The 55,482-nt window shown below is 72.0% G+C and carries 53 protein-coding genes and 4 tRNA genes (1 of these 57 cut by a window edge); 24 read left to right on the top strand and 33 right to left on the bottom strand.

What is annotated here, in order from left to right; all coding sequences use genetic code 11:
* From ACWF9Z_RS08210 to ACWF9Z_RS08190, 5 genes are all read left to right on the top strand, one after another.
* A protein-coding gene (locus tag ACWF9Z_RS08210) for a universal stress protein (protein WP_453598762.1) crosses the window boundary here: on the top strand, positions 1–919 show its 3' portion. The gene continues 23 nt to the left of window position 1, outside the view; 919 of the gene's 942 nt are visible here — the last part of the coding sequence; its start codon lies beyond the left edge, outside the window; the stop codon is at positions 917–919.
* 91 nt (positions 920–1,010) lie between these two features.
* Positions 1,011–1,184, top strand: a complete 174-nt coding sequence (locus ACWF9Z_RS08205; protein WP_384660455.1) for a hypothetical protein — start codon at positions 1,011–1,013, stop codon at positions 1,182–1,184.
* 275 nt (positions 1,185–1,459) lie between these two features.
* Positions 1,460–2,026, top strand: a complete 567-nt coding sequence (locus ACWF9Z_RS08200; RefSeq protein ID WP_453598759.1) for a tRNA adenosine deaminase-associated protein — start codon at positions 1,460–1,462, stop codon at positions 2,024–2,026.
* Between the two features lie 50 nt (positions 2,027–2,076).
* Entirely contained in the window at positions 2,077–2,505 is a 429-nt protein-coding gene (gene tadA, locus ACWF9Z_RS08195) for a tRNA adenosine(34) deaminase TadA (protein WP_453598826.1), read from the top strand.
* Between the two features lie 89 nt (positions 2,506–2,594).
* A tRNA-Ser gene (locus ACWF9Z_RS08190) sits at positions 2,595–2,681 on the top strand.
* Positions 2,682–2,759: 78 nt separating this feature from the next.
* On the opposite strand, the gene ACWF9Z_RS08185 is transcribed toward ACWF9Z_RS08190, so the two are convergent.
* From ACWF9Z_RS08185 to nudC, 5 genes are all read right to left on the bottom strand, one after another.
* Complete coding sequence (locus ACWF9Z_RS08185) at positions 2,760–3,422, bottom strand: GPP34 family phosphoprotein (RefSeq protein WP_453598756.1); 663 nt, start codon at positions 3,420–3,422, stop codon at positions 2,760–2,762.
* A 2-nt stretch (positions 3,423–3,424) separates the two neighbouring features.
* Positions 3,425–3,874, bottom strand: coding sequence for a rhodanese-like domain-containing protein (locus tag ACWF9Z_RS08180; protein ID WP_453598754.1), 450 nt, complete (start codon positions 3,872–3,874; stop codon positions 3,425–3,427).
* Between the two features lie 4 nt (positions 3,875–3,878).
* Entirely contained in the window at positions 3,879–5,186 is a 1,308-nt protein-coding gene (locus ACWF9Z_RS08175) for a glutamate synthase-related protein (protein WP_453598751.1), read from the bottom strand.
* On the bottom strand, positions 5,183–6,214 hold the full coding sequence (locus ACWF9Z_RS08170) for an asparagine synthetase A (RefSeq protein WP_453598749.1): 1,032 nt from the start codon (positions 6,212–6,214) through the stop codon (positions 5,183–5,185). Before ACWF9Z_RS08170 ends, ACWF9Z_RS08175 begins: the two co-directional genes overlap by 4 nt.
* 78 nt (positions 6,215–6,292) lie before the next feature.
* A complete protein-coding gene (nudC, locus tag ACWF9Z_RS08165; protein ID WP_453598746.1) occupies positions 6,293–7,270 on the bottom strand; it encodes an NAD(+) diphosphatase in 978 nt (325 codons plus the stop codon).
* Positions 7,271–7,678: 408 nt separating this feature from the next.
* Here nudC and ACWF9Z_RS08160 point away from each other — a divergent pair, with 408 nt between their 5' ends.
* From ACWF9Z_RS08160 to ACWF9Z_RS08125, 8 genes are all read left to right on the top strand, one after another.
* Positions 7,679–8,497 carry a HalD/BesD family halogenase gene (locus tag ACWF9Z_RS08160; protein ID WP_453598743.1) on the top strand — a complete coding sequence of 273 codons (819 nt, stop codon included), beginning with the start codon at positions 7,679–7,681 and terminating at the stop codon, positions 8,495–8,497.
* Positions 8,497–9,726, top strand: a complete 1,230-nt coding sequence (locus tag ACWF9Z_RS08155; RefSeq protein ID WP_453598741.1) for a fatty acid desaturase family protein — start codon at positions 8,497–8,499, stop codon at positions 9,724–9,726. Before ACWF9Z_RS08160 ends, ACWF9Z_RS08155 begins: the two co-directional genes overlap by 1 nt.
* Positions 9,727–9,728: 2 nt before the next feature.
* On the top strand, positions 9,729–11,102 hold the full coding sequence (gene purD / locus ACWF9Z_RS08150) for a phosphoribosylamine--glycine ligase (protein ID WP_453598738.1): 1,374 nt from the start codon (positions 9,729–9,731) through the stop codon (positions 11,100–11,102).
* 34 nt (positions 11,103–11,136) lie between these two features.
* The gene (gene ectB / locus ACWF9Z_RS08145; protein WP_453598735.1) at positions 11,137–12,432 is read left to right on the top strand and encodes a diaminobutyrate--2-oxoglutarate transaminase; all 1,296 of its coding nucleotides are present in this window, start codon (positions 11,137–11,139) and stop codon (positions 12,430–12,432) included.
* Positions 12,411–13,685 carry an ATP-grasp domain-containing protein gene (locus tag ACWF9Z_RS08140; RefSeq protein WP_453598732.1) on the top strand — a complete coding sequence of 425 codons (1,275 nt, stop codon included), beginning with the start codon at positions 12,411–12,413 and terminating at the stop codon, positions 13,683–13,685. The genes ectB and ACWF9Z_RS08140 overlap by 22 nt, the downstream gene beginning before the upstream one ends.
* 33 nt (positions 13,686–13,718) lie before the next feature.
* Positions 13,719–15,020 (top strand): ATP-grasp domain-containing protein, encoded by a 1,302-nt coding sequence (locus ACWF9Z_RS08135; protein WP_453598729.1) that lies wholly within the window; start codon positions 13,719–13,721, stop codon positions 15,018–15,020.
* A 35-nt stretch (positions 15,021–15,055) separates the two neighbouring features.
* Positions 15,056–16,312 carry an ATP-grasp domain-containing protein gene (locus tag ACWF9Z_RS08130; RefSeq protein ID WP_453598726.1) on the top strand — a complete coding sequence of 419 codons (1,257 nt, stop codon included), beginning with the start codon at positions 15,056–15,058 and terminating at the stop codon, positions 16,310–16,312.
* Between the two features lie 156 nt (positions 16,313–16,468).
* Positions 16,469–17,806 carry an MFS transporter gene (locus ACWF9Z_RS08125; protein ID WP_453598723.1) on the top strand — a complete coding sequence of 446 codons (1,338 nt, stop codon included), beginning with the start codon at positions 16,469–16,471 and terminating at the stop codon, positions 17,804–17,806.
* 151 nt (positions 17,807–17,957) lie between these two features.
* Here ACWF9Z_RS08125 and ACWF9Z_RS08120 read toward each other — a convergent pair whose 3' ends face one another.
* Positions 17,958–18,905, bottom strand: coding sequence for a helix-turn-helix transcriptional regulator (locus ACWF9Z_RS08120; RefSeq protein WP_453598720.1), 948 nt, complete (start codon positions 18,903–18,905; stop codon positions 17,958–17,960).
* 270 nt (positions 18,906–19,175) lie between these two features.
* On the opposite strand from ACWF9Z_RS08120, the gene ACWF9Z_RS08115 reads away from it, so the two are divergent.
* From ACWF9Z_RS08115 to ACWF9Z_RS08095, 5 genes are all read left to right on the top strand, one after another.
* A complete protein-coding gene (locus tag ACWF9Z_RS08115) occupies positions 19,176–19,499 on the top strand; it encodes a hypothetical protein (RefSeq protein WP_453598717.1) in 324 nt (107 codons plus the stop codon).
* A gap of 368 nt (positions 19,500–19,867) precedes the next feature.
* Complete coding sequence (locus ACWF9Z_RS08110) at positions 19,868–20,029, top strand: hypothetical protein (RefSeq protein ID WP_356651792.1); 162 nt, start codon at positions 19,868–19,870, stop codon at positions 20,027–20,029.
* Between the two features lie 241 nt (positions 20,030–20,270).
* Positions 20,271–21,308: a SigB/SigF/SigG family RNA polymerase sigma factor gene (locus ACWF9Z_RS08105; protein ID WP_453598714.1), complete on the top strand. Its 1,038-nt coding sequence runs from the start codon at positions 20,271–20,273 to the stop codon at positions 21,306–21,308.
* Between the two features lie 245 nt (positions 21,309–21,553).
* Complete coding sequence (locus tag ACWF9Z_RS08100) at positions 21,554–22,408, top strand: RNA polymerase sigma factor SigF (protein ID WP_453598713.1); 855 nt, start codon at positions 21,554–21,556, stop codon at positions 22,406–22,408.
* A 97-nt stretch (positions 22,409–22,505) separates the two neighbouring features.
* On the top strand, positions 22,506–23,267 hold the full coding sequence (locus ACWF9Z_RS08095) for a hypothetical protein (protein ID WP_453598710.1): 762 nt from the start codon (positions 22,506–22,508) through the stop codon (positions 23,265–23,267).
* Positions 23,268–23,276: 9 nt separating this feature from the next.
* Here ACWF9Z_RS08095 and ACWF9Z_RS08090 read toward each other — a convergent pair whose 3' ends face one another.
* Positions 23,277–23,516, bottom strand: coding sequence for a hypothetical protein (locus ACWF9Z_RS08090; RefSeq protein WP_453598707.1), 240 nt, complete (start codon positions 23,514–23,516; stop codon positions 23,277–23,279).
* Positions 23,517–23,705: 189 nt separating this feature from the next.
* On the opposite strand from ACWF9Z_RS08090, the gene ACWF9Z_RS08085 reads away from it, so the two are divergent.
* Positions 23,706–24,146 carry a MarR family winged helix-turn-helix transcriptional regulator gene (locus tag ACWF9Z_RS08085; RefSeq protein WP_453598823.1) on the top strand — a complete coding sequence of 147 codons (441 nt, stop codon included), beginning with the start codon at positions 23,706–23,708 and terminating at the stop codon, positions 24,144–24,146.
* Positions 24,147–24,166: 20 nt separating this feature from the next.
* Positions 24,167–25,774 carry an MDR family MFS transporter gene (locus ACWF9Z_RS08080; RefSeq protein ID WP_453598704.1) on the top strand — a complete coding sequence of 536 codons (1,608 nt, stop codon included), beginning with the start codon at positions 24,167–24,169 and terminating at the stop codon, positions 25,772–25,774.
* Between the two features lie 28 nt (positions 25,775–25,802).
* Here ACWF9Z_RS08080 and ACWF9Z_RS08075 read toward each other — a convergent pair whose 3' ends face one another.
* The 11 genes from ACWF9Z_RS08075 to ACWF9Z_RS08025 form a co-directional block, all read right to left on the bottom strand.
* Positions 25,803–26,423 carry a TetR/AcrR family transcriptional regulator gene (locus ACWF9Z_RS08075; protein ID WP_453598701.1) on the bottom strand — a complete coding sequence of 207 codons (621 nt, stop codon included), beginning with the start codon at positions 26,421–26,423 and terminating at the stop codon, positions 25,803–25,805.
* 105 nt (positions 26,424–26,528) lie between these two features.
* A complete protein-coding gene (locus ACWF9Z_RS08070) occupies positions 26,529–28,715 on the bottom strand; it encodes an ArnT family glycosyltransferase (protein ID WP_453598699.1) in 2,187 nt (728 codons plus the stop codon).
* On the bottom strand, positions 28,715–29,980 hold the full coding sequence (locus ACWF9Z_RS08065; RefSeq protein WP_453598696.1) for a glycosyltransferase: 1,266 nt from the start codon (positions 29,978–29,980) through the stop codon (positions 28,715–28,717). Before ACWF9Z_RS08065 ends, ACWF9Z_RS08070 begins: the two co-directional genes overlap by 1 nt.
* 25 nt (positions 29,981–30,005) lie before the next feature.
* Positions 30,006–31,577 carry a sensor histidine kinase gene (locus ACWF9Z_RS08060; protein WP_453598693.1) on the bottom strand — a complete coding sequence of 524 codons (1,572 nt, stop codon included), beginning with the start codon at positions 31,575–31,577 and terminating at the stop codon, positions 30,006–30,008.
* 59 nt (positions 31,578–31,636) lie between these two features.
* A complete protein-coding gene (locus ACWF9Z_RS08055) occupies positions 31,637–32,404 on the bottom strand; it encodes a response regulator transcription factor (RefSeq protein WP_356651812.1) in 768 nt (255 codons plus the stop codon).
* A gap of 76 nt (positions 32,405–32,480) precedes the next feature.
* Positions 32,481–33,362: an amidohydrolase family protein gene (locus ACWF9Z_RS08050; protein ID WP_453598689.1), complete on the bottom strand. Its 882-nt coding sequence runs from the start codon at positions 33,360–33,362 to the stop codon at positions 32,481–32,483.
* Positions 33,343–33,690, bottom strand: coding sequence for an antibiotic biosynthesis monooxygenase family protein (locus tag ACWF9Z_RS08045; RefSeq protein WP_453598686.1), 348 nt, complete (start codon positions 33,688–33,690; stop codon positions 33,343–33,345). Before ACWF9Z_RS08045 ends, ACWF9Z_RS08050 begins: the two co-directional genes overlap by 20 nt.
* A 104-nt stretch (positions 33,691–33,794) precedes the next feature.
* A complete protein-coding gene (locus ACWF9Z_RS08040) occupies positions 33,795–34,688 on the bottom strand; it encodes a DUF2797 domain-containing protein (RefSeq protein ID WP_453598683.1) in 894 nt (297 codons plus the stop codon).
* A 6-nt stretch (positions 34,689–34,694) separates the two neighbouring features.
* Complete coding sequence (locus tag ACWF9Z_RS08035; RefSeq protein WP_356651820.1) at positions 34,695–35,060, bottom strand: PH domain-containing protein; 366 nt, start codon at positions 35,058–35,060, stop codon at positions 34,695–34,697.
* Positions 35,061–35,313: 253 nt separating this feature from the next.
* A tRNA-Arg gene (locus ACWF9Z_RS08030) sits at positions 35,314–35,386 on the bottom strand.
* A gap of 206 nt (positions 35,387–35,592) precedes the next feature.
* Positions 35,593–35,683: transfer RNA gene (locus tag ACWF9Z_RS08025), tRNA-Ser, on the bottom strand.
* 187 nt (positions 35,684–35,870) lie between these two features.
* Between ACWF9Z_RS08025 and ACWF9Z_RS08020 the strand changes: the two genes are divergently transcribed.
* The 3 genes from ACWF9Z_RS08020 to ACWF9Z_RS08010 all read left to right on the top strand — a co-directional run bounded on the left by ACWF9Z_RS08020 (position 35,871) and on the right by ACWF9Z_RS08010 (position 40,476).
* On the top strand, positions 35,871–36,296 hold the full coding sequence (locus ACWF9Z_RS08020) for an SSI family serine proteinase inhibitor (protein ID WP_453598680.1): 426 nt from the start codon (positions 35,871–35,873) through the stop codon (positions 36,294–36,296).
* Between the two features lie 119 nt (positions 36,297–36,415).
* Positions 36,416–39,883, top strand: a complete 3,468-nt coding sequence (locus ACWF9Z_RS08015) for a PAS domain-containing protein (protein WP_453598677.1) — start codon at positions 36,416–36,418, stop codon at positions 39,881–39,883.
* 14 nt (positions 39,884–39,897) lie between these two features.
* Positions 39,898–40,476 carry an antibiotic biosynthesis monooxygenase gene (locus ACWF9Z_RS08010; RefSeq protein ID WP_453598674.1) on the top strand — a complete coding sequence of 193 codons (579 nt, stop codon included), beginning with the start codon at positions 39,898–39,900 and terminating at the stop codon, positions 40,474–40,476.
* Between the two features lie 12 nt (positions 40,477–40,488).
* Here the strand turns inward: ACWF9Z_RS08010 and ACWF9Z_RS08005 are convergent, their stop codons facing one another.
* From ACWF9Z_RS08005 to ACWF9Z_RS07960, 10 genes are all read right to left on the bottom strand, one after another.
* Entirely contained in the window at positions 40,489–42,138 is a 1,650-nt protein-coding gene (locus ACWF9Z_RS08005; protein ID WP_453598671.1) for a long-chain fatty acid--CoA ligase, read from the bottom strand.
* Between the two features lie 195 nt (positions 42,139–42,333).
* The gene (locus ACWF9Z_RS08000) at positions 42,334–42,867 is read right to left on the bottom strand and encodes a SigE family RNA polymerase sigma factor (RefSeq protein ID WP_453598669.1); all 534 of its coding nucleotides are present in this window, start codon (positions 42,865–42,867) and stop codon (positions 42,334–42,336) included.
* Between the two features lie 146 nt (positions 42,868–43,013).
* Positions 43,014–44,180 carry a lipid-transfer protein gene (locus ACWF9Z_RS07995; RefSeq protein WP_453598667.1) on the bottom strand — a complete coding sequence of 389 codons (1,167 nt, stop codon included), beginning with the start codon at positions 44,178–44,180 and terminating at the stop codon, positions 43,014–43,016.
* Positions 44,177–44,575 (bottom strand): MaoC family dehydratase, encoded by a 399-nt coding sequence (locus ACWF9Z_RS07990; RefSeq protein ID WP_453598664.1) that lies wholly within the window; start codon positions 44,573–44,575, stop codon positions 44,177–44,179. The genes ACWF9Z_RS07995 and ACWF9Z_RS07990 overlap by 4 nt, the downstream gene beginning before the upstream one ends.
* On the bottom strand, positions 44,572–45,672 hold the full coding sequence (locus tag ACWF9Z_RS07985; protein ID WP_453598662.1) for an acyl-CoA dehydrogenase family protein: 1,101 nt from the start codon (positions 45,670–45,672) through the stop codon (positions 44,572–44,574). The genes ACWF9Z_RS07990 and ACWF9Z_RS07985 overlap by 4 nt, the downstream gene beginning before the upstream one ends.
* Positions 45,672–46,676 (bottom strand): bifunctional MaoC family dehydratase N-terminal/OB-fold nucleic acid binding domain-containing protein, encoded by a 1,005-nt coding sequence (locus ACWF9Z_RS07980; RefSeq protein WP_453598820.1) that lies wholly within the window; start codon positions 46,674–46,676, stop codon positions 45,672–45,674. Before ACWF9Z_RS07980 ends, ACWF9Z_RS07985 begins: the two co-directional genes overlap by 1 nt.
* A 125-nt stretch (positions 46,677–46,801) precedes the next feature.
* Positions 46,802–47,959: an acyl-CoA dehydrogenase family protein gene (locus tag ACWF9Z_RS07975; RefSeq protein WP_453598660.1), complete on the bottom strand. Its 1,158-nt coding sequence runs from the start codon at positions 47,957–47,959 to the stop codon at positions 46,802–46,804.
* 54 nt (positions 47,960–48,013) lie between these two features.
* Positions 48,014–48,148: a hypothetical protein gene (locus ACWF9Z_RS07970; protein ID WP_453598657.1), complete on the bottom strand. Its 135-nt coding sequence runs from the start codon at positions 48,146–48,148 to the stop codon at positions 48,014–48,016.
* Between the two features lie 599 nt (positions 48,149–48,747).
* Complete coding sequence (locus ACWF9Z_RS07965) at positions 48,748–49,191, bottom strand: DUF6344 domain-containing protein (RefSeq protein ID WP_453598655.1); 444 nt, start codon at positions 49,189–49,191, stop codon at positions 48,748–48,750.
* A gap of 478 nt (positions 49,192–49,669) precedes the next feature.
* Positions 49,670–49,924, bottom strand: a complete 255-nt coding sequence (locus ACWF9Z_RS07960) for a hypothetical protein (RefSeq protein ID WP_453598653.1) — start codon at positions 49,922–49,924, stop codon at positions 49,670–49,672.
* A gap of 669 nt (positions 49,925–50,593) precedes the next feature.
* Here ACWF9Z_RS07960 and ACWF9Z_RS07955 point away from each other — a divergent pair.
* The gene (locus ACWF9Z_RS07955) at positions 50,594–51,217 is read left to right on the top strand and encodes a hypothetical protein (protein WP_453598650.1); all 624 of its coding nucleotides are present in this window, start codon (positions 50,594–50,596) and stop codon (positions 51,215–51,217) included.
* 294 nt (positions 51,218–51,511) lie between these two features.
* On the opposite strand, the gene ACWF9Z_RS07950 is transcribed toward ACWF9Z_RS07955, so the two are convergent.
* From ACWF9Z_RS07950 to ACWF9Z_RS07930, 5 genes are all read right to left on the bottom strand, one after another.
* Positions 51,512–51,599: transfer RNA gene (locus tag ACWF9Z_RS07950), tRNA-Ser, on the bottom strand.
* A gap of 55 nt (positions 51,600–51,654) precedes the next feature.
* On the bottom strand, positions 51,655–52,590 hold the full coding sequence (locus ACWF9Z_RS07945) for a peptidase (protein WP_453598647.1): 936 nt from the start codon (positions 52,588–52,590) through the stop codon (positions 51,655–51,657).
* A gap of 157 nt (positions 52,591–52,747) precedes the next feature.
* Positions 52,748–53,806, bottom strand: coding sequence for a YeiH family protein (locus tag ACWF9Z_RS07940; RefSeq protein WP_453598645.1), 1,059 nt, complete (start codon positions 53,804–53,806; stop codon positions 52,748–52,750).
* Positions 53,806–54,360: a cysteine dioxygenase gene (locus tag ACWF9Z_RS07935; RefSeq protein ID WP_453598642.1), complete on the bottom strand. Its 555-nt coding sequence runs from the start codon at positions 54,358–54,360 to the stop codon at positions 53,806–53,808. Before ACWF9Z_RS07935 ends, ACWF9Z_RS07940 begins: the two co-directional genes overlap by 1 nt.
* Positions 54,361–54,449: 89 nt before the next feature.
* Positions 54,450–55,355, bottom strand: coding sequence for a LysR family transcriptional regulator (locus ACWF9Z_RS07930; protein WP_453598639.1), 906 nt, complete (start codon positions 55,353–55,355; stop codon positions 54,450–54,452).
* Between the last annotated feature and the right edge of the window lie 127 nt (positions 55,356–55,482).

Below are 55,482 nucleotides of genomic sequence, written 5' to 3'. Positions count from 1 at the left end.
GGCCGTCGACGGATCCGAACACAGCCTCAAGGCGCTGGAGTGGGCACGGGCCGCGGCGGTGCGCCACCACACCGGGCTGCTCGTCGCCCACGTGCTGCCCGACAGCGCCCAGCTGTACGCGGCACGCCGTTCGTCGCTGCACGACCCCTCCGAGCCGGAGGAGTTCGCCGACCCCGTCGGCGACCGGATCCGCGAGCTCCTGGCCACGGGGCCCCCGATGCCCTCCCAGGTGGCCTACGAAGCGATGGAGGGCTCGGTCCCCGAAGCGCTGCGGGCCGTCGGGGAGGGCGCCCGGATGCTGGTGATGGGCTCGCGCGGCCGGGGCGGCTTCGCCTCCCTGCTGCTCGGCTCGAACAGCCGCGCCGTGGCCACCAGCGCGGCGTGCCCGGTGGTGGTCGTCGCGCACGAGGCGCGCGCCGCAGGGGCCGCCGCCCAGCCCTCGGCCGGCCGGATCGTGCTCGGGCTGCACACCGCGGAGACGCCCGACGACGTACTGGACTTCGCGTTCACCGAGGCCGCCGCGCGGGGGACGGGCGTCCAGGTGGTCTCCGCGTACAGCATCCCGCCGGCGCCGACGATGGTGATCGACAGCCCCTTCGCGGTGATCCCGCCCGAGTCGCTGGCGGGGGAGGACGACGACGCGGTGCCGGCCGAGCGGGAGATGCTGCGCTACCAGACCGAGCGGCTGGCCCCCTTCCGCGACCGGTACCCCGGGGTGCCCGTCGAGCAGGCGGCGGTGCCGGGGGACGCGGCGGGCCGGCTGGTGGACGCCTCGGTCTCGGCGTCGCTGGTCGTGGTGGGCCGCCACCACCCGAGGCGGCACATCCGGTCCCTGATGATCGGCTCGGTGGCGAACGCGGTCCTCCAGCACGCGCACGGGCCCGTGGCGGTGATTCCGACCCTGTCGGAATCCGACTGATACGCGGCGGAAGGTGGCATCAAACCGCTGGTCCGAGGGAAGGTGGGGGGCGGGGGGCGGACCGGAGCGGACCATCCAGGGGCGGTGACCCATGCCCGACGACGACCACGAGACACCGGAAAGCACGGCGCAGCGCAGAGCCCGGCGCGCGCAGTTCCTCCGCGATCTGCACGAGGCCCGGGAACTGCGCGACCGCGTCCAGCCCAGACGCGCCCGCGCGGCCCGCATGCGCCAGCAGATGCGCATGCGCACCTTCCGCTGGTGAGGGCCCCGGCGCGGTCCCCGCGTGGTCCCGGATCCGGCCTCCGACCTGGCCCCGGGCGCCCCGCCGCGCGCCGCCGGACCGGGCTCCCGAGGCCCCCGTACAACACGCGCGGCCAGCGCCACGGCGCGGAAGACCTCTCGCAAAGCCTCCGTTTCTGCCACGATGCCGATTGGGCGGGGTTCGAAACGGTGAGCAGGACGACCGTTCCACTCCCCACCCACCTCCGGCCGGGGGGACCTCCAACCGGCACGCCTATGACCAGTGGGAGAGTCACGGTGTATTTCGCCGCACTGCTCGCGCGCACCGAAGACGGGTGGGAAGCGAGCGACATGGAACTCGACAACGTCGAGTCCCTGAGTGATCTGATCGATCTCGCCCGTTCCGCCGCTGTCGACGACGACACGGTGGTTGCCCTCATCGAACAGGAGGACGCCTGGTTCGGGGTCGTCCGCGTGGACGGCGAGGAAGACCCGCGCTACTACGTGTCCAACGCCTCCACCGCCTCCCGCAGCTCCTACGGCTCGATGCTGACCGACGAGCTGCTCGGCAAGGACGAGGAGGACGACGAACTCGACGAACTCGACCTCGACGGCACCGAGGACGGCGAGGACGAAGCCATCGCCTCGTACGCGGACGAAGACACCGAGGAGGAAGAAGACGAAGACGCGGACGACGGACCCCGCGCCGGAGCCGAACCGGTGCCCACCGGCCCGCTCGGCGACCCCCGGCTGCTCGACGACCTCGGGGTGAGCCACAAACAACTGATGACCCTGGACGGGGACGCCCTCTCGGAGATCGCCGACTCGCTCGGCGCCACCGAGGTGCTGGAGGCCGTCCGCTAGTGATCATCGCGCACTCACCCGATCCCGTACGGGACCCGTGGCGGGACTCCATGCGCCTGGCGCTCCAGGAGGCTGCCCGGGCGGTGCCGGCCGGCGACGTGCCGGTCGGCGCCGTCGTGCTCGGCCCCGGCGGGGATCTCCTCTCCACCGGGTACAACGAGCGCGAGGCGACCGGCGACCCGACGGCGCACGCCGAGGTACTGGCGCTGCGCCGGGCGGCCGCCGCGCTCGGGGAATGGCGGCTCCCGGGGTGCACCCTCGTGGTGACCCTGGAGCCGTGCGTGATGTGCGCGGGCGCGCTCGTGCAGTCGCGGGTGGCCCGGGTCGTCTACGGGGCCGCCGACGAGAAGGCGGGCGCGGCCGGGTCCCTGTGGGACCTCGTGCGGGACCGCCGGCTCAACCACCGGCCCGAGGTGGTCGGGGGCGTGCTCGCGGGGGAGTGCGCCCGGCAGCTGAAGGACTTCTTCCGCGATCTCTGACCCCGGGCGCGGCACGATCGGGGCCGGGGGACCCCCTTCCGAGGGTATGGATTTCAGAGCACGGCCCTCCTTGGGCTAAGCTCTCTCTCGGTAGCGTGTCCGAGCGGCCGAAGGAGCACGCCTCGAAAGCGTGTGATGGTGCAAGCTATCCGTGGGTTCAAATCCCACCGCTACCGCTCTTGAACCGCCCCTGACCCGTTCCGACGGGTCAGGGGCGGTTTTGCTGTACCGGCCGGTGGAGGCGTCGAGGTGACTCATCCGCCGAACACGAGGGGGACGCAGGCCGCCGCGACGGCCCGCGACAGCTCCCCGGCGACCATGGCCACGGGCGGCGAGCACCGGGCCCGCGGCGCCGGCGCGCAGCCCATCGCCGGCCCCAGCCGGGCCGCGCCCAGCAAGGTGGCCAGCACCTGCGCCGCCCCGCCGTCGGGAGCGCGCCGCGGATCCTCGGCCGGGGTCTCCGCGCGGAGCAGGGCCGCCAGCCGGGCCGCCTCCCGCGCGTCGCTCGGCAGGTGGCCGACCACCGGGAAGAGGCCGAACCGGCTGCTGCGCACCCGCGTCATCCGGCCGGCCTCCAGCAACTGGGCGCGTACCGCGCTCAGCGCCCCGTCCGCCGCGCGTTCCAGCCAGGCCCGCGCGCCGAGCGCCCGGTCGGCGAGCACCATCCGCTCGAGCAGGGCGTCCGCGACCGGGTCGGCCGCGGCCGCGTAGTCCCGTACGAGCACCTCGTCCGGCCGCACCTCGACCCGGCCGGTCCGCTCCAGGTCCAGCAGGACGGCGGCGGCCAGCGCGTATCCGAGCTCCCGGTGGCGGCGCCGTACGACGACCGGGTCGAGGGAGCCGGCCACGGCGAGCAGCAGCGTCTCGTGCAGGGGCGTCTCGTGACGGGGCGGACCTCCGCCGGACGGGCGCCGCAAGGTCAGCTGCCCTGCTCGAGGGGGAAGCCCTGCCGCTTCCAGTACTCGATGCCGCCCAGCATCTCCTTCACGCGCAGGCCGTGGGCGGCGAGCTTGGCCGCGCCCTTGGCCCCGGCGTTGCAGCCGGGTCCCCAGCCGTACGTGACGTAGACCTGCCCGGGATCGAGGGCCGCCACGTCCTCGGGGGTCATGTCGTGGTGCGAGAGGTTGAGGGCGCCGGCGACGTGCTCGGCGCGGTAGGACTCGGGCTTGCGGACGTCGAGGACGACGAAGCCGCCGTGACCCGCCCGCAGGTCGTGGTGGACGTCGTAGGCGTCCGTCTCGCAGCGCAGCTTGGTGCGGTAGAAGTACTCCACCGCCTCGGCGGGGTCGGCCGCGGGGACGCCGAGCACCTTGTGGTCCTCGTCGGCCAGCTCGGTGAGCAGAGCGGTCTTCGTTTCTTCGTGGCTCATGAGGTCACGACACCTTTCCCATGACGGAGTTGAGTGAAGCAGTGGGCAGCGGGGTGGCGGTGGACTCCGGGAGCCAGAGGTCCTCCGGCGAGAGGGCGGACACGTCGTACTTGCCGAGCGCGCTGATCAGCAGCTGCAGTTCGAAGCGGAGCGCCTCCACCAGGCGCACCAGGCCCTCCTGCGGGTCCTCGGCGACCGCCAGCAGTGCGGCGCGGCCGAGCCCGACCGCGTCCGCCCCCAGCGCGAGGCACTTGAGGGCGCGCCCGCCCTCCCACATCCGCCCGGAGGCCAGCAGCCCGCGCTGCGCACCGCCCGCCGCGCGGATCCGGGCCAGGCACTCGCCGAGCCCCAGTCCGACCTGCGAGAGGAAGACGCGGGGCGCCCAGCCGGTGCCGCCCTCGGCGCCGTCCACGCTCACCGCGTCGGCGCCGGCCCGCAGGGCCACGTCGACGGCCCGGGCGATGTCGCGGCCCGGGGGCAGCTTCACCCAGACGCGGCAGCGCGGGTAGTTGTTGCGCATCAGCCGGATCTGCTGGGTGAGGATCTCCTCGGTGAAGGTCCCCGGGGTGGCGCAGCGGACCACCTGGTCGCTGTCGGAGCCGTAGGTGTCGGTGATCTGGAAGCGGTCGGACAGCGATCCGGCGGCCGCCCGGTCCACCAGGGTGATCCCGCCCAGGCCGGGCTTGGCGCCCTGCCCCACCTTCAGCTCGAAGGCCAGCCGGCCCGATTCGAGCAGCGGGGCCACCGTCGGGTCGCTGTAGACCATGTTCCAGACCTCGGCGTCCGCGTCCTGCGTGGACTGCTGGACGACGATTCCGCCCGAGGTGCCGCCCGCTTCCATGTATCCGGAGATCCGGGCCAGCAGCGAGCCGGGGCGGCTCTCGCCGCCGCGGCCGTAGCCGTTGACCGGGACGACGTTCTCGCCGATCACCATCGGGATGCCGAGCCGTCCGGCCTGCCGGCCGAGGTCCTCGCCCAGGGTGGACGAAGCGACCTGGGTGGAGCCGAAGGCGGAGACGTACAGCGGCACGGGGGAGAAGAAGCCGCCGATCGAGGTGGCCAGGACGACATCGCTGGGCAGCGGTTCCTCGCCCAGGTCGAAGAGCTTCTCCAGCCGCTGCGGGACGAAGACCGGCGGCACGATCCGCATCCGGTCGAGCGGGTCGCCGCCGGCGGGGCCGCCGGGCTCCGCGCCGAGCAGCGTCTGTCCGTAGGAGCCCGCGTCGGGGAAGACGGCCGCCGCGCCGCGGCGCGCCCTGTCGCGGATCGCCCCTTCCTCGTATCCCGGGGCGCCCAGGGGGTGAGCGGTCATGCCGAGACCACCCCGGGGATCTTCGGGAAGGAGCAGGCCTGCCACACGGCGTCGAGGCCGGCCACGCAGCGTGTGAGCCGCTCCAGGCCGATGCCGAAGCCGGCGCTGGCGGGCAGGCCCTCGCGGGCGATGTCCAGGTACCAGCGGTACTTGGCGGGGTTCTCGCCGGTCTCGCGCATGCGGGTGATCAGCCGCGTGTACTCGTACTCGCGCTCGCTGCCGCTGATGACCTCGCCGTAGCCGCCCGGCAGGATCAGGTCGAAGTTGTGCAGGACGCCCGGGTCGGTGGTGCTCTCGCGGTCGTAGAAGCCGCGGGAGCCCTTGGGGTAGTCGACGACGAAGAAGGCGCCCAGGCTCTTGCGGGAGAGGAGCTCCTCGCCCTCCCAGTCGAGCTCCGCGTCGGTGCTCTGGCCGTGGCCCAGGACGTGCAGCCGCTCGACGGCCTCCCGGTGCGTGATCCTGCCGAAGTCCGTCTCCGCGATCGCCCTGAGGGCGTCGACGTCCCGTCCCAGTACGGCCAGTTCCTCGCCCATGTCGGCGACGCAGGCGGCGACGACGTGGCGCACGAGCCGCTCGGCGAGCGCCGTCACGTCGTCGCGGGTGGCTCCGGCGACCTCCACGTCGATCTGGTGGAACTCGGCGAGGTGGCGGTGGGTGGTGGCCGTCTCCAGCGGCTCCATGCGGACGTTGGGGGCCACGTTGAAGATCTTGTCGAAGGCCAGCAGCGAGGCCTGCTTGTAGAGGATGCCGCTGGTCATGAGCTTGTAGGTGTGCCCGTAGAAGTCGATGTCCACCTGCTTGGCGCCACGGCCGCCCGGGTCGGTCACCGCGCCGATGGTCGGGGGCAGCAGCTCCATGAAGCCCTCGGTGCCCAGCAGTTCGCGGGCGGCGGCCAGGATCCGCTGCTGGATGCGCAGGGTGGCCCGGGTGGCGGGCGAGCGCAGGTGCTGCAGCGGCGCCGGGGGAACGAAGGCGTCCTGGACGGCGTCCGGCAGTGCCTGGACGGGCGAGACGGGTGCGATGGTCATGGCTGCTTCCCCAAAAGAGTCGGAGGGCGTCGAAAAAGAGCGTGAAAGGTGTGTACGAAGAGCGGGCCGCGGCGCGGGTCAGCCGTACAGCCAGTCGTGGAGCATGCGGTGCCCGAGCGAGTCGGCCGGTCCCAGGGAGTGCCCGGCCGCGAGGCGGGCGCGGACCTCGTCCCGGGTGAACCAGCGGGCGTCGAGCAGTTCGCGCCGGTCGACGCGGATCACTTCGGAGGTGGCGCGGGCCCGGAAGCCCACCATCAGGCCGGCCGGGAAGGGCCAGCCCTGGGAGCCCTCGTACGAGACCGGCACGACCGGTACGCCGGCTTCCTCGAAGATCTCGCGCTCCACGGCTCCCTCCAGGCTCTCGCCGATCTCGGCGAAACCAGCCAGCAGGGAAAAGGAGTTCTCGGGTGCGCCGCGATGGCGGGCGAGCAGGCAGCGGGCCGGGTCGCCCGGCGCCTGTACGAGAACGATCACTGCGGGTTCGATGCGGGGGAAGTGCTGCACACCGCAGTCGGCGGAGCCGCAGAGGCGGACGTGTCCGCCGTGCGCGCTCACGGTGGCCGAGCCGCACACCCCGCAGTAGCGCTGGCGCCGGTGCCAGTGGAGCAGGCCCCTGGCGCAGGCGAGCAGCGCGGCGTCGGCGGCGGTCAGCCCGGCGAACAGATCGCGGACGTCGGCCGTGGTGGCCGCGCCGGCGAGTCCGAGCGCCTCCTGCTCGCCGAGATCGGACAGGTCGGCGGCGAACACCCCGCGGGGCTCGGCCTCCGGCCCGCCGGAGCCGTCCGCGTCCCCGTCCGCGCCCTGTCCGTCGGTGCCGAGCAGCACGAGCTGTCCGGCGGCCGCCACGGTGGCGGCGGCCGCCGCCCCGCGCAGCCTCAGGGGAGCGCCGGTGGCGGCGTCGAGCAGGCAGCGGCCGTTCCACAGGGGGACGAAGTCCGCGTCCGGGGACGCCATCTTGGCGGCCACCCACGCGGGGTCCTCGCGGTGCCCGCCCGCCCGGTCCAGGGCTACCCGTGCATAGGCCGGAGCCGCTTCTCGGGACGGAATGGATTCCATGGACGCGTTCGCTCCAGCCTTCGGGTCGCTTCGGTCGGGAGGGGCCGGACGGTGGCCGCCTGATCCGAGACTGGCCCCGCGCCGGGTCCTCCCGCAAGGACGGCCGCACCTCGTGATCACGCCAGTCACAAGAACGACAGCGCGGCCGGCACGGACGCCCGGCCGGCCGGGGCGCGGGGCGGTCGCGGCGTGGGGGCGTCCTTCTTACGCCAGACGCAATCACGAAGTCCTCCCGCCCTTGTAGCCACGATTCCCGCACGTCAGGCTCGGTGTGGCAGAAGCGGTGCACCACGCCAAGCGCGATCAGGGCGTCTTCCGGATGCGGAATCGATGCCCCTCTGTATGCGCGGCCCGGATGGAACCGGACGGAACCGCTGCCCCATCGAGTACACCTAACGAGGGAAACCAGTGACTCTTCATCACGCGGAAGTCGCCTCTTCCGTACCGGTCGCCGACGAGGTGAACGGAATCCTCCGCGAACACCTGGCCGAGATCTTCGCCGGTGACGCGGCGAACGCGGTCAAGGAGCAGTTCAAGAACGAGCACATCGTCCCGCTGCGCGGCTTCTGCCCGCCGGAGCTCCTCGCGGCCCTGCAGGCCGAGGCCGGCGGGATCATGGACGAGCACGGCGTGGACCGCAAGTTCACCTTCGAGATCACCGACAACTCCCCGCGCCAGATGACCACCGTGGGACAGCCGGTCATCAAGGAGCACGGCCCGCTCATCGACGCCCTGTACTTCTCCCCGGCGGTCAAGGACCTGCTGTCGGACGTCGTCGGCGAGGAGGTGCACACCTGCCCGTACGAGGGCGAGCACTACGTGATCAGCCGCCTCGGCAAGTCCGGTGACACCCACGGCTGGCACTGGGACGACTACACCTACGGCTTCATCCTCGTGCTGCACGCCCCGGACTACCGCGACGGCGGCTTCGTCCAGGCCGTCCCGCACACCTCGTGGGACAAGAAGAACCCCGACGTGCACGGCGCGCTGCTGAAGAGCCAGGTGCGCTCGTACGCCCTGGAGGCCGGTGACGCGTACATCGTCAAGACCGACACGACGATGCACCGCGTGTACCCGATCCGCGGCGAGAGCACCCGCACGATCGTCAACATGACCTGGGCCAACACCGCCGACCTGGGCCGCAACATCACCCACGAGACCAACGACGTCCTCTTCGGCGGCACCGGCGGCCCGACCGAGGCCAGCGAAACGGCTGTCGGCGTCTGATGGGCGCGCCACAGATCGAAGAGAACGGCCTGCGGGAGATCAGTCCGCGCGAGACCATGCGCGGCCTGCCCCGGATCGTCCAGCCGTACCTGACCTGGATCACCGGCGTTCCGCTCGACGGCGGCAAGCAGCTGATCCCCTGGAGCCCCGCGAAGGCCGGACTGCTCGGCCTCGGACAGATGGCCGCCGGCATCTCGGTCGGCGCCTGGGCCCTGCACCCGTTCACCGCCTGGTCGGTGCCGGTGCTCCTCCTCTGCTGGCTGGTGACCAGCGGCGGCATGCGCCGCCTGGACGTCGTCGTGATCCACCAGACGCTGCACCGGATGTTCACCAAGTCGGTGCGCGGCAACCGGATCGTGGGCGAGCTCATCAGCACGTTCTTCTGGCGGTCGCCGTACGACGACAACCGCAAGGAGCACCTCGCCCACCACGCCTTCCCCTGCTCCCTCAAGGACGGCGACACGCATTACCTGCTGTCGACCGGCATGCGCCCCGGCATGACCCGTTCGGAGTTCCGCAAGTACATCTGGGGGGCGCTGTTCTCGCCCGCCCACCACTCGCGGTTCTTCTTCGGCCGGCTGAAGTCCAACTTCATCGGGGTCAAGCCCCGGTACCGGCTGGTCATGTCGCTGGTCTACCTCGCCGCCACCGCCGCCTTCATCGCCCTCACCGGCTGGTGGATGGAGTGGCTGGTGCTGTGGCTGGTGCCGGTCTCGGTGTTCTTCCAGTCCTGCACCTACCTCTACACCATGACCGAGCACCGCTGGTGGCTGTTCGGCAACCACGAGCGGCTCCCCCGCGACCAGCGTGACCTGCTCACCTTCGGCCGCTTCTGCGGAGAGGCGGTGCCCGACGCGTCGGTGACCGGCCTGCGCAAGGCCGGGGCCTGGACCCGCTGGACCTTCCGGATGCTCGTCGTCCACTCCTCCTACCGGATGTTCGTGCTCGTCGGCGACACCGTCCAGCACGACCTGCACCACGTGATGCCGGCCTGCGACTGGGCCAACTCGCCCTGGATCAGGGCCGACGACGTCGGCAACCGGCCGGAGCGCTACACCGAGGTCTGGGGGTCGCTCGCCGACCACCTCCGCGCCGCGGGCCAGGTGGACAACGTCATGACGGGCCTGCCCGAGGGCGTCGTCCCGACCGAGTGGAGCGAGTCGGCCACCCAGCTCGCCTCCGCTTCTGCCTCCTCCGCGCCTTCGGGCGCCGAATCACCGGGACAGTAACCATGAACCGTCGTGTACTTGTGGTGGACGGGACCGGTCGCGGTCATGCGATCTGCGATCTGTTCGTACGCACCGACCCGACCGTAACGGTCTATTACGGACCCGGCTGCGCGGCGTCCAACGAGCCCCGCATCGTCTCCGTGCCGCAGATCCGGCTCGATGATCCGGCGACCGCGCTGGACTTCCTCGCGGCGAACCCGGTGGAGTTCGTCTTCGTCTCCAACATCGACGCGCTCTCCATCGGCTACGCGGACGACCTCCGCGCTCACGGCCACCAGGTGATCGGCCCGTCGAGGGCGGCGGCCCGGCTGGAGACCAGCAAGGAGCAGGGCAAGGTCTTCTGCGTCGACCACGGGCTGCCCACCGCGCAGTACGCGGCGTTCAACGACCCCGACGCCGCCAGGAAGTACGTGCACGAAGTGCCGTACTCCTGCGTCGTCAAAACCGACGGCCTGACCCCTGACGGGGACGGCGCCATCGTCTGCACCACCCCGGCCGAAGCGGAGCGGGCCGTCTCCCGCTTCGCCGAGGCCCAGGGCGAGGACTTCCACGTCGTGATCGAGGAGCGCCTCTACGGCCGGGAGATATCGGTCTTCGCGCTGCTCGACGGCGAGGACTACCTGATGTTCCCGACCGCCCTGGACTTCAAGCGGACGCTGGAGGGCGACGCCGGAGGCAACTGCGACGGCATGGGCTCCCTGGCCCCGCACCCGGACATCTCGCCGGAGCTGGTCGAGGAGGTCCGGCGGGTCCTCCTCGACCCGCTGATGGCGGGCCTGCGGGCGGAGCAGCTGGACTACAGCGGCTTCGTGTACGTGGGCGCCATGCTCACGGCCGGCGGCCTGCGCGTCATCGAGATCAACGCGCGGTTCGGCGACTCCGAGGCCGAGGCGGTCCTGCCCTCCGTACGCAGCAACTTCACCGAGCTCTGCGATGCCGTACTGGCCCGGACCGTCGGGCGCCGGCAGCTGGTGACCGATGACCTCGTGCGCTGCACCGTGGCCCTCACCCAGGGCAGCCTGGATCCGCTCGACGCGGACGCGGCGCCGGGCTGGCCGTTCGGCCGGTTCGAGACGGGCCAGCCGATCAGCGGTCTCGCCGACGCCGATCCGGACCTGGCCCGGGTGTTCTACGCGAACGTCGCGCAGGACGCGCAGGGCCGGCCCGTCAGCAACGGCGGCCGGGTCCTGCACGTCGTCGGCGCCGGCGCCACCCTCGACGAGGCCCGCGCCCGCTCCTACGCACGGATCGCCACGATCTCCTTCCCCGGGATGCGCTACCGCGCGGACATCGGGGTACTGCGCCAGCCCCTCACCGGCTGGACCCCGCAGGCACTGGCAGAGGCCGCGACACCGGCCGTCGCCGCACTTCCCTAACCGCCCCGTCCCTGAGACCCAGGAAGGCACCGCAATGACCACAGCCGCCAGCACGACGGTCTTCGAGGAAATCGAGTCCGCCGTCCGTACCTACTCGCGGTCTTTCCCGGCCGTGTTCTCCACCGCGAAGAACGACACCCTCTACACCGCGGACGGGTCCCGCTACCTGGACTTCCTCTCCGGGGCGGGCTCCCTCAACTACGGGCACAACCCGGAGCCGTTGAAGGACGCGGTCCTCGGCTACCTCGAGCGCGACGGCCTGATGCACGGCCTCGACTTCTCGACCTCCGCCAAAGCCGAGTTCCTGACCACCTTCCGCGATCTCGTCCTCAAACCCAGAGGCCTGTCCTACCGGGTCCAGTTCACCAGCCCGTCGGGCACCAACGCCGTCGAGGCGGCGCTGAAACTGGCCCGCCTGGCGACGGGACGCACCAACGTGGTGGCCTTCAGCGGCGGCTTCCACGGCGTCAGCACCGGATCCCTCGCGGCGACCGGCTCCGGCTACTACCGCCAGGGCCTGGAGAACACCCTTCCGCAGACCACCCACATCCCGTACCCGGACTCCCCGCTCGGCAAGTTCGACAGCATCGACCTGCTCAAGATGCTCCTCGAGGACCCCAGCTCGGGCGTGGAGCTCCCGGCGGCCGTGCTCCTGGAGACGGTCCAGGGCGAGGGCGGCGTCTACCTGGCGCCCATCCCGTTCCTGCAGGACCTGCGCGAGGTCTGCGACCAGTACGGGATCCTCCTGATCGTCGACGACATCCAGGCCGGCTGTGGCCGCACCGGCTCCTTCTTCTCCTTCGAGCGGGCCGGCATCGTCCCCGACCTGGTCACCCTGTCGAAGTCCATCGGCGGCTACGGCCTGCCCATGGCCCTCCTGCTGATCAAGCCCGAGCTGGACATCTGGCGGCCCGGTCAGCACAACGGCACCTTCCGCGGCAACCAGCTCGCCTTCGTCGCCGCCACGGCGGCCCTGCGCCACTACTGGTCCGACGGCGCCTTCGCCGAGCAGGTCGTCAAGAAGGGCGCCCTGGTCCAGGAGAGCCTGGAACGCCGGGTCGAGAGCCGCTTCGGCGCCGAGGTGCGCGGCCTCGGCCTCATGTACGGCATCGACCTGAGCCCCGTACCGGGACTCGAGGCGTCCAAGGTCTCGCGACTCTGCTTCGAACGGGGCCTGATCGTCGAGACCTGCGGTCGCGACGGCGAGGTCCTGAAGCTGCTGCCGCCGCTCACCATCAGTCAGGTCACCCTCTCCACGGGGCTCGACATCATCATCTCCGCCATCACCGATCTGGCGACCGACGCAGAATGCGGGTCCACCACCTCATGAAGACCGCCGTCATCATTTCCACCCGGGGCTTCGGCGTCTTCCGCCGCGACCTCCTCGTCGACCCCTCCGAGGTCCGCCTGATCGGGATCTTCGCCGACCGCGACGTCGAGAACCTGGCCGCCGAGCAGCGCGCGTGGTTCGACCGGATCCACGTCGTGCGCTGCGGGCAGGACGACCCCACCCCCATGCTGTACTCGCTGGTCGACCTCGACGAGGCCCGCGAAGCCGTGGGCGCCCTGGTCGCCGAGAACGGCACCGAGGACCTGAGCGTGCACTGCTACGACGAGCAGAACATGCTGGTCGCCGCCGAGATCCGGACGCACTTCGGGCTCCGCGGCCCGCAGCTCGAGGACATCCTGCCGTTCCGCGACAAGATCCTGATGAAGGACCTGCTGCTGAAGGCCGGCGTGCGGGTGCCGCGGTTCGGCCACTACTCCGCCGAGCGGTTCGCCGAGGACGCCGTGGGCTACTTCCACGCGATCGTCGACGAGGTGGGCGTCCCCTTCATCATCAAGCCGACCGACGCGGCCGCCGCCGAGGGCGTCTACAAGATCTCCGACCTCCCCGGATTCCTGGCGCTGGAGGGCGACTTCGGCCGGAACTACGAGTACGAGGAGTTCGTCGAAGGGACGATGTACAGCGTCAACATCGTCTCCCGCTCCGGTGCGACCGTGTTCGGCGGCGTCACCGAGTACCTGGTGAACTCCCTCGACGTCCCGGGCGGCAAGGTCAACGCCGACATCAACCTGATCGACTCCGACCCGCGGGTGGCCCGCATGGTCGCCTTCGCCGACCGGGCCCTCGACGCCCTGGGCCGCCCCGACGGCGGTTCGCACCTGGAGCTGTTCCTGACCGAGGACGACGAGATGGTCTTCCTCGAGGTCGCCGCCCGCTTCAAGGGCATGGCGGGGCTCGCCGCGATGCAGCGCAACTACGGCGTCGCCTTCGTCAACCTGGCCTTCGAGATCGAGTCCGGGGTGCGCAGCCGCCCGTACGACGGCGAGCAGATCTACTGCTACGACGGCGTGGTGCCCAAGACGCACGGGACCGTCGCCGAGCTCATCGAGCCGGTGCTGGAGAGCGACGTCGAGATGACGTGGAAGGTCTCCGTGGGCGACCTCATCGAGAAGAGCAACTCCCTGCTGGCCAACGGCGGCACCTTCCTCGTCTCCAACAAGGACTACGAGGCGGCGTACCGCGACTTCCGGCGGCTGGCCGACTACCGGCCGATCCGCTACGCGCAGGCCGGCTGACTCTCCCTCTCTTCCTGGCAAGGACCACTTCTCATGACGCAAGCTTTCGTTCTGCTCGAACTCCTCAACCACATGGTGCTGGTGGCCAAGGAGGCCAAGGCCCGCGGCCACCGGATCGTCGCCCTCAACCACGACCCCCTGCGCGACTCCGGCCCCTTCGCGGTGCCCGAGGGGCTGATCGACGAGCTGATCAGCATCGATTCCTGGTCCGACGGAGACCTGATCACCAAGATCGTCACCGATGTGCACGAGCGCTACGAAGTCGTCGGCACCTACGCCGCCTTCGAAGCGGTCCTGCCCTACGAGGCCGCGCTGCGCGAGCTCGCGGGCCTGCCCAACAACGGCGAGCGCAACGTCGTGGAGGTGCTCGACAAGGCCGCCGTCCGCAGCAAGCTGCGTACGGCGGGCCTCTCCGGCCTGGGCTCGGCCACCCTGACCGAGGCGCTGACGTGGACCGAGTGGCCGTTCCGGGCCGGGGCCATCCTCAAGCCCTCGAACGGGACCGGCAGTTCGCTGTGCTTCCGGGTCTCCTCCCTCGCCGAGCTGCGCGGGGCCGCGGAGCAGACCCGGTCCGTCACGGTCGTGAACCCGCTGATGAAGGACTACATCCACCAGCACGGCGAGTTCGTCCTGGAGGAGGAGGCCGCCGGCGAGCTGCTGTCGGTGGAGTCCCTCGTCGACCGCGGCGAGGTGCACGTCCTCGGCCTGACCGGCCGCTACGTCCTGGCCTCCGACCCGGTCGTGGAGATGGGCCTGCAGTTCCCGTACCACCACCCGCGCAGCGCCGAGATCATCGCCAAGGCCAAGGCCATCCACCACGCCATGGGCGTCGTGCACGGTCCCACGCAGATCGAGTTCATGGTGCCGGAGGAGGGCGACGTCGAGCTGATCGACTTCAACGTCCGCAGCGCCGGAACCGCTTCCGTCGTCACCATCGGCGAGGCCTTCGGCACCCGGCACGAGGTCGCCCTGACCGACCTGGCCTGCGGCATCAGCCCCGACGTGTCGTTCCTGGAGCGCCCGACCCGGTTCTCCACGGAGATGCTGCTGCTGCCGCCGCCCGGAGCCACCGTCATGACCGAGGTGACCTTCCCCGAGTCGGCGATCTGCTGCCGCCTCACCAAGGAGCCCGGGGCCGCCCTGTCCGGCCGGGCGGACCAGCTCGACGCCGTGGCCATGCTCGTCGTCAGCGCCGACACCGCGGCCCAGGTGCACACCGCCGCCGTCGAGGCCCGCCGCGCCACCGTCTTCGACGGCGCGCCCCTGGGCGACAACCCCAACAACCGCCTCGCGAGCTCCCCGCTCATCGGGCAAGACCTGACCCGGCGGTACTGACCGTGACGGGCACCGAGGAGGCGAAGGAGAAGCCCATGGCCGGATCCGCTGTTCACGACCCCACCATCCTGATCGTCGGCGGCCGTCCGGACGCGCTGAGGAAGGCCGGCGCCCTCGGGCTCAGGACCGTGTTCCTGCAGCACAAGGACCGGCTGCTGCCCGGCCAGGTCGAGGCCGCCGACGTCACCCTGCTCATCGACTACACCGACTGGGAGACCGCGGCCCCGCTCATCCGCGCCGCCCACGAGGCGTACGGGTTCACCTGGGCGATGTCCCTGGCCGAGCCGGCCCTGGAGACGGTCGGGCGGATCAACGACCTGCTGGGCCTGGAGGGCACCCCGCACGCGGTGGTGCGCCGGTTCCGCGACAAGCTGGAGATGCGCGGCGTCCTGGCCGGGGCCGGGCTGGCCGACGTGGCCGCCGAACACGTCGACGGCCCCGAGGCCCTCGCCGCGTTCGGCGAGGCGCACGGCTACCCGCTGATCCTCAAGCCGGTGGACGGCCTGGGCAGCCGGGGCGTGACCAGGATCGACGGACCGCAGGAGGTGTCCGGGGCCTGGGAGAAGGCCGCGAGCCTGCGCGGGCGCACCGACCTGGAACTGTCGCAGTTCCATCCCGTGGACCGCTTCCTGGTGGAGCAGTACATCGACGGCCCCGAGTACAGCGTCGAAGCGGTCTCGGCGCAGGGCGAGCACGCGGTGGTGGCCATCACCGAGAAGATCACCGACGGCGCCGTCGAGCGGGGCCACGCCCAGCCGGCCCGGCTCACCGCCGGACAGGAGAGCGAACTCGTCGCGTACGTCAACGAGTTCCTGACCGTCATGGGCCTGCGGGACGGGCTGTCGCACACCGAGGTACGCCTGTCGTCCGCCGGACCGCGCGTCATCGAGTCGCACGACCGGGTCGGCGGCGGCCGGATCATGGACCTCACCCAGCACGTGCACGGGGTCGACCTCGAGGAGTACGCGGTGGCCGGGCCGTTCGGCCTGCTGCCGCCGCTGCCCGCCGCCCCGGCCCCCCGGGCCGGCGCCGCGGCCGCCACCCGGTTCCTGACCGCGGAGCCGGGCGAGGTGGTCGAGGTGCAGGGCCTGGACGAGGTCCGCGCCCATCCCGGCCTGATCGACGTGGACCCCGGCGTGTCACCCGGTGACCTGGTCCGGCCCGTGACGGAGAACTTCGACCGCATCGGCCAGCTCGTGGCGGGGGCGGACACGACCGACGCCGCGGTGGAGCTGTGCGAGGCGCTGGTCGGAAAGATCACCGTCCGGACCCGCCCCACCACGACCGACTGATCCGGCGCAGCCGGGCCCGGACCGGGCCCGGCTGCCGCCGCGTCCCACCGCCCCGGCCGCCCCCGCGGTCCGCGCGGCCCCCGGGCGTCCGCCGCGCCCTCCACCCCCCGCCCCCTGGCTCGCCCCGCCCTCTCGACGCTGTGAAGGAACCCCCCCATGACGAACACGACCGCGAATCCTCCCGGGCCGACACCGCCCCCGCAGGGCGAGAGCCTGATGTCCCGGCTGGGGCTTCCCCAGATGAAGGGCCAGGGCAACCTCGTCGGCGCGCACGCCATCGACAGCGTGGGAAGCGGCCTGGTCCTGGCCTTCATCGTGGTCTATTTCTCGCAGACCACGTCCCTGTCGCTGCCGGCCATCGGCGCCGCGCTCACCCTGGCGCGGTTCCTGGCCTTCCCCACCGCGATCGTGGTCGGCCCGCTGATCGACCGCTTCGGCGCCCGCACCGTGGCCGCCGCCGGCAACGTCATCTCGGCCGTGGGCTTCGGCGGGTTCCTCCTCGCCGACGAGGTGTGGAAGATCGTGGCCGTGGCGCTGCTGACCCAGGCGGGCCAGGCCGCGTACTGGACGAGCAGCAGCGGCCTGGTGGTCCTGGCCGCGAAGGACGGCGAGCGGCCCCGGTGGTTCGGCTTCGTCCGCGCCCTGCGCAACATGGGCCTGGGGCTCGGCGGCGCCATCGCCGCCTTCGCCGTGGGCGTCGGCGGCCGGGCCGGCCTGGACGGGGTCGTCATCGCCAACACCCTCAGCTTCGTCCTCGGCGCCGCCCTCCTCCTCACCTGGCGGCCCGACTCGGAAGCCGCCGCGAGGGCGGCGGCCGCCTCCGCGAAGACCTCGGACGAACCGCCCGCGAAGGTCTCGTACGCCACCGTGCTGCGCGACCGTCCGTACATGACGATGGTCTCGCTCAACCTGCTGTGCGTCTTCGGCGCGATGCTCAACAGCGTGCTGCTGGCCGTCTACATCATCGAGGGACTGCACCGCGGCGCGTGGCTGGCGGGCACCCTGCTCGTGCTCAACACCATTCAGGTGGCCGTTACCCAGACGGTCGTCAGCCGGCAGCTGGAGCGCTTCCGCCAGACCCGCCTGATCGCGTTCGCCTGCGGACTCAACATCCTCGCCTTCGGGATCTTCGGCGCGCTCAGCAAGTCCCCGAGCTGGCTGGTGGTCGCCGGACTGTACGTGGCGATGTTCATCTACACCCTCGCCGAGATCGTCCAGGCCCCGCCGATGGACGACCTCAGCGTCTCGCTGGCCCCCCAGCACGCGCGCGGCCGCTACCTGGCCGTCTTCCAGCTCTCCTGGACGGTCGGCCAGACCCTGGCTCCCGGACTGCTCACCCTGCTGCTCTCCAAGGGAGCGATCTGGCCCTGGGTCTTCCTCGTCTGCGCCAGCACGATCGGGATCCCGCTGGTCCTGCGGCTGGAGCGGATGATCGCCGCCCGCGACGCGCAGGCGGCGCAGCCGCAGAGCGGGCCGGTCGCGGCCACCGCCTAGCCGGCCCCGTCCCCCCGCGTCCCGCACGCCCCGGGAGCCCCGCTCCGGCAGCCGGCCGGTCCGGGGCTCCCGGCGCGAGCGCGGCGCGGGCCTTGGGCCGTGGGCCTTGAGCCGTCGCCGTGGGCTGTGGGCCGTCGCCGTGGGCCGTGGGCTATCCGATGACGAGGTTCTTCTCGCGGATGAGGTATCCCAGCTGGAGCCGGCTCTCCGCGCCCACCCGGGCCATGATGTCCGAGACGTGGCGCTGGCAGGTGCGCACCGAGATGCCGAGCGTGCGCGCCACGGCCCTGTCGTCGGCGCCCTCGATGAGCAGGCTCATGATCGCCTGCTTGGTCTGGTCGGTGAGGTCCTGGACCACGGGCCGGTCGCGGCCCTGGTCGATCGGCTCGCCGCGGACCCACAGCAGTTCGAAGACCTGGACCATGAAGGTGCAGATGGCCGCGTCGCGGATGAGGACGGCCCCGCCGCTGGTGTCGCCGAGCGGGATGACGGCCGTCTCGCGGTCGAACACCAACAGGCGCGTGAGGCCGCCCGTGAGCGTGCGTATCTGCGCGCCGTGGGAGGTCAGCAGCGCGGCGTGCTGACTGGTGTCCGCGTCGAACCGGGCCGAGTACTGGTAGAGCGTCCTGAGCTTGATCCCCCGGCCCAGCAGGTCCAGATCGCGGCCGGCGGACTCCATGAGCTCGTCCTTGGGGCGGGGCCCTCCCGGCTGCGCGGCCAGTACCTCTTCTTTACAGGTGACGGCCAGTTGGGTGAGCGTCTCCCGGATCGTGGAGACCGAGGTGATCCACTCCAGCGCGGGGGCCTTGCCCGCGCCCGCGTGCGCGTAGACGGAGGACAGCGACTGGATCTGATCGCGCAGCAGCGACAGCCGGCGGCGTTCCTCGAGCAGCCGCGACTCGTGCGCGTTGAGCGTGCTGATGGAGGTTTCGGACGGGGAGACGGCGGTGACCAGTTCGGTCCCGATCCGGCGCAGCAGGCCGAGCTCGAGCAGCGTGTCCAGGGCCTCGGCGGCCTCTTCCGGGCTGCATTCGGCGGCGAGCGCGGCATTGCCGACGTTCAGGACGGTCCGGTGCGCGATCCACCGGTACAGCTCCATGGCTATGGGATGGAGCGTGGGAACAGCGTCGATCAGGCCAAGGGGGTCGGTACCGTTTTGGTTCATTTTGGGGCTGTCTCTCTTGCGACAGTCTTGATCACGGTCGATCGGATCTTGCCACCTGCGGCGTGCTCACGCCAGGCGCCGAGTGCGCGCCCGGCGGGTCCGCCGCCTCCCCGCCGCCTCCCGATCGCCTCCCGATCGCCGGGCGGTCCCCGCCGGTCCGGGCGTCCAGTTGGTCCGTATGTGCGCACCCCGGGGGAGCGCCGCGTGACCGCCCGCCCCCTCGGCCGTTGTCACGGCATGACCAAGACCCAGCGCATCCTCGCCGCCTTCGCCCTCGCGGGGGCCGCCGCGGGCCTCGCCGCACCCGCCGCCACCGCCGCTCCCCTCGCCCCGCTCACCCTCCCGGACCTGCCGACGGCGGCCCCGGGAATGCCGCAGGGCGCCACGCCGTCCTCGGTGCAGGAGATCGGCGGCCGGCTGAGCGGCGGCCTCAACGAGCTCAACCAGCTGATGGAGCTGCCGAACCAGCTGGCGCCCGTGATCGCCCCGGTCCAGCCCCTCACCGACCTGGCCGGCGGCCTGGAGTAACCGTCCCGCCGGAGAACGCGAAGAAGGCCCCGGCCGGAGCCGGGACCTTCAACGGTGGGGACGGGGGAAGTGGCATCGGGGGGACAAGCCACTTCCCCCGACGTGGACGGAACCTGCCAGCCCGAGCCGCAGTCAGGGGGGAAGCTTGCGGCTCGGACCCCGCAGTGAGGTCCTGTCCCTCACCCACCGATTTCCTGCCAGAACCGGTGGGCTCGTGTTCCATTCTGCTCCCCCTCCCCCCTCCCGCCGCACCGGCAAAGGGCCTGGACCGCCGGGCCATTGGTCCATAAAGGGCAGGTGAGGGTTCGAACACCAGCGGTTAGACTCACCCGACCTTGCAGGACCGGTTGGGGAGGCCGACAGCGCACGTGGAAACCAAGAAGCTGATCTCGGGCGCCCTCACGGTCTTCGTCCTCTTCGTCATCATCACTCAGCCCAAAAAGGCCGCCGATATGGTGGGAATCGGGTTCCAGGGGCTCTCGGACGCCGCGAACGCGATCGGCGAGTTCATGACCGAACTGGTGCGCTGAACCCGTACGCTGAAGCGGTTTCCGGACATTCCGGCCCCCCACTCCGACGGGTGGGGGGCTTTTCGCGTTCCCGCAGACGGGTCAAGACGCCCCCTTATACGCAATTTGCCCTCAACACGGCAATTTGCGGTGCTTGCACACAGTGCACATCTCTTGTGATGCTATGACCGCTTTTGACAGATGAGTTGATGACGTGACGTGAAGGGGTGGCGTGACCGTGCCGGCCAGTACAGCGCCTCAGGTGCCGCCCCAGCAGGACTCCCCGCAGGGCTCCCCGCCGGACTCGCGGGCGGACTCGCGGGCGGACGCCCAGCGGGACCCCGAGCCCGAGGCGCTCCAGGGCCCGCGCCCGGGGCCCTCGCAGGACCCGCAGCCGGAATCCCACGTACCGCCCCAGGCCGAGTCCCCGGCGCAGTCCCAGGCCGACTCCCAGCCCGGCCCCCAGGCGGAGTCGCACGTACCGCTCCAGCAGGAGGCGCCCGAGGGGCCTCCCGTCACCCCGCGGCCGCAGAGCACCCGGGGCGCCGACACCCGGGCCCTCACCCAGGTGCTGTTCGGCCAGCTCAAGGACCTGGAGCCGGGCACCCGCGAGCACACCCGGGTGCGCTCGGCCCTCATCGAGGCCAACCTCCCGCTCGTCCGGTACGCGGCCGCCCGCTTCCGCAGCCGCAACGAGCCGATGGAGGACGTGGTCCAGGTCGGCACGATCGGGCTGATCAACGCGATCGACCGGTTCGACCCCGAGCGCGGGGTGCAGTTCCCGACCTTCGCGATGCCGACCGTCGTGGGCGAGATCAAGCGGTACTTCCGCGACAACGTCCGCACCGTCCACGTCCCGCGCCGCCTCCACGAACTGTGGGTCCAGGTCAACGCCGCCACCGAGGACCTCACCACCCTCCACGGCCGCACCCCGACCACCCCGGAGATCGCCGAGCGGCTGCGCATCGGCGAGGACGAGGTGCTGTCCTGCATCGAGGCCGGCCGCAGCTACCACGCGACCTCCCTGGAGGCCGCACAGGAGGGCGACGGGCTCCCGGGCCTCCTCGACCGCCTCGGGTACGAGGACCCCGAGCTGGCCGGGGTCGAACACCGCGACCTCGTCCGCCACCTCCTCGTACAACTGCCCGAGCGCGAACAGCGGATCCTCCTCCTGCGGTACTACAACAATCTGACCCAGTCGCAGATCAGCGTCGAACTCGGCGTCTCGCAGATGCACGTCTCCCGACTGCTCGCCCGGAGCTTCGCCCGACTGAGATCCGCAAACAGGATCGAGGCCTAACCGGATCGAGTGGGGGGCATTCTTCGCGTTTCCCGGCAGAACCGCCCAATTACGGCCTAGAGCAGGCCTATCGTGCTCTGTCGCTGGAGATACATGTCGACATGGCGCTACAGCGTGTTGCCGACATGTGACATTCTGCTGGAACCGCGTTTGCCGCAGCCCCGCCTCCGGTATTCAGGTGGAGGCTGCGTTCCTCCGACGGGCGCGCAGAGAAGCGCGACCGTCCGCGACCTCAAGGGGGTGGCATGTCCGTAGACCAGGGCAGCTCGAAGGTGCTCACGCTCGTCAAGCGTGAAATGCCGGCAGTGTCCAACCGCTCGGAAGCCATCGACACCACCCGCATTGACACCCGCACCCTCTCCCGCTCCCTCTTCCGCCGACTTGCCGATCTCGACGCGGACAGCCCGGAGCGGGTGTACGTGCGGGACACCCTGATCGAGCTGAACCTCCCCCTCGTGCGGTACGCGGCGGCCCGCTTCCGCAGCCGCAACGAGCCGATGGAGGACATCGTCCAGGTCGGCACGATCGGGCTGATCAAGGCCATCGACCGGTTCGACTGCGAGCGCGGCGTGGAGTTCCCGACGTTCGCGATGCCGACGGTCGTCGGTGAGATCAAGCGGTTCTTCCGCGACACCTCCTGGTCCGTGCGCGTCCCGCGCCGGCTCCAGGAACTGCGCCTCGCCCTCACCAAGGCCAGCGACGAGCTCGCGCAGAAGCTCGACCGCTCGCCGACCGTGCCGGAGCTCGCCGCCGTGCTCGGGGTCTCGGAGGAGGACGTGGTCGACGGCCTCGCCGTCGGCAACGCCTACACCGCCTCCTCGCTCGACTCGCCCTCTCCCGAGGACGAGGGCGGCGAGGGCTCGCTCGCGGACCGGCTGGGGTACGAGGACACCGCGCTGGAGGGTGTCGAGTACCGCGAGTCGCTCAAGCCGCTGCTGGCCAAACTGCCGCCCCGGGAACGGCAGATCATCATGCTGCGGTTCTTCGCGAACATGACGCAGTCGCAGATCGGCGAGGAGGTCGGCATCTCCCAGATGCACGTCTCCCGGCTGCTCACGCGCACGCTCGCGCAGCTCCGGGTCGGGCTGATCGGCGAGTAGCCGCCCCGCCGGCCCCGTCCGCCGCGTCCGCCCGCCCGCTCCGGGCAATCCGCGACACCCGCTTCCCAATTGACGGGACGTCAGGAAAACTGCCCGGATGCGAAAGGCATCGCGGTCCGCCGCCCTCCTCGCCCTGTGCTGCACGGCCGCCGCCGCCCTCACCGGCTGCGGCGGACCGGCGCGCGAAGGCTACGTGGCCGTGGGCGCGGCCGCCGCGGTCCCCGAGCGGGGCGCGGGCGAGAACGTCGCACCGAAGGGCGGGGTGGAGTTCCAGCCCCTGCCCCCGGCGACGACGGGAGCCGGCGCCTCTTCGAGCAGTACGTCGGCCGGTTCCCCGGGGGACCGGCCCGCCGGGGGCTCCGCCCCGGGCGGAGCCACGACCACCGCACCCGGTGGCGCCGAGAACCGGCCCGGCGCCACCCCCGGCGCGAGGTCGTCCACCACCCCGGGCGCAGCCCCCGGCGGCTCCACCGGCTCCTCGGGATCCCCCGCGCCCGGCACCCCGTCGGGCCCCGCCACGAAGCCCGGCACCACCACCCCGGCGCCGCCCACCGCCGCGCAGCTGAGCGTCGGCGCGCCGGTCCGTACCGCCGCGGCGGACCGCTGGTGCGAGCAGGTCACCGTGTCGTTCGCCAACACCGGGGGCACCGCGGCCCGGTCGGGCACGGTCGCCTTCGCGACGCACATCATCGGCGCGCTCGGCGTCGACTGGGCCACGATCACCACGGCCCAGCCCCTGCCGGCGCCGATCGCGGGCAACACGACGAAGACGCAGACCTACCAGGTCTGCGTCGAGGCCTGGCGCGTGCCCCTGGGCATGCGCGTGGAGACCCAGAAGGTCACGGCCACCTGGAGCTGACGCGCCGCGTCAGAGCGCGAGCCAGGCCACGATGCCGATGAGGAGCAGTACGCCGAGTCCGACGCCCACCCACAGCCCCGCGCCCGGTCCGGACTTGCGTGCGGCCCTCTGCTGCATCCGCGCGCCCGGGACGGCGGGGGCAGGGACCGGCTCCTCGACGAACGCCCGGAACATCTGGGTGCTGCCCGCGGGGTCGTAGTCGCCCTCGGGGGCCGGTGAGTTGTGGTTCGAGTTGTGATTCGCAGCCATGCGCAGGACCCTAGCGGGTTTTCCGATTCCTTTACCGCCCCACCCCCGGATTCATTTGCCTGTAACAACCATCTGCTTCTATGGTTGCCCAAAGCAACGACATTCGAAGGGGGCTGCCCGGTGGCCGCACCGACCACATCCGCCCGGCCGGCGAGACGGGCGGCACCGGGTTCACCGGCCGCGCCGGCCCTGGCTCCGGGGTCGGCTCCGGCGTCACCCGCCACCCGCCACGCGGAGCTGGCCCGCCAGCTCACCGGGATCGGCGCCGTCAAGCGCGACCTCGCCCGCGTCCTGCCCCCCGACTGCCCGCCCGGCGCGGCGGCCGTCCTCACGGTCCTCGACCGCCACGGCGAGATGCGGCTCGGCCGCCTCTCCTCGTTCATGGCCGTCGACATCTCCGTGACCAGCCGCCACGTCACGCACGTCGCCGACCACGGCTGGATCACCCGCGACACCGACCCCGTGGACGCCCGCTGCCGCATCCTGCGCCTCACCCCGGCCGGCCGCACGCTCCTCGCCGAGCTCGGCGCCCGCCACACCCGCGCGCTGGAGAAGGCCCTGGCCGACTGGTCCGACGCGGACATCGACCACCTCAACATCCTGCTGGCCCGACTCCGATCGAGCTTCTGAGCACAGACAGAAGGAAACACATGGCTACGACCACACCCCCCGGTGTGCGGGGAGACGGCCGGTCGGGGACCCACTCCGACAGCGCGCCCATGACCCACCCGCAGATCATGAAGGCACTCTCCGGGCTCATGCTCGGCATGTTCGTGGCGATCCTGTCCTCGACGATCGTCTCCAACGCCCTGCCCCAGATCATCAGCGACCTCGGCGGCACCCAGTCCTCCTACACCTGGGTCGTCACCGCCGCCCTGCTCTCGATGACGGCGGCGACCCCGCTGTGGGGCAAGCTGTCCGACCTCTTCAGCAAGAAGCTGCTGGTCCAGATATCCCTGGTGATCTACGTCCTCGGCTCGATGGTCGCGGGCATGTCCCAGAACACCGGCATGCTCATCGCCTGCCGCGTCGTCCAGGGCATCGGCGTCGGCGGCCTCTCCGCCCTCGCCCAGATCGTCATGGCCGCGATGATCTCCCCGCGCGAGCGCGGCCGGTACAGCGGCTACCTCGGCGCGGTCTTCGCCGTCGCCACCGTCGGCGGCCCCCTGCTCGGCGGAGTCATCACCGACACCAGCTGGCTCGGCTGGCGCTGGTGCTTCTACGTCGGCGTCCCCTTCGCGGTCATCGCGCTGATCGTGCTGCAGCGCACCCTGCACCTCCCCGTCGTCCGCCGCGAGGTCAAGGTCGACTGGCTGGGCGCCTTCCTGATCAGCGGCGCGGTCTCGCTGCTGCTGATCTGGGTGACCCAGGCCGGCACCTCGTACGACTGGATCTCCTGGCAGACCTGGGCGATGACCGGCGGGGCGCTCGTGCTCGGCCTGCTCTTCCTGCTCGTCGAGTCCAAGGCGAGCGAGCCGATCATTCCGCTGCGCCTCTTCCGCAACAAGACCATCAGCCTCGCCTCGGCCGCCTCGCTGTTCGTCGGCATCGCGATGTTCTCGGGCACGGTCTTTTTCAGCCAGTTCTTCCAGTTGGCCCGCGGCGAGTCCCCCACGATGTCCGGAATCCTCACGATTCCGATGATCGGCGGGCTCTTCGTCTCCTCCACCCTTTCCGGTCAGGTGATCACCAAGACCGGAAAGTGGAAGGCCTGGCTGGTCTCCGGCGGCGTGCTGCTGACGGCCGGACTCGGCCTGCTGGGCACCCTGCGGTACGACACCGCGTACTGGCACATCGCGATCTTCATGGTGCTGACCGGCCTCGGTCTCGGCATGATGATGCAGAACCTCGTCCTCGCCGCGCAGAACCAGGTGGCCCCCCAGGACCTGGGCGCCGCGAGCTCCGTGGTCACCTTCTTCCGCTCCCTCGGCGGCGCGGTCGGCGTCTCCGCCCTCGGCGCGGTCATGGCCAACCGGGTCACCCACTACGTCCAGGACGGCGTGGCCGCACTCGGCCCGAAGGCCGTCGCCGCCATGGGCCACGGCGGCACCGGCGGAGGCGGGATCCCCGACCTCGGCAAGCTGCCCCCGCCGCTGCGCGCGGTCGTCGAGTCGGCCTACGGCCACGGCGTCGGCGACGTCTTCCTCTACGCCGCCCCCACCGCGCTCCTCGCGCTGCTGCTCGTGGTCTTCATCAAGGAGGTCGCCCTGAAGTCCAAGCCGGTGGGCCACGCCCCGGCGGCCGCACCGTCGAAGTAGCGGACACCCCGTCACGGGCCCGCGGCCGCTACTCGGCCGCGGGCCCCGCGTGCACCTCGATGCCGGCGATCAGGACGTCGAGCGCGAGGCAGAAGTCCCCGTCGGGCGGCCGCCGTACGGTCGCTCCACAGCCGTACAGGAACTGCGAGACGGCCAGGTGGGCGCCCGTCCGGACCGCGTCCGTCAGGCCGGTGGCGTCCAGCAGCCCCTGCAGGGCGGTGTCGAAGGCCCGCGCGTGCGGGCCGATGTTCGGATACGCGGCCGTCAGCGGGGCCACCCACGGGTGCACCGCGAGCAGCACCCGGTAACCCCGGGCCAACGACCGGAGCCGGCCGGGCCAGCCCTCTCCGGGCGGCCCGGCCGGCCCCTTCAGCTCGCCGAGGGCACTGTCCAGGGCGAGTTCGAGCAGATCGTGCTTGGTGTCCACGTACCAGTACAAGGACATCGCGCTGACTCCGAGCTCGGCGGCGAGGCGCCGCATGGAGAACCCGGCCAGCCCCTCCGCGTCGAGCAGCCGCACGCTCGCGGCGGTGATCCGGTCCCGGTCGAGCCCGGAGGGCGCCTCGCTGCGCCGCCTGGCGCGGGGGGCGGGACGTGCGGCCGCCCACACACTGGCCCGGGCCTTGCCGGGATCGGCCGCGGTCACCATGGAGGCACCCTCCTCACGACAGCTGGTTCAGCCCGGAATGCCCGGTCCGCCCCCTTGATGCTAGGGCCTGACCCGCGGGTTTCGGCAGGTTCGGGAGCGCACTGATCAAGAGGTTCCGGAAGTCGGCGCAGTGAGGTCGTAGAAGGTGGCCCCGCCGACCGTGGACGCCTTGAAGTTGGCCGCGACCCAGGTCTCGATGCCGCTGCTGGAGCCCCCGCCGGGGCCGCCGCCGGCCCGCGCCGCCGTCCCCGTCTCACCGGCGCCGTCCGCCGCACCGCCGCCGGGGCCTGCGCCGGCTCCGCTCTGGGCGATGAACCAGTGGATCCTGCCGGCCTTCACGTACCGCTTGAACTGTTCCAGCGTCGGCGAGGGGTCACTGCCGTTGAAGCCGCCGACCGGCATCACCGGCTCACCCGACGCCAGCTGGTAACTCGCCGCGTTCTGCGCTCCGATGACCGCCCCCGCCCAGGTGTACCGCCCCGCGTCGGCGCGCAGCGCGGCCGTGGCCTCGGCGCTGGCCCTGGTCCCGCCGAGCAGACCGCCCATGCCGCCTCCCATGCCCCCGACGAACCGCTCGGGCCGGCCGCCGCCCGGCGCCTGGCCCCCCGGTGCCTGGCCGCCCGGGGCCTGGCCGCCGGGAGTCCGGCCGCCCGGCGCGCCCGCGCCCCGGGGTATGCCCTGCGGTGGGGCCCCTCCACCCGGCAGGGCGCCCTCGCCCATCAGGTACACGCGCATTCCCCCCGGGCCGCCGCGGCCCCCCGCGACCGCGGGCCCGGCCGTCACGATGGATCCGGTGTGCGCGGTGGTCACCGTGGTCAGGCAGTACGCGAGGGGCCCGGCCAGCGCCGCCGCCACGCCGACCGCCGCCACGCCGAGTGCGGCACGCCCGCCCAGCCGGGCGGCGAACGGCAGCACGAGTGCCGCGCCGAGTCCGGCGACGAGGACCCCCCAGCGCAGACCGGGCGCGTACCCGGCGGAGCGCCCGAGCAGCACGAACGCCCAGTACGACGTGAGGGCGAGGGTCCCGGCCAGCGTCAGGGATGCGGCCCGGCCGCCCCGCTCCTCCCACAGGACGGCGATGCCCATGCCCACGAGCGCGGCCACGAAGGGAGCCAGGGCGACGGTGTAGTACTCGTGGAAGATTCCCTGCATGTAACTGAAGACGAGTCCGGTGACCAGCAGCGCGCCGCCCCAGGCGAGGAAGGACGCGCGGGCCATGCTCTCCATCGAGTCGGTGGCCCGGCGGGCGCGCCAGGTGACCACGAGACCCGCGACGAGCAGGATCAGGGCGGCGGGCAGCAGCCAGGAGATCTGGCCGCCGATGTTGGACGAGAACAGCCGGTCGATGCCGGTCTCTCCCCAGCCCCTCACCCCGCCGCCTCCGGCGGGGCCGCCACCGCCACCGCTGCCGCCCGGGCGGGCGCCTCCGCCGACGCTGCCGGTCTCCTCGCCGTTGATCCGGCCCAGACCGTTGTAGCCGAGGGTCAGTTCCAGGAAGGAGTTGTTCTGCGAACCCCCGATGTACGGCCGGGAGGCGGCGGGCCACAGTTCGACGATCGCCACCCACCAGCCGCCGGCCACCGCCATCGCGAGCCCGGACAGCAGCAGCTGCCCCAGGCGCCTGCGCAGCCGGGTGGGCGCGCAGACCGCGTACAGCAGGGCCAGCGGCGGCAGGATGACGAACGCCTGCAGGGTCTTGGTCAGGAAGGCGAGGCCGACCGCGACCCCGGCCCCCACGAGCCACGTGGTGTGCGCCCCGTCGAGGGCCCGCAGCACGCAGTACACGGTGACGGTCATCAGCAGGGCCAGCAGCGCGTCGGGGTTGTTGAAACGGAACATCAGCGCGGCCACCGGCGTGAGCGCGAAGACCGCTCCGCTGATCAGGGCCGCGCCCGGGCCGAACTGGCGCCGTACGGCCGCGTAGAGCACGGCGGTGGTGCCCACGCCCATCAGGGCCTGCGGCACCAGGATCTGCCAGGCGCCGAGCCCGAAGAGCCGGACCGAGAGCATCATCGGCCACAGGGCGGCCGGGGGCTTGTCGACGGTGATGGAGTTGCCCGCGTCGGAGGAGCCGAAGAAGAAGGCCTTCCAGCTCTCGCTGCCCGCCTGGACGGCGGCGGAGTAGAAGGAGTTGGCGTAGCCCGAGGCGCCGAGGTCCCACAGCAGCAGGACGGCCGTGGCGATCAGCAGCCCGGCGAAGGCGGGGCGCTCCCAGCGCGGCCGGTCGGCGTGTGCCCTGGCGGCCAGGGCGGGCGGGGCAGGCGGTTGGAGCGGCAGTGCAGCCGTGGTCATCAGGAGTCGTCCTTCTCGGGGGTGGCGCGCCGTTCGGGGAAGACCCAGGCGCGGAAGAGCAGGAACCTCAGCACGGTGGCGGCGAGGTTGGCGGTGATCAGAACGGCCAGTTCGGTGCCGTGCGCCGGACTGCCGCCCACGGCGGCCAGCGCGGCGAGCGACCCGCTGGTCAGGGCGAGCCCGATGGCGAACACCACCAGCCCCTGGGCCTGGTGGCGCACGGCGCGGTCGCGGCCCCGGACGCCGAAGGTGAGCCGGCGGTTGGCTGCGGTGTTGGCGACGGCGGAGAGCAGGAGCGCGGCCGCGTTGGCGAGCTGGGGCCCGGCGACGGTCCGGGCGGCGGAGTAGAGCAGCAGGTAGAGGAGGGTGGAGAGGGCTCCGACGACGCAGAACCCGAGCAGCTGGCGGGCCAGCCCGCGCGGCACCCCCGGCAGGGCGGTGCGATCACGCGGATCGTCACCGAAGGGGCGGGCGAGCCGGTCGAGCGGCAGCGCGCCGAGGGCCAGCGCCCGGCCCACCCGCCAGACGCCCTTGATGTCCTCGGCGGCGGTCCGGGCGATGTGGACGGTGGAATCCGGATCGTCCACCCAGTCCACCGGCACCTCGTGGATCCGCAGTCCGGCCCGCTCGGCGAGGACCAGCAGCTCGGTGTCGAAGAACCAGCCGGAGTCCTCCACGAGCGGCAGCAGCCGCTCGGCGACCTCCCGCCGGATGGCCTTGAAACCGCACTGGGCATCGCTGAAGCGGGCGGACAGCGAGGAGCGCAGGAGCAGGTTGTAGGCGCGGGAGACGAACTCCCGCTTCGCTCCCCGGACCACCCGGGAGGAGGGGGCCAGCCGGGTACCGATGGCGAGGTCGGAGTGGCCGGAGATCAGCGGGGCGACCAGCGGCAGCAGGGCGTTGAGGTCGGTGGAGAGGTCCACGTCCATGTACGCGAGGACGGGCGCGTCGGAATCCGACCACACGGTGCGCAGGGCCCGCCCGCGGCCCTTCTCCTCGAGCCGGGTGCTGCGTACCCCGGCGACGCCCGCGGCGAGGGCCTCCGCGACCTCGGGGGTGCGGTCGGTGCTGGCGTTGTCCGCGATGGTGATGCGGAAGGGGTACGGGAAGGTCCGGGTGAGGTGCTCGTGCAGCCTGCGCACACAGGGCCCGAGGTCCTTCTCCTCGTTGAAGACGGGGATCACCACGTCGAGGACGGGCTCACCCGGTACGGGTGCGAGGGGCGCCCGCACCGGGAGGGCTCCGGGAGAGGTGTCGGTTGGCATGCTCCGAGCCTCCCGACCGGGGCTGTCACCGCTGTGTGCTGACCCTGTGCCCCGTCTGTGAGTCGCTGCCGCGGCCACCCGCGGGAGCGCCCGCGAGGGGGAGCAGCACCTCGAAGCGGGTCCGGCCCGGCCGACTGTGCACCTCGACCCGGCCGCCGTGGGCGGAGACCACGGCCTGGACGATGGCGAGGCCGAGCCCGGTGGAGCCGGCGGCGCGGGACCGGGAGGCGTCGCCGCGGGCGAAGCGCTCGAAGACGTGCGGCAGCAGGGCGGGCGGGATCCCCGGGCCGTCGTCCTCGATCCGGAGCCGGACGGCGGATGTTTCACGTGAAACACCGCCCCCCGGGGTGAGGGATGTTTCACGTGAAACGCGCGCCGTGACGACCGTCCCGGGCGGGGTGTGGGTGCGGGCGTTGGCCAGCAGGTTGACCAGGACCTGCTGGATCCGCGCCGGGTCGCCGTGCACGGGGGCGGGATCGTCGGGGAGTTCCAGGCGCCAGTGGTGGTCGGGGCCGGCTGCCCGGGCGTCGCTGACGGCGTCCACGACGAGCGGGGCGAGGTCGGTGTCGCAGGTGGACAGCGGTCGGCCCGCGTCCAGCCGCGCCAGCAGCAGCAGGTCCTCCACCAGGCCGGTCATCCGGGTGGCCTCGGACTCGATCCGGCCGAGCGCGTGACGGGTGGCCGGACCGGGCTCCTCCCGGCCGCGACGGGTCAGTTCGGCGTAGCCGCGGATCGAGGCCAGCGGAGTGCGCAGCTCGTGGCTGGCGTCGGCGACGAACTGCCGGACCTGCGTCTCGCTCTGCTGGCGGGCGGTCAGGGCGGAGGAGACGTGGCCGAGCATCCGGTTGATGGCGGCGCCCACCTGCCCGACCTCGGTCCGCGGATCGGCCTCGGCGTCGGGGACCCGCTCGTGCAGGACGGGTTCGCCGCTGTGCAGGGTGAGCTCGGAGACCCGGGTGGCGGTGGCGGCCACCCGCCGCAGCGGGCGCAGGGCGACACCGACCACTGCCTGCCCGGCGAGGGAGGCCGCGATCAGCCCGGCGAGGGTGACACAGACCTCGACCCCGACCAGGGTGCGCACCGTGGAATCCACCTCGGTGAGCGGGAAGCCGAGGACGAGGCTCCGGTCGGGCCCGGTCAGCACCCGGTAGCCGCCGAGGCCCGGCAGATGCAGCTCGACCGGCTCCGGACGGTCTCCGGCGGCCGTGCGGGCGGCTTGGCCGAGAGCCGCCGTCTGTGCCTCGGTGAGGAACGGATGACTTCCGGCTCCTGATCCGCCGAGGGCCGCACTGCGGTCGCTGCGCGCGCTGCCGATGACCTTCCCCGAGGGGTCCAGCCGGATCCCGACGGCCCCCAGCGGGGATCCCGGTGCCAGCACGAAGTTGAGGCTGGCCTCCCGGCCGAGCTTGCCCACGCCGGGGGGCCGGCTCGCCAGCTCCACGGAGAAGCGCAGCTGCTCGTCGACCTTGTCGACCAGGTACGAGCGCAGCGCGAGCGTGGTGACGGTGCTGATGGCCGCGCACACGACGGCGATGAGGGCCACGGCCGAAACCACCAGCCGGGTCCGCAGCGACCAGGGCCGCCCGCCCCGCCCCACACGACCGGCCCACCCGGCGCGCCCGCCCCGACCGGCCAGGCCCGGCACGCGGAGGGCCACTACTCGGCCGGCTTGATCAGATAGCCGGCGCCCCGCCGGGTGTGGATCAACGGCGGGAGGCCGGTGCCCGCCTCCAGCTTGCGCCGTAGGTAGGAGATGTACAGCTCGACGACATTGGCCTGGCCGCCGAAGTCGTAGGACCACACCCGGTCCAGGATCTGCGCCTTGCTCAGCACCCGGCGCGGGTTGCGCATCAGGTACCGCAGCAGCTCGAACTCGGTGGCGGTCAGGTGGACCTCCTGACCGCCCCGGCTCACCTCGTGGCTGTCCTCGTCGAGCCGCAGGTCGCCGACCTCGAGCACCGACCCGCCACGGGCGGCCTGCGCGGCGCCGGAGCGCCGGACCAGGCCGCGCAGCCGGGCCACGACCTCCTCCAGGCTGAACGGCTTGGTGACGTAGTCGTCGCCGCCCGCCGTAAGACCCGCGATGCGGTCCTCGACCGAGTCCTTGGCGGTCAGGAACAGCACCGGAACCTGCGGGAGCTCCCGCCGCAGCCGGCCGAGGACGGCCAGCCCGTCCATGTCGGGAAGCATGATGTCGAGGAGTACGACATCCGGCCTGAACTCCCGTGCGGCGCGCACCGCACCCGCCCCGTCGCCGGCGCTGCGGACCTCGCAGCCCTCGTAGCGCAGAGCCATGGAGAGCAGTTCGGAGAGGGCGGCCTCGTCGTCCACGACGAGGACCCGGCACGGCCGGCCGTCGGGCCGGACGAGAGCCGTGTGGTGGCCGGCGGACGTGGACGCGTGGGAGGTGGTCGTCGCAGTCATGCGTACACGCTGACCGCCGCCCGTGAGAGCGTTCTTGCCTGAACCTGTGAATTTGCTGAGAAACCCCTCCCGCCCCTCAGACCAGGTGGAACAGCCGGGCGCCGTTGTCGTGGCAGACGGCGCGCAGCCAGTCGTCGCCGAGTCCGAGCCGCTCGAGGGCCTCGAGCTGGTGCTCGTAGGGGTAGGGAATGTTCGGGAAGTCGGTGCCCAGCAGGATCCGGTCACCGAGGTCCGCGAGCCGGCCGCGGTCCTGCGGCGGGAAGCCGTCGAACTGCTCGGAGAAGTCGGTGAAGGCCATGGTGGTGTCGAGCCGTACCTCGGCGTACCGGTCGGCGAGGCCGAGGAAGTCCGCGTACTCGGGCATCCCCATGTGCGCGATGATCAACGGCAGCCGGGGATGGCGGGCCAGCAGCCGCGCGATCGGTTCCGGTCCGGTGTGCTTGCCCGCGACGGGCCCCGAACCGCAGTGGACCACGGTCGGGATCCCGGCCTCCGCGAGCAGCCCCCAGACCTGGTCGAGCCGGTCGTCATTGGGGTCGTAGCCGCCCACCTGGAGGTGTGCCTTGAAGACCCGCGCCCCCGCCCCGACGGCTTGGCCCACGTACTCCCGCACCCCGTCCTCCGGGAAGAAGGTCGCGGTGTGCAGGCAGTCGGGGGTGCGAGCGGCGAAGTCCGCGGCCCAGGAGTTGAGCCAGGCGGCCATGGCCGGCTTGTGCGGGTAGAGCATGGAGGTGAAGGCCCGGACCCCGAACTCCCGCAGCAGCGTGACCCGCTGCTCCTCCTCGTGCCGGTAGGTGATGGGCCACGCGACGCCGGTCAGCGGGCCGATCGCGTCGAAGTAGTCCCACACCTTGTCCAGCACGCGTGCGGGCATGAAGTGCGTGTGTACGTCGACCAGCCCGGGTACCCCGAGCCGTTCCCGGAAGGCCCGGACGGCCTCAGTTGTCGCTGTGGTCACGGACAAAGCCATGGCTCCGCTCCACCGTCGCGATGTGCAGGGTGTAGCTCTCGTACCAGTCCGCCCGGCCCTGCCGCATGGCCGCCTGGTGCTCCATGTCCCGGCGCCAGTCGGCGAGGGACTCGTGATCGCGGAAGTAGCCGACGGTGATGCCGAGTCCGCCGGGGGTACGCGCCGACTCGTAGCCGAGGAAGCCCGGGTTGGCGCCGACGAGCTCGGTCATCCGGTCGAGGGTCTCCGCGTATCCGCTGTCGTCAGCGGTCCGGACACTCGTGAAAACACTCATGACGTACGGCGGTTCGAAGGCCGGCACAGGCTGGATGCTCATGGCCCCCACCCTCGGCGGGACGGGCCGGGCATGTCCACCGCAATCGGCCCCGGGAGGTCAAAGGGATCCAAGATTTGACCTTGGCCCCTAAGCCCCCGCGGCCCTCAGAACAGCCCCTCCTGCGCCTCGGGCGCGCCCGGCAGGACGGCCGGGATCCCGGCCACGGGCACCTCGGTGGCGCCGCCCTCCCCAGGAGCCGTCAGCTCCCAGCCCGCCAGCAGCCGGGTGTCGACGACCAGCCCGTCGGCGAAGTGCAGATCGGGGCCGGCCGCGGCGACGAGCCGCCCGGCGACGGTCCCGCCGGTCACCATCTCGGTGATCACCCGATCGGGAAGGGGAAGCCCCTCGAGCCCGAACGCCTCCACGTGGTCCCGGACCTCACACTCCAGCCGCTCCAGCGACTCCGGCCACCCCTCCAGCCCGGCGGCCCGCGCATGCAGCCCGGCGACCTCCGCCGCCCGTTCGGGCCCCGGCGGCAGGTGGCCCCGAACGGCCCGCTTGCGGGCGTAGGGGATCCGGTCGGGCACCCCGAGCGCGGCCCGCAGCAACTCCTCCGTGCGCCGCGTCGCCATCAGCGGCCCGCGCCCCAGCCAGGCCCAGGTCACCGCACCCTGCTCCAGCAGCCGGGCCGGCCCGCGCTCCTCGGCGGTGATGCCGACCTTGACCAATCCCGGCCCGAACCAGGCGAGGTACACCCGATAGGTCCGCGGATCGGCCGCGTTGGTGTCCGCCGCCACGGAGAAGGACCGGTCCAGCCGGGCGCACTCGGGGCACTGGGCGTTCCCGGTCCGTCCGGGCACGCTCCGCTCCGTCGGGCACGGCGTCCGCCGCCCGGCCCGCCGGACGCCGAGACAGTGGCGCTCACCGCGCCCGGCGAAGGCGAGCTGCTGCCCGTACACGAGGGGGCTGCTCCGCTCCCCCCGGCCCGGTCCCTGCCCGTACCAGCCGATGGCGGGCCGGCCGTCGATCCACCGGATTCCGGTGCACCACCAGGACACGGCCGGCTACCGGGCGACGAACTGCGTCAGGATCGCCTGGACCTCGTAGATGTCGACTCCCTTGGTGAAGGTCTTGGCTATCGGCTCGGAACTGCCCGAGAGCCATATCTTCAGCTCCGCGTCCAGGTCGAAGTGGCCCGCGGTCTCCACCGAGAAGTGCGTGATGCTCCGGTAGGGGATCGAGTGGTACTCCACCTTCTTCCCCGTGAGCCCCTGCTTGTCGATGAGCACGAGCCGCCGGTCGGTGAACAGGATCGTGTCGCGGATCAGCAGGTACGCGGCGTGCACTTGCTCCCCTTGCCCCAGCAGTCGCGCGTACTCACGGTGCGCCGAAGCCGGATCCACTGCGTGCGCGTTGCCGAACAGTCCCATGAGGGTCCCCCTGCCTTCCCGGTGAATCGATCTCGATCGAGACCGCGGCCTCGATCCACAAGAACGGTATCGGCGCCCTCTGTCACCCGGCGTCCCCCGCCGGAGCCATCTCCCCCCGTGGCTCCCCGGAGCCAGCTCTCCTCCCTGAGGAGGACGGAGGGGTACCGGGGGAGAAGGAACGGAGCAGAGGACGACGTAACGAAGGGGGGTAACGCAAGAGGCCCCCCGGTGAACCGGGGGGCCTCTTGGGCTGTGCACTCGGCAGGATTCGAACCTGCAACCTTCTGATCCGTAGTCAGATGCTCTATCCGTTAAGCTACGAGTGCTTGGCTGGCCGGGGTTTTGCGCCCCGTTGGCCTTGCGAGAACAACAATACATGGACCTCGCCGGGACGCGAAATCCATTAGCCACACCTGCCCTGACCTGCGGAAATGGCTTGGAAGAAGATCATCCGCTTGGTTCGGTGGCGCGGCCGCCCGGGGCCGGAAAGCACCGAAGCCCCGGTCCGCAAGGACCGGGGCTTCGTGAAGTGCGGAGGCGGAGGGATTTGAACCCTCGATGGGGGGTAAGCCCCAAACCGCATTAGCAGTGCGGCGCCATAGACCGGACTAGGCGACGCCTCCAGCACACCCACGCGTACGAAGGTGCGTGCAGATGATGACACAGGCCAGGGGCCGGTCACCAATCCGCTCCCACGGTACAAGGAGCGTGGCCCGGAGGGCAAAGCCTTAAGCCCCGATTCCACGCGGAACGTCGAAGCCCGGCCGTCGTTGGTCAGCCGTACGACGTACGGACGACCTGGAGTGCCCCATGCTGCGTCTCGCCGCCTTCGCCGTCACCTCCGCCCTGACCGCCGCGGCGGCGGGTCCGCTGCCCCCGCTGCCACCCCTGGGGCGGCTGCTGGCGGCCCCCGACCGGCTCACCGTCGCCGTGTCCGACACCGGCAATCCGCGCGCGGACGGCCAGTACCGGCTGGAGTGCAACCCGGCCGCCGGCACCCACCCCCAGGCGGAAGAGGCCTGCGCCCGCCTCGAAGCCCTCGCGCGCGAGGGCAAGGACCCCTTCGCCGACCCCGGGGAGCAGCTGTGCAGCATGGTCTACGGCGGCCGGGCCACCGCCCGGATCACCGGAACCTGGCACGGCCGCAGGGTGGATTCCGAGTTCCGCAGGACGAACGGATGCGAGATCAACCGCTGGAACGAGTTGGAACCTGTGCTTCCGCGTGGGCGCGCCTGACCTGGGAGGATGCGGCGGCCGAGCGGTATCCGCAGCACATCCGCCCTCTCGCCGGGAGCCGGTGCCCTTAGACTCCTCCCGTGACTTGCCGGTAGTTGTGGTCAGGGAGGAAGCTCGTCGTGAGCAGCAGGCCATCCCGAGGCGCTGCTCGCCTCGCAGCAATACTCGACGCGCTTCCGGACGCGCTGTTGCTCGTCAACGCCAACGGCACGGTCGTCAACGCGAATTCGATCGCCCTCGAGGTCATGGAGAGTCCCGGTACCGGGCTCGTCGGCCGGGGCGTTCTCGACCTCCTGCCCGAATTCGACTCCAAGCTGATCCCCGGCTCCATGCGCCGGCCCGGCGAGGACGAGGGCGGCCGCGCCCGCCCGAAGCGGATGGTCGCGCGCCGCACCGACGGCAGCGAGTTCCCCGTGGAGGTGACCGCCGCCCATCTCGACGGCCGCGACGCCTACCGCGAGCCGCAGCCCTCCTACACCGGTGACGAGCTGCTCATGCTCGTCGTACGGGACCTCTCGCAGACGGTGGACACCGAAGCCGAGCTGGCCCGCTCCCAGCGTCAGACCGAGATGATCCTGCGGGCCGCAGCCGAGGGCGTCGTCGGCACGGACACCGACGGACGGGTCGTCCTGGTCAATCCGGCCGCCGCCCAGATCCTCGGCTACCGCGCCACCGACCTCGGCAACCGCGAGCTGCACGGGCTGGTCCAGCACTCGCGCGCCGACGGCTCGCCCTTCCCCTTCGAGGAGTCCCCGCTCGCCGACACCCTGCGCAGCGGGCGCAAGCACCGGGTGCGCGGCCAGGTGCTGTGGAACAAGGCCGGGCAGCCGGTCGCCGTCGACCTCACCACCTCACCCGTACGGGACGGCGAGCAGCTCGTCGGCGCCGTCGTGACCTTCACCGACCGGCGCTCCTACGACGCGCTGGCCGCGCGCCACGCCCAGTTGCTCGCCGTCCTCGGCGACTCCCTGCGCGGTCCGCTGGAGGAACTGCGCGGCGAGCTGGCCACACTGGCCGCCGACGACGCGGGACAGCTGTGGCCCGAGGCCAACCAGCTGCTGCACCACCTGGCCGCCGGCTACTCCCGGATGACCACGCTGGTCGACAACGTGCTCGGCTTCCAGCGTCTCGACGGGGGCGCCGACAAGCTCGCCAAGAAGAAGGTGCTGATCGACGGGGTCGTCAAGGCCGGCGTCGACGGTGCGGTCGAGCTGATCGGCCCCGGTCGGGCGCAGTTCGCGGTGCACGCCCCGACCATCGAGGCCGAGGTGGACGCGGAGCGGATCGCGACCGCCCTCGCGCACCTGGTCGCGGATGTCGCCGGCGTGGACGCCACCGGCAAGACCCCTCAGGGCAGCGGCTACATGGACTCGACGATCGTCGTGGCCGCGGCGCAGCGCGGAGAGGTCGTACGGATCGAGGTGCGCGGGCCGTACGAGGGCGGGAACCCGGTGCACGAGCCGATCGTGCGGGGCATCGTGGCCGCGCACGGCGGTGTGCTGCAGACCGTGGAGGTGCCGGGCGCGCCCGGCGGGGCGTACGTGCTGGAGCTGCCGCTGGGTGCGGGAGCCGGGACGGTCACCCTGCCCGAGCCGGTCGAGCCTCCCGCGGAGGAGCCGGGAGCCGAGGGCGGTCCCGCCAAGGTCTCCGGCGGCCGCCGGGCCCGGCGCGGCGTGGACTCCTTCCTCGACGATTCCGACACCGACGCCCTTGCCGCCCCGGGTACGAAGACCGGCGCGGGCACGGCCACCGGAGCCGAGGCCGCCGTCCGGGCTCCCGCCGGCGGAGCGGCGCTCGCGCTGCCGTCCGGGCGGCGCCGGGGCGGCGAGGCCCGGCCGGAGGCCGGCCCGGGGGACGGTGCTCCCGTGGAGCTCGCGCAGTCCCCGGTGAACCCGGCAGGTCTGGGCGTCACCGGCCCCGGTACCGCGGGCAACACCGGTACCGGACGCCGCCGCGGCCAGAACGGCGACGGCGGCGAGGGCAACAGCAACAGCAACAGCAACGACGCGAACGACGGCGGTGCCCCGCGGCCCGTGCCCCCGCAGGGCACCGCCATGCCCGCGCTCCCGCCCATGCCGACGGGTCCCCTGCCCGCGCCCCCGGTCCCGCTGGCCCCCGTCCCGCTCACCGAGCACCCCGCCGGGCGACGGCGCGCGCTGGGCGCGGCGGGTCAGCCGCCGGCCGCCGGTGCTCCGGTGCGGCCCGGCGGTCCGGTGCCGGCGGCCGGGATCACGGCCGCCGCCGCGCCGCGGCCCATCGCCCCCGAGGGCGGTTTCGCACTGCCCGCCGGTCCGACGCCCGCCCCGGTCCCGCAGCCTCCGCAGTCGCCCCCCGCCGCCGGCTCCGCCGCCGCTCCCTCCGAGGACGACGCCGAGGCCCCGGGCGGACGGCGCGGGCGCCGGGTGCTGGGCGCGCCCCCGGCCGAGCCCGAAGCCCCCGCCGGGCAGCCCGACGCGGGCACGCAGGGCCCCGTAGACCCCGAGACCCACCCGACCGGACGGCGGCGCGGACTGCCCGCCACCCCCGCCTGGCCGGTTCCCGCGGCCCGCAACGCCCCCGAGGACGAGGCCGCCGCCGGGCAGATCGCCGTGCCCGGGGCCCGGCAGCCGCAGGACGCGCCGGTGGAGGCCGCCGGCGCGCCGATCAGCGTCCGCGCACTGGGCACCCTCGGCCAGGGCATCTCGACCGACACCAACGGCTCCGGCCGCCGCCGGCGCCTCGCGGAGCCCGCGCCCCAGGGCCGCGCCTTCGCCATAGGGGCACCCGAGGCGGGCTCCGACGAGGGCCCCGAGCCGCTGGACGGCCCCGGAGGCGCCGTCGAGGTGGTCAACCGGCCCGTGCCGCGCCCCGTCGACGACGAGCTGCCGCCCGAGCCGCTGGACAACCCGCGCAGGCTCCTGGTGTGGCCCGCCCCCGACGTACAGACGCAGGCGGCGCTCAGCGACCGCGGCTACCGCCCGGTGATCGTCCATTCCCGCGAGGAGGTCGACGCGCAGATCGCCGCGTTCCCCGCCGCGCTGTTCGTGGACCCGCTGACCGGACCGATCACCCGGACCGCCCTGCAGTCGCTGCGCCAGGCCGCCGTGGCCGCCGAGGTCCCCGTCCTGGTCACGGCCGGACTGGGGACGGCCACGCGCGAAGCGGCGTACGGCGCCGATCCGGCCGTCCTGCTCAAGGCGCTCGCGCCGCGCGACAGCGAACAGCACCCCTCCCGGGTCCTGCTGATCGAGGAGCACGACGAGATCGCGACCGCGCTGACCGCCGCCCTGGAGCGGCGCGGCATGCAGGTGGCGCGCGCCGACGCGGACACGGACGCCGTGGAGCTGGCCTCGCGGATGCGGCCCAACCTGGTGGTGATGGACCTGATGCAGGTGCGCCGACGCCGGGCCGGGATCGTGGACTGGCTGCGCGCCAACGGGCAGCTGAACCACACCCCGCTCGTGGTCTACACGGCCACCGGGATCGATCCGGCCGAACTGCCTCGGCTGGCCTCGGGCGAGAGCGTGCTCTTCCTCGCCGAGCGCTCCACCACGACCGATGTCCAGGGCCGCATCGTGGACCTGCTGGCCAAGATCGGAACCAACTAGTTCATCCTGGCCGCATGGCCATCACCGACACGAGCGAGCAGACCGTCCCCGCAGACAACGGGGAGGTCAGTCTGCTCATCGCCCGACAGGTGGACGCGGGCCACGAGGAGGACTTCGAGGCCTGGGCCCACGGGATCCTGGAGACCGCCTCGGCGTTCCCGGACCACCTCGGGTACGGCCTGTTCCGCCCGTCCGTGCCCGGCGGGCCGTGGTTCCTGGTGCACCGCTTCCGCAACCAGGCGGCCTTCCAGCGGTGGCAGGACTCCGCGGAACGCGCCGCGTGGTTCTCCAACTGCCTCGGGCACCACCACACCGAGATAGCCCGGCGCGAACTGCACGGCATGGAGACCTGGTTCGCGAAACCGGGTACGGCCCGGCCCGCGCCGCCCCGCTGGAAGATGGCGATCAGCTCGGGGCTGGCCATCTTCCCGATCTCGCTCGCGGGCAACGCGCTGCTCGGGCCGTACCTGGTGAACCTGCACTTCGTCCTGCGGACGGCGGCCTTCGCCGTCGTCTTCAGCACCCTGATGACCTACGTGGCCATGCCCGCGGTCAGCAAGCTGCTGCGGCCGTGGCTCACCCGGGGCCAGTAGCCCCGGCGGGACTCAGTCGAGCCTGGTGACGTCGAGGGCGCCCTCCGCGTACTGCTTGCGGATCACCTTCTTGTCGAACTTGCCCACGCTCGTCTTCGGCACCGCCTCGACGATCGTCCAGCGCTCCGGCAGCTGCCACTTCGCGATCGATCCGCCGAGGAAGGCGCGCAGATCCGCGTAGTCCGCGGTGGCGCCCGGCTTCAGGACGACGGTGGCCAGCGGCCGCTCGCCCCACTTGTCGTCGGGGACGGCGACGACCGCCGCCTCGGCCACCTCCGGGTGCGCCATCAGCGCGTTCTCCAGCTCCACGCTGGAGATCCACTCGCCACCGGACTTGATGACGTCCTTGGCCCGGTCGGTGAGGGTGAGGTAGCCGTCGGGGCTGATGACGCCGACGTCGCCCGTCTTGAGCCAGCCGTCCGCGCTGAACTTGTCCTCGGGGCACACCGGTTCGCCGGCCGCTCCGCCGTAGTAGGAGCCGGCGATCCAGGTGCCGCGGACCTCCAGCTCGCCCGCCGCCTCTCCGTCCCAGGGCAGGTGGTCACCGCCGGGGCCCACCAGGCGGGCCTCGACGCCCGCCGGGAAGCGGCCCTGGGTGAGCCGGTAGGGCCACTCCTCCTCGGCGCTCAGACCGGCCGGCGGGTGCGCCATGGTGCCGAGCGGCGAGGTCTCGGTCATGCCCCACGCGTGGCAGACGCGGACGCCGAGCTTGTCGTAGGCCTCCATCAGCGAGGGCGGACAGGCCGAGCCGCCGATGGTGACCTGCTTCATCGAGCTGAGGTCGCGCGGATTGGCGGTGACCTCGGCCAGCAGCCCCTGCCAGATGGTCGGGACGGCCGCCGCGTGCGAGGGCTTCTCCCGCTCGATCATCTCGGCGAGCGGGGCGGGCTGCAGGAAGCGGTCCGGCATCAGCATGTTGATGCCGGTCATGAAGGTGGCGTGCGGCAGGCCCCAGGCGTTGACGTGGAACTGCGGGACCACGACGAGGGAGGTGTCGCGGTCGGTCAGGCCCATCGACTCGGTCATGTTGACCTGCATCGAGTGCAGGTAGATCGAGCGATGGGAGTAGACGACGCCCTTGGGGTCCCCGGTGGTGCCGGAGGTGTAGCACATGGCGGCGGCCTGGCGCTCGTCCAGCTCGGGCCAGTCGTAGGTGTCGGGGCGGCCCGCGAGGAGCTCCTCGTACTCGTGCACGCGCACGTCGAGGCCCTCCAGCGCGGAGCGGTCGCCGACGCCCGCGACGACCACGTGCTCGATGGTCGGCAGGTGCGGCAGCAGGGGCACCAGCAGCGGCAGCAGGCTGCCGTTGACCAGGACGACCCGGTCGGCGGCGTGGTTGACGATGAAGACCAACTGCTCGGGAGGGAGCCGCAGGTTCAGCGTGTGCAGGACCGACCCCATGGAGGGGATCGCGAAGTACGCCTCCACGTGCTCGGCGTTGTTCCACATGAGGGTCGCGACCCGGTCGTCCTGCTGGACTCCGAGCTCGTCGCGCAGGGCGTTGGCCAGACGGGTGGCGCGGATCCCGATCTCGGCGAAGCTGCGGCGATGCGGCTCGGCCTCCCCGGTCCAGGTCGTGACCTGGGACTTCCCGTGGATCGTCATCCCGTGCTGGAGTATGCGGGTGACGAGGAGTGGTACGTCCTGCATCGTGCTCAGCAAAGCGTCCTCCCGGTGAGCGCTGCGGCGCTACGGCGGCTACGGATGCTGCCGATTCTGCGCACGTACCGGTCGGCATGTCACTACCCAGCGGTAGAAACGCCGCGTTGTTTCACGTGAAACACCCGACGAGTGGGTGCCGGACGGGGCGGTGTTTCACGTGAAACATCTGCGGAGCGGATGCGGACGGCGGCTGGTTCAGCGGACCGGGAGCAGTTCCGGGTCCTCGCGGAGCTTGACCAGCGCCCGGGAGACCGCGCTCTTGACCGTGCCCACGGAGACCCCGAGCAGCTCGGCGGTCTGGACCTCGGTCATGTCCTCGTAGTACCGCAGGACGACCATCGCCCGCTGCCGGTCGGGCAGCCGGGTCACCGCGCGCCACATCGCGTCGCGCAGCGCCTGCGCCTCGGCGGGGTCACCGGCCGGCGGTTCCCCGGGCTCGGGGAGCTCGTCGCAGGCGTACTCGTCGACCTTGCGCTTGCGCCACTGGCTGGTGCGCGTGTTGACCAGGGCGCGGCGCACGTAGCCGTCCAGGGCCCGGTGGTCCTCGATGCGGTCCCAGGCGACGTACGTCTTGGCGAGCGCGGTCTGCAGGAGGTCCTCGGCGTCGCAGGGGTTGGCGGTGAGCGAGCGCGCGGTCCGCATCAGGACCGTGCCCCGGGTCCGGACGTACGCCGAGAACGACGGGTACGGCGTCGGATTCGAGGCGAGCGTGCACACAGGCGTGGTCATGCATCCACGCTAGGAGCGCGGGCGCCCCGAGGAATCGCCCGGAAGTGCCGAAGCCGGGTCCGCCTCAGGTTGTAGGGGTGGGGTCTGCCCCACCTCCTGAAGGTGGAGGAGGCGGGGCCCTCCCTGGACCGGTGGCGGCGCGGCGGTCAGCCGTCCGCGCCGAGGATCAGGCCGGAGGTGGGTACCCCGGTACCTGCCGTGACCAGGGTGTGCGAGGCGCCCGCGACCTGGTTGACGGAGGTGCCGCGCAGCTGGCGCACGGCCTCGGCGATGCCGTTCATGCCGTGCAGGTACGCCTCTCCGAGCTGCCCGCCGTGGGTGTTGAGCGGCAGGGCGTCCGCGGCGACGAAATCGGCGGCCTCCCCCGGTGCGCAGAACCCGAACTCCTCGAGCTGCATCAGCACGAAGGGGGTGAAGTGGTCGTAGAGGATGCCGACGTCGATGTCGGAGGGGCGCAGCCCGCTGGTCCGCCACAGCTGGCGGGCCACCACGTCCATCTCCGGCAGCCCGGTCAGATCGTCCCGGTAGAAGGAGGTCATCCCCTCCTGGCGGCGGCCCGCGCCCTGGGCGGCGGCCGTGATCACGGCAGGTTTCTGCCTGAGGTCGCGGGCCCGTTCGGCGGTGGTGACCACGATGGCCTGGCCGCCGTCCGTCTCCTGGCAGCAGTCCAGCAGCCGCAACGGCTCGACGATCCAACGGGAGGCGGCGTGGTCGGCGAGCGTGATGGGCTTGCCGTGGAAGTAGGCGGCCGGGTTGTTCGCGGCGTGCCGGCGGTCGGTGACGGCGACGTGGCCGAAGGCCTCCGGGGTCAGGCCGTACGCGTGCAGGTAGCGCTGGGCCGTCATCGCCACCCAGGAGGCCGGGGTGAGCAGCCCCCAGGGCAACGACCAGCCGAGCGCCGCCCCCTCCGCGGAGGGCTCGCGCTGCTGGACACCGGAGCCGAAGCGGCGGCCGGACCGCTCGTTGAAGGCGCGGTAGCAGACGACGACCTCCGCGACCCCGGTGGCGACGGCGAGGGCGGCCTGCTGCACGGTGGCACAGGCGGCGCCGCCGCCGTAGTGGATGCGGGAGAAGAAGGACAGCTCTCCGATGCCGGCCGCCTGGGCCACGGTGATCTCGGGGCTGGTGTCCATCGTGAAGGTGACCATGCCGTCGACGTCCGCGGGGGTGAGCCCCGCGTCGTCGAGGGCCGCGTGCACGGCCTCGACGGCCAGTTTGAGCTCGCTGCGGCCGGAGTCCTTGGAGAACTCGGTCGCGCCGATGCCGGCGATGGCGGCGCGGCCGCCGAGTCCGTCGCGGTTGCGGACGCTCATCGCGAGCCTCCCCGGGCGGGAAGGATGACCGTGACGGTGCCCGTGACGTGGTGGCCGATGCCGTTGGCCCCGACGACCCGGATCTCGGCGGTGTCCCCGTCCCGGGCGGTGACGGTGCCGGTGAGGGTCATCGTGTCGCCGGGGTAGTTGGGGGCGCCGAGCCGGATGGCGACCTTGCGCAGTACGGCGGCCGGGCCCAGGTGATCGGTGATGTACCGGCCGACCAGGCCGTTGGTCGTCAGGATGTTCATGAAGATGTCCGGAGAGCCCTTCTCCCGCGCGAGCGCCGCGTCGTGGTGCACGTCCTGGTAGTCGCGGGAGGCGATCGCGCCCGCGACGATCAGCGTGCGGGTGACCGGTACCTCCAGCGGCGGCAGTGTGTCGCCGATGTTCATGCGGCATCCCCCTCGGGTGCTCCGGGTGCTTCAAGTGCGTCGTCGGGCCCGGTGTCGGACGCGGTGTCGGGCGCGCCCTCGGACAGGAGCGCCCCCAGCTCGGCCAGCAGCTCGCTGCCGCACCCCAGGTACGCGTCGAGCTGGCGCCCCCACAGGAAGTGCCGGTGGACGGGGTGGTCGAGGTCGGCTCCCATCCCGCCGTGCAGGTGCTGGCCCGCGTGGACGACCCGCTTGCCCGCCTCCGAGGCCCACCAGGCCGCCGTCAGCGCGTGGTGCCCGGCCGGGAGCCCTTCGTCGACGCGCCAGGCCGCCTCGTACGCGGTGACCCGGATCGCCTCGGTGTCCATGTACGCGTCGGCCGCGCGCAGCATGACCCCCTGGTTCGTGGAGAGCGGCCGGCCGAACTGCTCGCGGGTGGAGGTGTACTCCACCGCGCGGGCCAGGGAGCCCGCGCAGACCCCCGCCTGGAGTCCGGCGAAGGCGGTGCGGGCCACGGCCAGCACGTCCGCGTAGGCGTCCTCCCCGCCGATGCGTTCCGCTGCCGCGCCGGTCAGGGTCAGGCTCGCGGCCGACCAGGGCGCCGTGGTCTCCACCGCCGAGGTGTGCACCCCGGGCGCGTCGGTCCGTACGAGCCACAGGGCCCCGGCCGCGTCCGGGACCAGGACGTGCGTGGCCTCGCGCAGCCACGGGACGGCGGGGGCGGTGCCGGTGAGCAGGCCGTCCTGCGACGCGGTGATCCGGCCGCGCCGGGGAAAGGCGCCGGTGGCCACCGCGTCGCCGGAGCCCAGGGCGGGCAGCAGCCGGGCGCGCTGAGCGGCGCTGCCGTGCCGGGTCAGGGCCAGGACCCCGTAGACGCAGGTGGCGGCGTACGGGACCTGTGCGGTGGTGCGGCCCTGTTCCTCCAGCAGGAGCACCAGGCCGAGCAGGCCGACGTCCTCGACGGCGGCGGTCAGTCCGGCGGCGGTGAGGGCCTTCCACAGCTCGGCGTCGCTGCCGGTGCCGGCGGCCGCGAGGCGGTCGTGGGTGGCGAGGTCGCGAAAGATCTGGGCGGCGAGTCCGGCCGCGGCGGCCTGCTCCTCGGTGGGGCGGAAGTCCATCAGGCCTCGCTCCCCCGGAAGACGGGCAGTTCCAGTTCCTCGTCCACGCGCAGGAACTCCAGTCGGACGGGCAGGCCGATGCGGACCTTGTCATGGGGGACCCCGGTGATGTTGCTGACCATGCGGACCCCCTCGGCGAGTTCGACGAGCGCGACGGCGTAGGGCGGATCGAACGCCGGGAAGGGCGGGTGGTGCATGACCACGTAGCTGAACACCGTGCCGGAGCCGCAGGCCTCGATCGTGTCCCAGTCCGGGCTCGCGCAGGCGTTGCAGCCGGGGAGCCACGGGAACCGGAGCGTGGCGCAGGCGGTGCAGCGCTGGATCAGCAGCTTGTGATCGCGGACGCCGTCCCAGAAGCCCTGGTTGTCGCGGTTGATCACGGGGCGGGGCCGCTGGGCGGGCTTCTTCGGCAATGGTTGCGCGGGGCGCTGTGCGGCCTGTGGTGCGGCCGCCTGTGGTGCCGCCTGTCGTGCGGCTCGTTGTGCGGCCGGCTTCGCCGCCGGTGCGTACTTGAGGATCCGGAAGCGGTGCGTCCCGGCGAGCTCACCGTTCGCGCGGACATCCATGCGGGTGGTCACGAAGTGGCCGGTGCCCAACTTGGTGGTCTTGCGCGCGGACACCGACTCGATGACGGCGTCGAAGGTGATCGCGTCGCCGGGGCGCAGCGGCCGCAGGTACTCCTGCTCGCAGTCGGTGGCGACCACGGAGGTGCAGCCCGCGCCGTCGAGCAGCGCGAAGAGCTCGTCGTAGGCCGAGGAGCGGTCGCTGTGGCCGGAGAGACCGCCCATCGTCCAGGCCTGGAGCATGGTGGGCGGGGCGATGGCGTCCGGCCCGGTGTAGGCGGGGTTGGCGTCACCCATCGCCTCGCACCAGTGCCGGATCATCGGCTCGTTGACCGCGTCCTTGCCCTGCCCCCCGGCGGCGGCGGGCTGTCCCTCGAAGGCCTTCAGCAACGCGTGGAAGCCGGCTGCCGAGGCTTCGTCGGTCGTGGTGGTGGTGGTCATGGCGGAGGCGGTCGTCGCGGTGGTGGCGGTGTCTGTGGTGGCGGTGTCTGTGGTGGCGGCTGTGGTGATGGGCGCGTCGGTCGTGCCGGTCCGGGCGCTCCGGGGGCTCTCGGCCCTCTTGGCGGTCATCTCTTCCTCCCCTTCATGCCGAGCCGCATCATCGCGACGATCTCCCGTTGCACCTCGCTGACGCCGCCGCCGAAGGTGTTGATCTGGGCGGCCCGGTTCATCCGCTCCAGTTCGCCGCCCTCGAAGGCCCCGGGTCCCGGGCCCCGTACGAGGGCCTCCTCCCCCACCACCTCCTGGCAGATCCGGTAGACCTCGACGGTGGACTCGGTGCCCAGGAACTTCACGCCGCTCGCATCGCCGGGGGCCAGGGAGCCGGCGCCGACGTCCTGGACCAGCCGCCAGTTCAGGAGGCGTACGGCGGCGAGGCGCGCGTGGGCCTCGGCGAGGCGGGACTGCACCCAGGGCCGGTCGGCCGGACGCTCGCCGGTGACCGGGTCAGGGGTGCGCACGTGGTCGAGCGCGGCCTCGTAGAAGTCCTCGGCCTGCATGCCGATGGCGGCGAGGGCCACGCGCTCGTGGTTGAGCTGGTTGGTGATCAGTCCCCAGCCGCCGTGCTCGGGACCGACGAGGTTGCCGACGGGCACGCGGATGGAGTCGTAGTACGTGGCGGTCGTGGTCAGACCGCCGACCGTTTCGATCGGGGTCCAGGTGAAACCGGGATCATCGGTGGGCACCAGGATGATGGAGATGCCCTTGTGCTTGGGAGCCTCCGGGTCGGTGCGGCAGGCGAGCCAGATCCAGTCGGCGTTCTGGGCGTTGGACGTGAAGATCTTCTGCCCGTCGATCACCCACTCCCCGGCGTGCCGCACGGCCCTGGTCCGGAGCGAAGCGAGGTCGGTGCCGGCCTCGGGCTCCGAGTAGCCGATGGCGAAGACGAGTTCGCCCGTGAGGATCCGGGGGAGGAAGTAGTCCTTCTGCTCCTGCGTCCCGTACTTCATCAGGGTCGGGCCCACGGTGTTGAGGGTGACCATGGAGACGGGAGCACCGGCCCGGTAGGCCTCGTCGAAGAACACGAACTGCTCGTCGGGGCCTCGGCCACGGCCTCCGTACTCGACGGGCCAGCCGAGGCCGAGGAGCCCGTCGGCGCCTATGCGGCGCAGTAGTGCGCGCTGCTCGGCGGGGTCCTCGGGCACCCCGTCCGGCAGCAGGTTTCCGAAGTACGCACGCAGTTCGGCGCGGAGCCGCAACTGGCCTTCGGTCGGGGCGAGGTGCACGGCGCTGGCCTCCCGGCATCACATCATCGAGTGGACCTGACTGTCCGTCAGATTCTAGGTGGATGTCAAGGCCGGGGCGGCGACCCGGGCGGGGCCGCACGCGGCGACGTCGGTGATGACGCGGGCGGTACGGATGCTCGCCAGGTCTTTGTCCTCCAGGCGTTCCGCCCACCGCCCGGGGCCGGACATGCCAAAAAGAGCCGCGCCGTCCGGGAACCCACCGTCTCCCGGGCCTGCGGCCCTGCAATCCCGAACTCCGCGCCCCCTACGCTCCCGACGCGTCCCCGGCGCCCGCCGGGGCAATCCCACGGTGCCCCACTCCGGGGCACGCTCGCGGCGCGATCCACGGTCTCGGCCTGCTTCCACCGACCGACCGGGCTCGAGCGCCTGCTGTCGTACGCGTGCGTGGTGCGTGGTGCGTGGTGCGTGGTGCGTGCTTCGCGCTGTGCGCTGTGCGCTGTGACCTGCGGCTTACGTCCTGCGTCGTGGCCTCGTGCGTCGTGACGTCCTACGTGCCGTGCTGTACCGCGTGACGCATGAGTACTGCATGCTGTGTGCGCTGCGCGCCGCCGTGCTCCGGGTCATGCGGCTGCCCGCGTCCGACCCGTGGTGCCACGTCGCGTCCCGCTACGCCACGCCCTGCTCGTTCGGCCCTGCTCGTTCCGGTCCCACGGTCCTGCTCGTTCGGTCCTGCTCGTTCCGATCCCACGGTCCTGCTCGTACCGGTCCCGCTCGTTCTCGTTCCACGGTCCCGCTCGTACTGGTCCTGCTCGTTCCGCTCCGTACGGCTACGCGGCAAGCGCCATCTCCTGAGCGACGCCGCTGCGGCCCAGTGCGGTGACCGCGGCCGAACGATCGGCCCCAGCGGATCCGAGTGCGCGGCCGGATCCGAGTCCGGACGCGATGCCCGACTCAGCGCCGGAACCGGAACCCGCGGTGAGTGCGGCGGCGGTGCTGGAGCGGCGGACGGAAGGAGTCTTGCCGTGGGCTTCGGCGCGGATGCGCTGCTTGATGGTGGGCGGGAGCGATCCGCCCCGCATCATCGCCCGCCAAGTCTGCCGGGCCACGAAGGCCGGCCGCGTCACGGTGGAGGCCGCCGGGGCGACGGGGGAGGCGGGGGAGGCGGCGACGGCCGATGCGGCCTTGCCACCGAGACCGAGGGTGGTGAAGAGCGCCACGAGCGCTGCGAGGAAGGTGGTCCAGATCGACGTGATGGTGCTGCGGTGAGCCATGACGGGTCCCTCATTTCGCGATGTTCCGACGGGCGGATCTGAATACATTCGTCATGATGCGAGCGCAACCGCAGCGCCTCCACGGCCCGCGCCGATCTTCCGACAAACACCACCCAAAGGAACCAATGCCATGATTTCCACCTTGGACATCCCGGGCGCACGGCCCGTCTGAGCAGGCCTGAGGGCGACCCGCCAAAGGGGGCCCGCCGGCCGCCCGAGCAGCAGAAACAGCCCCGTCTCCGGCCGATTCCCTGCGCACCCCGGCGGGCCCGCAGGGCGACGAGGGTGTCCGGCTGGTCGCCCTGTTCGGCCGACCGCACGCGAAAGGGGCGCCACCGGACGGTGGCACCCCTTCTGATCAGCACATCGTCTGACCCTGGAGAGACGCGCCTCACGCCTCACGGCCTCACCACACCGGCCCACACACGGGGCCACACAGGGCCCACGCAGGATGAGATCCGGCCGCGCCGTCACGGCACTATTGGCGGTCGCGCCGACGCTCCTTCGGCCCGCCGAACCTCGCCTGCACGACCGGCCCCAGCGCCAGCACCGTCGCCCCGGTGCTGATGGGCCCGGCGAACGACGGGAAGAAGCACACGAGTCCCGTCGCCACCGCGGCGACACCCGCCAGGCCGAGCAGCAACGGCCGGCGACGGATCGTCCCGCGCTCGTCGGAGCGGCCGGAGGGGTCGTCCCCGGGGCTTGAGCTGACGCGCTCACTAGGTACTGTCATGAGTGACCTTCCAGAAGGGTCAGGGCGGCTCCCGTGCCAGCGGGGGCCGCCTTTTTGCGACCTCGCCACCTCGTGAAAGAAAGGGTGGCAGCAAGTCGCTTTCCAGCAAACTCACTCATCCACAGGTCCCTGTGGATAACCTTGAATCGGATGTGGGCACACCCTGGATCCCTGTGTACGAAGGCGTGGACAACCGACTGTGCAAAACCGTCACCAAACAGCCTCTGGCCAGGCAATACACAGATCCCGAACCTGTGGATAAGAGCCTCGCCACAAAAAGATCCAAAGTTTATGTGGAGCGCCACCTTCCGCACGCGCAGGGGAACCCACAAACTCCGCGAAACGCCACATAAGGAACGCCCGCTCTAGAAAGTCCCGGCCTTTCGAAGCGGAGGAAATCGCGACTCAGGTATCCGAAAGGCCCTCTCCGGCCAAGCTCCGCCCGGTACCTCGCCACCCGACGGGAAGAGGGACAGGCATGCCCGAGTCCCCCGAGCGCTCTCGCCTCGCTGACCCGCGAAGGGGTCCTCCGGCGACCCTGATCGCCGGAGCCCGGGGACGCCTGGGGGACCAGCCCCAGCTTCGGCGCCCGACCGAGCATGCTCGGAGCCAGTCGGCAAGCCGGAAATCTCGTCGCACGCCTTACCCCGACGGAGAACAATTCCAGGCATGGGAGCAGACATACACGGGTTCATCGAGTGTCGCTGGGACCGCTGGCTGGACGAGGACGACCGCAGCTGGAGCGGGGCCATCGACCTCACTCACCTCTACAACGGGCGCTCCTACGTGGCCTTCGGCTCCCTGTTCGGCATGCGCGACACCACCTCCTTCCGCCCGCTCGCCGATCACCGCGGCCTACCGTCTGACGTGTCTCAGGAGACCCTCGCCGACTTCGAGTCCTGGAGCTCGGACGCGACCGGTGCGTCCTGGATCACCTGGGCGGAACTGGTGGCCACGGACTGGGACGAGGCCGCGAACGACGTCGATGACTGCGTCCATGAGTACCGCCGTGGTCCGGACGGAACCTGGGAGCTGGCCGGCCGGAACACCAGCCTCACCCGCTTTGCCGAGCTGTCCGGCCTCACCGCCCCCCACTCCCTCTACCGCGCGGGCCGTACCTACCCCGAGGGCACGGAGTGGCCCGACGGCGACCGCCTCTTCCGCATCGGACGCCTCCGACGGAAGCACGCTGTGCCCGACAGTGACTGGGGTGCCGTCTGGTCGGTCATGCGGACCCTCGCGACTCTGCACGGCGACGAGGGCGTCCGCCTGGTCGTCTGGTTCGACGGCTGACTCGACCAGACCTGAGCCCCGTGGCTGGCATGGACCCCGTCGAGGTGGCACGGCGCGCTGTGGAGCATCACCAGCTCACCCAGCGGCAGCACCGCTTCGAGGGGGCAAGGGGTGCGGTGGCACTGTCCCCAAGCCCGAACAAGTCTCTCCGCGATCGGCTGAGGGCCTTGGCCGCAGGTTGGCCGTACACAGTGATCAACGACGTGCCAGGGGAGACCCCTGATGAGACAGGGGGACGCAGAAGGGGTGCCTCTCCATGAGAGACACCCCTTTTGATCAGCGCGTTCGCTGAGCTGGCGGTGGGTGTGGGATTTGAACCCACGGTGACTCGCGCCACGACGGTTTTCAAGACCGTTCCCTTAGGCCGCTCGGGCAACCCACCTGGCCGGTACAGAGTACCGGGCGGTGGGGGTCGTCGGCGCTGGGGATTTCAGGGGTCAGGCGGTCTGGGCCTTGTCGTAGGCCGCCTTCGCCTCGGGGCCGAAGTACGGGCCGAACATGCGGTTCGGCAGGAAGGTGTAGCCGAAGCTGTTCACCGAGGCCTGCGTGCCCAGGCCCGTCGCCTCGTTGAAGTCCTGGAACCAAGGGCCGCCGCTGGAGCCGCCGGTCATGTTGCAGGGCAGGCCGTGGTCCTTGGTCAGCAGGAAGTCCTTCCCGGTGTTGCCGCTGCAGTAGACGAGCTTCGTGCCGTCGTACGGCGCCGCCGCGGGGAAGCCGAAGGCGTACATCTTCTTGTTGTAGCCGCCGTTGAACACGATGCCCTGGGCGCCGACGACCTGGCTGAGGTTCTGGCCGTTCAGCGGGGCGACGACCGCGAGGCCGACGTCCATGTTCATGTCCTCGCTCGCCACCCACTGGTCCGTCGCGAAGGTCTTGGTGGCCGTCCACTGCCCGTAGGGCGCGTTCCCGTTGTCGTAGCCCGGGACGAAGGTCCAGTTGGTGTGCCAGGCGCCCTGGTACTTCACGCAGTGGCCGGCGGTGATCACCGTGCTGCCGTTGGCGCTGGTGATCGAGTCGCCCGAGCAGGAGGCGTTCTTCCCGTTGAAGGTGAAGAACACCCGCCCCGAGGTCTTCACCACCGCGCCCCCCGACGTCCAGGGGCCGCCCGGCTGCGGGAAGGCCGCGGGAACCGCGGATGTCGCGGGGGTCGGAGCGATCGTCGTGGGATGCAGCGTGGTCGTGGGGGCGGTGCGGGCTACGGCGCCCGGGGCCGCCGTGATGTCCAGCGGAGCGGCGGCCCGCATCCGCTCGGCGGTCCAGAAGCCGCGGGCGGGATGGTCCGCCGCGACCGAGGGCGGGGCCGCCGTGAGAACGCCCGCGAGCAGGGCGCCCGCCGCGAGTAAGACCGATAGGGCCGTGCGATGACGATTCACGCAATGACTCCTTCTGCCGTGTCCGGATGAAGAGTTGTCGGTGCGGATCGGTGCGGATCGGGGGCAGCGTGGCACGGCCGGGACGAGATGTCAGGAAGCAGTCGGAACGTTCAGTCGGTTCTGGCCAGGAATTGGCCAACTCCCCTCCGTTCCGGGGCTACGCGGTCAGAAGGACGCCCGCGAACGAGACTCCGGCCACCACGACCCAGGCCGCCAGCCCCAGCAGGGCGGCCCGGCCGCCGGTGCGCGCGAGGGTGGGCAGGTGGACCGCGCTGCCCAGGCCGAACAGGGCTGCCGCGAGCAGCAGTTCCTGCGCGGTGTGCGCCCCTTCCAGTGCCGCGTCGGGCAGTACGTCCGTGGCGCGCAGCGCGGCCGCGGCAAGGAAGCCGGCCACGAACAGGGGCACCGGGGCCGGCCGTCGGCCCGAGGGGGTGCGTACCCCGCGCTTGCGGGCCCGTACCGAGAAGGCCACCGCGGCCACCAGCGGGGCCAGCATCGCCACGCGCATCAGCTTGACCAGGACCGCTTCGCCGAGCGCACCCGGGCCCGCGGTCTGCGCGGTGGCCACCACCTGGCCGACGTCATGGACGCTCGCGCCCACCCAGCGGCCGAATTCCGGGTCCGTGAGGCCCAGGGGCCCCTGGAGCAGGGGGAGTACGGCGATGGCCAGGGTGCCGCAGAGGGTGACCAGGGCGACCGAGGAGGCCACGTCCTCCTCGTCGCTGCCGGACACCTCGCTGACCGCTCCGATGGCCGAGGCTCCGCAGATCGAGTACCCCGTGGCGATCAGCAGCGGCTGGTCCCCGGGCAGGCCCAGCCTGCGGCCGAGCCAGAGCGTGCCGAAGAAGGTCGCCGCCACCACGGCGGCCACCATCGCCACCGTGGCCCAGCCCAGCCGGAGCACCTGGTCCAGGCCCAGCGCCAGGCCCAGCAGGACGATGCCGATCCGCATAAGCCGCCGGCCGGCCAGGGAGAGACCCGGGCGCGCGGGGCCCCGCACGAAGCCCCGTAGGCCCGGGAGGTGCGCGGCGGCGATGCCCAGCACCACCGACACGGTCAGCATCGGCGCCCAGGAGGCCAGCCGATGTACCGACCAGGCCACCAGCACGCCGGCCAGGGCCAGCCCCAACCCGGGCCACGACGACGGTGTTTCACGTGAAACATCGACCGGCTCCGTCGAGTCCGCCCCACTCACCGGGCGGTTCAGCAGGGCCATCAGTCGGACGGGAGCGTGTAGACGCGGCGGACGCTACTGCCCAGGCGAACGACGTCGGCGCCGTAGACGTGGAGGGATATCGCCTTCGTACGACAGGAGTTGCGGACCTTGTGGATGTCCCCGGGCGGGGCGAACCCGCAGACGTCACCGGGACCGTTGACCACGTGCTCCGTGGCCACCAGCCGGGCCCCCGCGGTCGCCGTCGCGGGGACGAGGCGGTAGCGGAGTTCGCTCTCCTCACCCTCGTGCACCCCGGCCACGCACCAGGAGACGTGGTCGTGGACGGCGGTCTCCTGGCCCGGCAGCCACACGAGGGCCACCACCGAAAAACTGCCGTCCGGCTCCGCGTGCAGGACGTGCTGCCGGTACCGGTCGGTGTGCCCCTCCCGCTGCTCCGCGGTGAGCAAGCCCGGCATCCCCAGGTGCGGGGCGAGGCGCTCGCCGACCAGGTAAGCGGTCAGGTCCGGGGCCAGACCCCGGTCGACGACCGTACGGATCTCGGCGACGAGGGCGGCCATCCTCGCGGTCGTGCGGGCCGGAGTGGTGGTGGTCATAAGGGGAGCGTCGAGGAGGCCACCCATCACGTCCAACGACAGTTCTGAGCTGAAATCCCAAGTTCAGCTTATGAGTGGGTGGTGCCCGCTCAGCAGCCGATCCGGTTCGACGCCGCCTGCCTCAGGGCGTCCAGCACCACCGCCGTCGCGGGAATCCGCAGGTGGTCGCGGTAGACGTAGGCGGCGATGTGGCGGCGCGCGGCCGGTTCCAGGGCCCGTCCGCACACCTTGGTCAGGGAGAGCGAGGGCAGCACCAGCGCGGGCATCATGGCGACGCCCAGGCCCTGCGCCACCAGGCTCTGCACGACCAGGTTGTCGTCCGTGGCGAACCGGATGTCGGGGACGAAGCCCAGCTCCGCGCATTCGTGCAGCAGGTTCGCCCGGCAGCGCGGGCAGCCGGCGATCCACCGCTCCTCGGCGAGGTCGGCCAGGTGGACGGCGCGGCGCCGGGCCAGTGGGTGCCCGGTCGGCAGCAACACCGTCAGCTGGTCCTCCAGCAGCTTGACCTCGGCCACCTCCTCCGGGATCTCCTCGTGCAGGCCGGGATAGGTGAAGGCCAGGGTGATGTCGCACTCACCGCGCTCCAGCCTGCGCAGCGAGTCCGGAGGCTCGCCCTCGAGCAGCTCGACCTGGATGCCGGGGTGGTCCTTGGCCAGGCAGCTCAGGGCTTCCGGGACGAGGGTGACGTTGGCGCTGGGGAATCCGCAGAGCCGGACGCGGCCGGTGCGCAGCCGGGCGTAGGCCTTCAGCTGGGCCTCGGCGGCGGAGAGGCTGCCGAGGATGGACTCGGCGTGCCGGACCATGGACTCGCCGGCCTCGGTGAGCTGCATGCGGCGGCCCACGCGGGTGAACAGCGGGGTCCCGACGGCGCGTTCGAGCGCCTTCATCTGCTGGGTGATCGCGGGCTGGGTGTAGCCGAGGACACGGGCGGCGGCCGAGTAGGACCCGGAGGCGACCACCTCGTGGAACGTCCGTATGTGCCGCGAGTCGAACACCCTCGAAGCATAAGCAGATATTGGGAGGGGGGGGCCCGCGCGATGCCGCGACGCCGCCCCGCCCCACAAAGCCACTCCGGCCGGGAAAATTGCCGCGCGCGACGACACGGCCGGTGTTGCCAACCCA

The organism is Streptomyces sp. NPDC054961 (assembly GCF_053609145.1).
The sequence above is the reverse complement of the archived record's forward strand: the minus strand, read 5'-3'. Positions and strand labels throughout refer to the sequence as shown.

Bases quoted from the DNA above. Each gene is read 5' to 3' on its own strand.
- ACWF9Z_RS08205 (WP_384660455.1), top strand. From the start codon at position 1,011: ATGCCCGACGACGACCACGAGACACCGGAAAGCACGGCGCAGCGCAGA.
- tadA (WP_453598826.1), top strand. From the start codon at position 2,077: ATGCGCCTGGCGCTCCAGGAGGCTGCCCGGGCGGTGCCGGCCGGCGAC.
- ACWF9Z_RS08180 (WP_453598754.1), bottom strand. From the start codon at position 3,874: ATGAGCCACGAAGAAACGAAGACCGCTCTGCTCACCGAGCTGGCCGAC.
- ACWF9Z_RS08175 (WP_453598751.1), bottom strand. From the start codon at position 5,186: ATGACCGCTCACCCCCTGGGCGCCCCGGGATACGAGGAAGGGGCGATC.
- ACWF9Z_RS08170 (WP_453598749.1), bottom strand. From the start codon at position 6,214: ATGACCATCGCACCCGTCTCGCCCGTCCAGGCACTGCCGGACGCCGTC.
- nudC (WP_453598746.1), bottom strand. From the start codon at position 7,270: ATGGAATCCATTCCGTCCCGAGAAGCGGCTCCGGCCTATGCACGGGTA.
- ACWF9Z_RS08155 (WP_453598741.1), top strand. From the start codon at position 8,497: ATGGGCGCGCCACAGATCGAAGAGAACGGCCTGCGGGAGATCAGTCCG.
- purD (WP_453598738.1), top strand. From the start codon at position 9,729: ATGAACCGTCGTGTACTTGTGGTGGACGGGACCGGTCGCGGTCATGCG.
- ectB (WP_453598735.1), top strand. From the start codon at position 11,137: ATGACCACAGCCGCCAGCACGACGGTCTTCGAGGAAATCGAGTCCGCC.
- ACWF9Z_RS08140 (WP_453598732.1), top strand. From the start codon at position 12,411: ATGCGGGTCCACCACCTCATGAAGACCGCCGTCATCATTTCCACCCGG.
- ACWF9Z_RS08135 (WP_453598729.1), top strand. From the start codon at position 13,719: ATGACGCAAGCTTTCGTTCTGCTCGAACTCCTCAACCACATGGTGCTG.
- ACWF9Z_RS08130 (WP_453598726.1), top strand. From the start codon at position 15,056: ATGGCCGGATCCGCTGTTCACGACCCCACCATCCTGATCGTCGGCGGC.
- ACWF9Z_RS08125 (WP_453598723.1), top strand. From the start codon at position 16,469: ATGACGAACACGACCGCGAATCCTCCCGGGCCGACACCGCCCCCGCAG.
- ACWF9Z_RS08120 (WP_453598720.1), bottom strand. From the start codon at position 18,905: ATGGAGCTGTACCGGTGGATCGCGCACCGGACCGTCCTGAACGTCGGC.
- ACWF9Z_RS08100 (WP_453598713.1), top strand. From the start codon at position 21,554: ATGTCCGTAGACCAGGGCAGCTCGAAGGTGCTCACGCTCGTCAAGCGT.
- ACWF9Z_RS08095 (WP_453598710.1), top strand. From the start codon at position 22,506: ATGCGAAAGGCATCGCGGTCCGCCGCCCTCCTCGCCCTGTGCTGCACG.
- ACWF9Z_RS08090 (WP_453598707.1), bottom strand. From the start codon at position 23,516: ATGGCTGCGAATCACAACTCGAACCACAACTCACCGGCCCCCGAGGGC.
- ACWF9Z_RS08080 (WP_453598704.1), top strand. From the start codon at position 24,167: ATGGCTACGACCACACCCCCCGGTGTGCGGGGAGACGGCCGGTCGGGG.
- ACWF9Z_RS08075 (WP_453598701.1), bottom strand. From the start codon at position 26,423: ATGGTGACCGCGGCCGATCCCGGCAAGGCCCGGGCCAGTGTGTGGGCG.
- ACWF9Z_RS08070 (WP_453598699.1), bottom strand. From the start codon at position 28,715: ATGACCACGGCTGCACTGCCGCTCCAACCGCCTGCCCCGCCCGCCCTG.
- ACWF9Z_RS08065 (WP_453598696.1), bottom strand. From the start codon at position 29,980: ATGCCAACCGACACCTCTCCCGGAGCCCTCCCGGTGCGGGCGCCCCTC.
- ACWF9Z_RS08055 (WP_356651812.1), bottom strand. From the start codon at position 32,404: ATGACTGCGACGACCACCTCCCACGCGTCCACGTCCGCCGGCCACCAC.
- ACWF9Z_RS08045 (WP_453598686.1), bottom strand. From the start codon at position 33,690: ATGAGCATCCAGCCTGTGCCGGCCTTCGAACCGCCGTACGTCATGAGT.
- ACWF9Z_RS08035 (WP_356651820.1), bottom strand. From the start codon at position 35,060: ATGGGACTGTTCGGCAACGCGCACGCAGTGGATCCGGCTTCGGCGCAC.
- ACWF9Z_RS08020 (WP_453598680.1), top strand. From the start codon at position 35,871: ATGCTGCGTCTCGCCGCCTTCGCCGTCACCTCCGCCCTGACCGCCGCG.
- ACWF9Z_RS08010 (WP_453598674.1), top strand. From the start codon at position 39,898: ATGGCCATCACCGACACGAGCGAGCAGACCGTCCCCGCAGACAACGGG.
- ACWF9Z_RS08000 (WP_453598669.1), bottom strand. From the start codon at position 42,867: ATGACCACGCCTGTGTGCACGCTCGCCTCGAATCCGACGCCGTACCCG.
- ACWF9Z_RS07995 (WP_453598667.1), bottom strand. From the start codon at position 44,180: ATGAGCGTCCGCAACCGCGACGGACTCGGCGGCCGCGCCGCCATCGCC.
- ACWF9Z_RS07990 (WP_453598664.1), bottom strand. From the start codon at position 44,575: ATGAACATCGGCGACACACTGCCGCCGCTGGAGGTACCGGTCACCCGC.
- ACWF9Z_RS07985 (WP_453598662.1), bottom strand. From the start codon at position 45,672: ATGGACTTCCGCCCCACCGAGGAGCAGGCCGCCGCGGCCGGACTCGCC.
- ACWF9Z_RS07980 (WP_453598820.1), bottom strand. From the start codon at position 46,676: ATGACCACCACCACCACGACCGACGAAGCCTCGGCAGCCGGCTTCCAC.
- ACWF9Z_RS07970 (WP_453598657.1), bottom strand. From the start codon at position 48,148: ATGTCCGGCCCCGGGCGGTGGGCGGAACGCCTGGAGGACAAAGACCTG.
- ACWF9Z_RS07965 (WP_453598655.1), bottom strand. From the start codon at position 49,191: ATGGCTCACCGCAGCACCATCACGTCGATCTGGACCACCTTCCTCGCA.
- ACWF9Z_RS07960 (WP_453598653.1), bottom strand. From the start codon at position 49,924: ATGACAGTACCTAGTGAGCGCGTCAGCTCAAGCCCCGGGGACGACCCC.
- ACWF9Z_RS07955 (WP_453598650.1), top strand. From the start codon at position 50,594: ATGGGAGCAGACATACACGGGTTCATCGAGTGTCGCTGGGACCGCTGG.
- ACWF9Z_RS07940 (WP_453598645.1), bottom strand. From the start codon at position 53,806: ATGGCCCTGCTGAACCGCCCGGTGAGTGGGGCGGACTCGACGGAGCCG.
- ACWF9Z_RS07935 (WP_453598642.1), bottom strand. From the start codon at position 54,360: ATGACCACCACCACTCCGGCCCGCACGACCGCGAGGATGGCCGCCCTC.